The organism is Roseovarius nitratireducens (assembly GCF_002925845.1).
Taxonomy (GTDB): Bacteria; Pseudomonadota; Alphaproteobacteria; order Rhodobacterales; family Rhodobacteraceae; genus Roseovarius; species Roseovarius nitratireducens.
The window spans coordinates 55005-110693 of record NZ_PDNI01000023.1; the positions used below are offsets into that span (position 1 = coordinate 55005).

The following is a 55689-nucleotide window of genomic DNA, read 5'->3' on the forward strand; positions in this document are numbered from 1 at the left end:
CAGCGCGTTGTTGGCGTCGCCGCCCTTCAGCCCCTCCATGTCCGTCAGGTGCATCCATTCGGCCCCCGCCCGCGCGAATCCGCGCGCGGTCTCGACCGGGTCGACATGCCACAGCACGGGCTCGTCGAGCCGCCCGCGCGTGAGGCTCACGCATTTGCCGTCCATGAGTTCCAGAGTCGGATAGATGATCATTGCCGAAGTCCTCAAAGCAGTGACCGGCAGACATACCGGGTCAGGCATTTCATAGCCCGTTTCGCCCGCGCGCCGCTGGTCTCATACCGGCATGATAGCACCATTTCCCGCCGTGCGCGCACCCTGCGGCTTCACCTTGCCCGAAATATTCCGGGGGAGTCGCGCCCACGGCGCGACGGGGGCAGCGCCCCCTGTCCGAAACGCGAAAGGCCCCGCCATCCGGCAGGGCCCCCAGGCGCGCCGCAAGCGGCTATGGTTCAGGACGCTTCGGTGATGAATTTCACCGCGTCGCCGACCGTCTGAATGGTGTCGGCCGCGTCGTCGGGGATCTCGATGCCGAATTCCTCTTCGAACGCCATCACCAGTTCGACCGTGTCGAGACTGTCTGCGCCCAGATCGTCGATGAAGGACGCCTTGTCCACGACCTTGTCTTCCTCGACGCCCAGATGTTCCACCACGATCTTCTTCACGCGGTCAGCGATATCGCTCATGTCTCGTTCCTCATTCTGTGTCGGGCGTCTCCGCCCCTTGGTCTGCCCCAGCCCCCTCGGGGATGGCTGTCGATGATGCCCGTCGCGGGCGGCGCTGCCTGCCGGTGCGATCCATTGGGGATGCGGTCAGGCCACCGGGGGAAACCGCGCCTCCTCCGGAAAAGCTGCGTGGCCTATAGCACAGGTGAGGGCAATGGCAAATGATTTCACCGCACCCGGCAAAGGCGAAAAATCGCCCGGCTCAGATCATCGCCAGCCCGCCATTGACGTGCAGCACCGTGCCGGTGACATAGCCCGCCCCCGGGCTCGCGAGGTAGAGCGCGGCTGTGGCGACCTCCTCGGGCGTGCCCATGCGCCCGGCCGGGATCTTGGCAAAAAGCGCGGCCTTCTGATCGTCGGTGAGCTTGTCGGTCATCGGCGTCGCGATGAAGCCCGGCGACACCACGTTGGCGGTGATGCCGCGGGTGGCCACCTCGTGGGCGATCGACTTGGTCATGCCCTCCAGCCCCGCCTTGGCAGCGGAATAGTTCACTTGGCCCGGGTTGCCGATCGACCCCACGACCGAGCCGATATTGACGATCCGGCCCCAGCGCGCCTTCATCATCGGGCGCACGGCGGCCCGGCACAGCCGCATCGCCGAGGTAAGGTTGACGTTCAGCACCTCGGACCAGTCATCGTCCGACATCCGCATGAACAGTTGATCACGGGTGATCCCGGCATTGTTCACCAGGATGTCGAGGCTGCCCATCTCGGCAATGGCCTGCTTGGGCAGCGCCTCGACCGCTTCCGCATCGCCGAGGTTGCACGGCAGCACATGCGCGCGCGCTCCCAGCTCTTCGGCCAGCGCCTCGAGCGGGGCCGTGCGCGTGCCCGACAGCCCCACACTGGCCCCCGCCCCGTGCAGCGCCCGCGCGATGGCGGCCCCGATACCGCCCGACGCGCCGGTGATGAGCGCGGATTTTCCCGTCAGATCGAACATGATGACCTCTCCAAACTGTGATGCGCGGCTCAGCCGAGCGACGCGGCGGCGTCCTGCGCCTCTGCAGGCGTGGCGATGGCGCGGCAGGCGATGGCGCGGTCGATGCGACGCACCATACCCGACAGCGCCTTGCCCGCACCGATCTCCCAAATCCCGGTCACACCCGCGCCGCCCATGAATTGCACCGATTCGCGCCAGCGCACAGAGCCGGTGACCTGCTCGACCAGCAGCGCGCGGATTTCCGCCGGGTCGGTGACCGCGCGGGCCCGCACATTGGCCACCAGCGGCACGGCGGGGGCGGTGATCTCGACCTCGGCCAGCGCGGCGGCCATCACGTCGGCAGCGGGCTGCATCAGCGCACAATGAAACGGCGCGCTCACCGGCAATAGCACCGCGCGCTTCGCGCCTCTGGCCTTGGCGATCTCCACCGCGCGTTCCACCGCCGCCTTGTGGCCAGAGACCACCACCTGCCCCGGGTCGTTGTCGTTGGCAGCCTGGCAGACCTCGCCCTGCGCCGCCTCCTCGGCCACCGCGCGCGCGGTGTCGAAATCGAGACCCAGAAGGGCGGCCATCGCGCCCACGCCCACCGGCACCGCCTCCTGCATGGCGCGACCCCGGATGCGCAACAGCCGCGCGCAATCGGCCACGCCCAGCGCGCCCGCGGCGGCGAGCGCGGAATATTCCCCCAGCGAATGCCCGGCGACGAAGGTGGCGGCACCGGGCGTCACCCCCTCGGCCTCGAGCGCGCGCATCGCGGCGAGCGAGGTGGCCATCAGCGCGGGCTGCGCGTTCTGCGTGAGCGTCAGCGCGTCCTGCTCACCCTCCCAGACCAGCGCCGACAGCTTCTCTCCCAGCGCCTCGTCCACCTCGTCGAACACGGCCCGCGCCGCCGGATAGGCAGCGGCGAGATCGCGCCCCATGCCGATCACCTGTGCGCCCTGCCCCGGAAATACGAATGCCAGGCTCATCTGTTCACCTCCCCGTGAAAAATCGCCCCCCGATACATCGCCGCGCCGCGCGTGGCAACGCCAAAGCCCGCGCGTGCCCAGCCGCACGCAACCTGTGCGCAGGCGGCGATGGACGGGGGCACGGCGATCGCTAGATTGGCGCGCAACCGCAAGAGGATCACCCCATGCCGATCGCCAGTTCCGCCACCACATACGGCGCCATCACCAAGTCTTTTCACTGGCTGACGGCGCTGTTGATCCTCACCAACCTGCCGCTGGGCTGGTTTGCCGCGCAGATAGCCGAAGAAATCGCCACGACAGGCGGCACCGAGGCACAGGTGGCGCGCGCCGCGCTCCTCTTCTCGATCCACAAGACCACTGGCGTCACCGTCTTCTTCGTGGCGCTGGCGCGCATCCTCTGGGCGCTGACCCAGACCAAGCCGGGGCTGCTGAACGGCCACCGCCCGCTAGAGGCATGGGCCGCCGAGACGGCCCACTGGCTGCTCTACGGCTCGCTCGTCGCGGTGCCACTATCGGGCTGGGTGTATCACGCGGCCACCACGGGCTTCGCGCCGATCTGGTGGCCGTTCGGACAGAACCTGCCCTTCGTACCCAAATCCGAAGCGGTCTCGGAAATCGCTGCCACGCTGCACTTTCTGTTCATCCTCGTGCTCGCAGCGGCGCTCGCCGCGCATGTGGCAGGCGCGCTCAAGCATCACCTCGTCGATGGCGACGCCACGCTGCGCCGGATGCTGCCCGGGGACATCTCGGCCCAGCCCACCGCGCACCAGCCCGGGCACACGCTGCCGCTGGTCGCCGCGCTCGCGGTCTGGGCCGGCGTTGTGGGCGGCGCAGGTGCCCTCGGCTGGTTCGAGAAACCCGGCGTCGGCGCTGCCCCCGCGCTCGCCGCCGTGGAAAGCGACTGGCAGGTACAGGAGGGCAGCCTCGAAATCGCGATCCGGCAGATGGGATCGCAGGTCACGGGCAGCTTCGCCGAGTGGACCGCCGATATCGCCTATGCCGAGACCGCCGATGCCGAGGGCCGCCACGGCACCGCAGAGGTTGTGGTGGCGATCCCGTCGCTCACACTCGGCTCGGTGACCAAACAGGCGATGGGCCGCGATTTCTTCAACGCCGACGCGCACCCCACCGCCACCTTCGCCGCCGATCTCGTAGCCCAGGGCGACGGCCACGTCGCGCGCGGCACGCTCACCATCAAGGGCCAGACCGTACCGGTCGAGATGCCGTTCACCCTCGATATCGAGGATGACACCGCCCGCGCCTCGGGGGGGCTGATTGTGGACCGGCGCGATTTCGGGATCGGCGAGGGCGCGCAGGACCCGGGACAGCTTGGCTTCGAGGTGGAGGTATCGTTCGACCTCGTGGCACAGCGCGCCGATGGCTGAGCGCCATCCCGGATCAGGGCGTTCACGCGCCGCCAGCCCGCCCCGTCGCACCAAAGGCACCGGGTTCGACGGACGCGCCCCCTCTCCGGGCCAATCCCCCGTCTCACGGCGCGAGCGGGATCATCGTCCCCATCAGCCGCGCGACATGCGCCTCGCGCCCGTCCTCCAGCGCGTGGATATCCGCCTCCACGATCACCAGCCTCCGCCCCGGGCGCAGCACCCGCCCCTCGGCCACCAGCAACTCGCCCTTCGCCGGCGCGAGCAGGTGAATCTTCATCTCCGTGGTCAGCACCTCGTAGCCCTCGGGCATCACGCTCAGCGCGGCATAGCCCGCTGCGCTGTCGCCGATGGCAAAGCTCAGCCCGGCATGGGCGAAACCGTGCTGCTGACGGCTGCCCGGCAGGATCGGCGCCTCGATCCGCACCCGCCCCGGGCCCACATCCACCAACCGCGCGCCCAGCGTCGCCATCATCGCCTGCGCGGCAAAGCTCTCGTGGATGCGCGTCGCCACCTGCGGAGAGAGCGCGGCGTCCTTTTTCATGATCTTCTCCCGTTCAGAACTGCATCCTTGCGACCATTCGCCCCCAACGCAAGCTTGGCCTCGTGAAATTCGCCTGCTAGATACACGCTATGCACGAACTGCCAAAGGTATCGAGTTGATCTGGTCCGAGTTCCAACGGCACATGTCCGAGGTTGCCGCCGCCTTTACCTCCCGCATCACGATCTCGATCTGGCTGATCGGCTGCCTCGTGGCGGTGGTGGCGGGGCCGTTCGGGACTTTCCAGACCATGGGATTCGGGCTGCGGCTGGTCTACTGGGGCACGATCGTCACCTCCGGCCTCGTCATCGGCGCAGTCGTGAGCGCGGCCTTCCTGACCGTCTGCCGAGGCTGGCATCCGCTCTGGATCGACCTCAAGGCATCGCTCGTCATCACGACCCTGCTCGCGCCGCTCATCTACATGCTGCGCGCGGGGCTAGATCCGGTGCTCACCCAGGCCGATCTCGCCATCACCTCGATCTGGATCAACACCGGGATTTTCGTCGCGCCGATCTTCTTCCTGCGGCGGCAACTGACCGGGGTCGATCGCGCGCCCGACCCGCCGCGCCCGCGCCTGATGCGCCGCCTCCCCGAATCCTTGCAAGAGGCCAGCGTGCTGCGCCTGACGGGTCGCGATCATACCGTCGAGGTGGTCACCGATCATGGTGCCACCACGCTGCGCCTGCGCCTGTCGGACGCCATCGACGAGATGGAGCCGGTCGACGGGATGTGCACCCACCGCTCGCATTGGGTGGCCCGCGCGGCAGTCACCGGCCATACGACCGAGGGGGGCAAGCTCCACGTCACGCTCGCCAATGGCGACCGCGTGCCTGTAAGCCGCAAGTATCGCCCCCGGCTCGAAGAGCTGTGCCTCGTGCCGGGGCAAGACGGCGCCTGAACCGCCTCAGCCCAGCCGCACGACCTCTCCCAGCCCCCGCTCGCGCGCCAGCCTTGCGGCGACCGACGCCACGGCCAGGTCCTGCAAGCCGACACCGGTGCCGTCGAACAGCGTGATCGCATCCTGCGAATCGCGCCCGGCATGATCGCCGTTGATGACCGCGCCGACAGGCGTGATGTCGCCCTCGCCGATCAGCCCCTGCGCCACCGCGTGCTGCACCTCGCCGATGCTCACCGATTGCGCCACCTCGTCGGTAAAGACGCGGGCGCGGGCCAGTAGCGCGGGGTCCACCTCCTGCTTGCCCTTGGTGTCGGTGCCCATGCAGGCGATATGCGTGCCGGGCCGGATCCAGTCCGCCATGATGAGCGGCTCAAACGCGCTGGTGATGGTGATGATGACATCCGCCTGCGCGCCCAGCTCCTCCGGGCTCACCCCCTCGAACGCCAGGCCCAGCTCATCGGCCACCGCCTGAAGACGCGGCAGCATCTCGGGATGCGGGTTCCACGCCACCACCTTCTCGAAATCGCGCTGCTCGGCGGCGGCGCGCAACTGGAAGGTGGATTGATGCCCCGCGCCGACCATGCCCAGCACGCGCGCATCCCTGCGCGCCAGGTGCGCGATCGACACCGACGAGGACGCCGCAGTGCGCAGCGCGGTGAGGTAATTGCCCCCCACCAGCGCCGACAGCCGCCCGGTATCGGGATCGAACAGGCACACCGTGGATTGGTGGTTGGTCAGCCCCTTCGCTGCATTGCCCGGCCAATAGCCCCCGGCCTTTAGGCCAAGCACCAACCCGGCCCGGTCAAACCCGCTCTTGAACCCATAGAGCGCATCCGCGTGCCCGATCGCCTCGCGCACCACGGGAAAGTTATAGGCGTCCCCGCGCGCCATCGCGGCAAAGACCTGCTCCACCGCCGCAAACGCATCGGCGCGGCTGATGACCTGCTCGCAGATATCCTCTCCAACGATGACGATGCCCTGGGTCTCGATCTGGCTGTCCATCATGCCGCCCCTCAATACGCGCGGCCACGGGCCGAGACCGGCCAGACGGTTTCCACCTTGCCGGCGCGCACGCCCACGTACCAGTCATGGACATTGCAGGTCGGGTCGCAATGGCCGGGCACCAGCCGCAGCTTGTCGTTGACCTTCAGCACGCCCTGCGGGTCCGCCACCACGCCATGCTCGTCCGAGCACTTGACGTATTCGACGTCCGTGCGGCCAAAGATCACCGGCAATCCGCTGTCCACGGACTGCGCCTTGAGCCCCGCATCGACGATGGCCTTGTCCGCCTTGGCATGGCTCATGACGCTCGTCAGGATGAACAGCGCGTTCTCCCACTCGCCCTGGTCGATGCGGTTGCCGTCCTTGTCCAGGATGCGGCCATAATCGGCATCCATAAAGGCATAAGAGCCGCATTGAAGCTCGTTATAGACGCCCGAGGTGCCCTCGAAATAATAGCTGCCGGTGCCGCCGCCGCCGACGATGTCGCACTCCAGCCCCTCGGCCTTCAGCCCCTCGACGGCATCGCGCACCTGCGCGACGGCAACGTCGATCTTCGCCTTGCGGTCCTCGTACTTGTCCATGTGCTGCATCGCGCCCTGGTAGGCCTGCAACCCGGCAAATTTCAGCCCCGGCGCGGCGTCGATGGCCTTGGCAATTTCCACCACCTCGGGTGTCGTGGTCACCCCGCAACGCCCGGCGCCGCAGTCGATTTCCACCAGGCACTCGATCTCGGTGCCGTGCTTTTGCGCCGCCGCCGACAGGTCGGCCACGTTGGCCAGGTCGTCCACGCAGCAGATCGTGCGCGCGCCCAGTTTGGGCATCCGCGCCAGCCGGTCGATCTTGGCCGCGTCGCGCACCTGGTTGGAGACCAGCACATCCTTGATCCCGCCGCGGGCGAATACCTCCGCCTCGCTGACCTTCTGGCAGCAGACGCCGCAGGCCCCGCCAAGGCTTTCCTGTAGCTTCGCCACGTCCACCGATTTGTGCATCTTGCCATGCACCCGGTGCCGCACGCCATGCGCGCGGGCCCAGTCGCCCATCTTCTTGATGTTGCGTTCCAGCGCGTCCAGATCGAGCACGAGGCACGGCGTCTGGATGTCGGCCTCACTCATGCCCGGCAGGGCGGGGATGTCATAGCCCACTTCGAAATCGTCGAGATTGATCGCGTCTTTCATTGGTATCCTCCGGTTATGCTTGTGGCCCGGGCCGCGCCCGGCCTCCGCTCACTTGATCCACGGCAGGCGGTCGAGATCGACATTGCCGCCGGTGATGATGACGCCCACGCGACGGCCCGCGAATACCTCGCGGTTCTTCAGGACCGTCGCCAGCGGCACCGCGCTGCTTGCCTCCATCACGATCTTCATCCGCGCCCATGTCAGTTTCATCGCGTCCACGATCTCGTCCTCGCTCGCTGTCAGGATGTCGGTGACGTGACGGCTCACGAAATGCCAGGTGTTGTCCTTCAGCGGCACCTTCAGCCCGTCGGCCACCGTATCCGGCGCGTCATCGGCGATGATGTGCCCGGCCTTGAAGCTGCGCGCGGCATCGTCCGCCTGCTCCGGCTCGGCGGCATATATCTGCACATCGGGCGCAAGGTTCGACAGCGTCAGGCAGCAGCCCGACACCATGCCGCCGCCACCGATGGGCGCGATCACCGCGTCCAGCCCCTCGACCTGCTCGATCAGCTCGGCCGAACACGTCGCCTGCCCAGCGATCACCCGCGGGTCGTTATAGGGATGCACGAATTCCGCCCCGGTCGCCGCCTGCACCTCGGCAAACACCGCCTCGCGGCTCGTGGTCGAGGGCTCGCATTCGGTGATGACCCCGCCGTACCCCCGCACCGCGTCCTTCTTGGCCTGCGGCGCCGTGCGCGGCATCACCACGTGACACGGGATACCCCGCCGCCCGGCGGCATAGCTCAGGCTCAGCGCGTGGTTGCCGCTCGAATGCGTCGCCACCCCGCGCGCGGCCTGCGCGTCGTCGAGGCCAAACACCGCGTTCGACGCACCGCGCACCTTGAACGCGCCCGCCTTCTGGAAATTCTCGCACTTGAAGTAGAGTTCCGCCCCGGTCAGCTCGTTGAGGAACGACGACGTCAGCACCGGCGTGCGGTGGATATAGGGCGCGATCCGCTCGCGCGCGGCCATCACATCGTCGATCGTCAGATCGGCGGCGGTGCGCTCCTTGTGGTCCAGCATGTCGGTCTCCTTTTTCAAGCGGCCCGCGAGCGCTGCGCGCCTGCGGTCGCACGGTAATGCGCCTGCGCGGCCGCCACCCCGCTGCCCAGCGTGATCGGATAGTCCAGGTCGGCCATCGCCATCTCGATCGTGGCCAGCCCCGACAGCACCATCGCATCCGTCAGGCTGCCCAGGTGGCCGATGCGAAAGGCGCGACCGTTCATTTCGCCCAGACCGATGCCAAAGCTCATCCCGTAGGTGGCAAAAGCGTGGTTCACCAGCGCGTTGCTGTCAAATCCATCGGGCACGTAGATGGCGCTCACCGTATCCGAATAGAGATCGGGCGATTGCGCCACGAGCCGCAGCCCCCAGGCCGCTACCGCGCGCCGCACCCCCTCGGCCAGCCGGGTGTGGCGGGCATAGACATTCTCCAGCCCCTCCTCGAACAGCATCTTCAGGCTTTCATCCATGCCAAAGATCAACTGCAAGGGCGGCGTGTAGGGAAAACCGCCGCTGGCATAAGCCCCCAGCATGTCGCGGAAATCGAAATAGGTGCGCGGCAGCGTCGCGCTCTCCACGGCCTTCAGCGCCTTGGCGCTCACCGCCACGATGGCCATGCCGGTCATCAGCATGAACCCCTTTTGCGAGCCCGACACGGCCAGGTCCACGCCCCAACCGTCCATCTCGAACGGCATCGAGGCCAATGAACTCACGCAATCCACCATCAACAGCGCCGGGTGCTCTGCCCCGTCCATCGCCGCGCGCACGGCAGCGATATCGGATTTGACGCCGGTCGCGGTCTCGTTATGGGTGACCAGCACGGCCTTGATCTCGTGGCCTTCGTCCGCGCGCAGCGCCTCGGCAAAGCGCTCGGCAGGCGCGCCGCTGCCCCACGGGCACTCGATGATCCGCACGTCCAGCCCGTGGCGCTGGCACATGTCGATCCAGCGATGGCTGAACATGCCGTAGCGCGCCACCAGCACCGTGTCGCCGGGGCTCAGCGTGTTGGTGATCGCGGCTTCCCAGCCGCCGGTGCCCGAGGCGGGAAAGATCACGATCTCTCCATCCTGCGTGCCGAACACCCGCTTGCAGCCCTCGCGCACGGGGGCCAGCGCCGCCGCGAAGGCGGGCGAGCGGTGGTCCATCGTCTGCACCTGCATGGCGCGGCGCAGCCGGTCGGGGATGTTGGTCGGGCCGGGAATGAAAACCGGGTTCTGGTCTGACATGGCACTGTCCTCCTAGCGATACGCCATCATGGCGCGAAGGGTGCCGAATTGCAATTTTTCTGAAAAACTTTTTCATTTACGTTGGAAAATTTGTAACTAGCTGAATTCAAAAAGCTTTGAATTTTCCAACTCCACAAATAGGAAAGCTCTTGGAAATATTTTTCATTATTCCTATGCTCATCACGAACGCGACGACAAGCCGAGAACAGTCATGAACCTCAAGGCCAACGAACGTATCTCGTCTGCGCGGAATCGAGGCGTGCTTGCACGCCGCCGCCCATGACCAAATCCCCCCGCCCCCGCGGCCGCCCCCGCTCGGCCTTCACCGACAAGAGCACCGGCACGCTTCAGGCGCTCGACCGCGCGCTCGGCCTGCTCGCCGAGGTGGCCCGCCGCGACGGCGCGAGCCTGACCGACCTCGCCCGCGCGCTCGACATTCCGCCTGCCACCACCCACCGCATCCTGACCACCCTCCAGGGGCGCGATTTCGTCCGCTTCGACGAAGAGCGGCAGGACTGGTCCGTGGGGCTGGAGGCCTACCGCACCGGCGTCGCCTACCTCAAGCGCGCGGGTCTCGCCGACATGGGCCGCCCGGTGATGCGGCGACTGATGGAGGAAACCGGCGAGACCGCCAACCTCGCCGTGCCCGACGGCTCCGAGGTGGTATTCATCGGCCAGATCGAGACCGGCAACCCGATCCGCGCCTTCTTTCCGCCCGGCTCGCGCACGCCGATGCACGCCTCGGGCACCGGCAAGGCGATCCTCGCCGCCCTCCCCGAGGATCGCCGCGCCCGCCTGCTGCCCACCACCGGGCTCACCGGCTTTACCGCGCGCACCCATGTCAGCCTCGCCAGCCTCATGGCCGATCTCGACGCCACCCGCGCGCGCGGATGGTCCTTCGACCGCGACGAGCGCTACGAGGGCATGTCCTGCATCGGCGCCGCCATCCTCGACGGGCGCGGCGAGCCCTGCGCCGGCATCTCGATCTCGGGGCCGTCCTCGCGCTTTTCCGACGACCGGCTCCCCGCCTTCGGCGCGGCGGTCACCGCGGCAGCGGACGAACTTACCGCGCTCATCGCCGGACGCAGCACTTCGGCGAATTGATCCGCGCGGGCGCACCCCCCTTTTCTCGGGGCCGCCATCAGTTATATAGAAGGGCCGAGGCGCGAATGCCTCCGATACGCAACCGACCCAACCCTTACGGCCAAGAGCGCGCAGCATGTCAGCACACGTCCCGATCACCACCATGACCGGTTCCGACGACGACGACCCCGACAGCGCGGTCGTCACCAAGACCCGTGCCAAGACCAAACGCCCGCCGCTCTACAAGGTGCTGCTGCTCAACGATGATTACACGCCAATGGAATTCGTCGTCGCGGTGCTCGAACGGTTCTTCGGCATGTCCCACGCGCAGGCGTTCGAGATCATGCTCACCGTCCACAAGAAGGGGGTGGCCGTCGTTGGCGTGTTCAGCCACGAGATCGCAGAAACCAAGGTCGCGCAGGTGATGGATTTCGCCCGCCGCCACCAGCACCCGCTGCAATGCACAATGGAAAAGGAATAGCGTGGGCCTCGCCACCCGCCTGACGCTTGCCCTCGGGGGCGGCCATGTCACCCTGCCGGGCGCCGGACGCATCGCCGTGTTCGGGCCGCGCGCGGGCGCGGACCTCTCCGCCCTGCCGCACGACCGGGTGCAGGTCATCACCACGCTGCGCCCCGATTTCGACCATTTCAGCGCGCAGGGGTTCGACCGCGCCACCGCGCCCTCGGGCCGCTACGCCGCCGCCCTCGTCTGCATGCCCCGCGCCCGGGCGCTGGCGCAGGCCATGGTGGCGCAGGCCGCCGCCTGCACCGACGGGCCGGTGATCATCGACGGGGACAAGACCGACGGGATCGAATCGATGCTGCGCGCCCTGCGCGCGCACGCTCGCGCCACCCCCGGCGCGCCGCTCTCCAAGGCCCACGGCAAGCTCTTCACCCTCGCCCCCGGCGCCGACCTCGCCGACTGGCAGCCCGAAGGGCCGCGCCGAATCGAGGGCGGGTTCATCACCGCGCCGGGCAGCTTCTCCGCCGACGGGATCGACCCGGGCTCGCGCGCGCTGGCCGACACCCTGCCCGCCACCCTCGGGGCCCGCGTGATCGACCTCGGGGCTGGCTGGGGCTACCTCTCAGCCCGCGCGCTCTCGCGCGACAGCATCGAGCATCTCGACCTCGTCGAGGCTGACCACGACGCGCTCGACTGCGCGCGCACCAACATCACCGATGCGCGCGCGCATTTCCACTGGGCCGACGCCACCGCGTGGCGCCCCGACACGCCCGCCAACACCGTGATCATGAATCCGCCCTTCCACACCGGGCGCAACGCCGACCCCGGCATCGGGCGCGCCTTCATCGCCGCCGCCGCAATGATGCTGAAACCGGCGGGCGCGCTGTGGCTCGTGGCCAACCGCCACCTGCCCTACGAGACCACGCTCGCGCAGCATTTCAAACGCGTCGAAGAGGCGGCAGGCGACACCCGCTTCAAGATCCTCCACGCCTCCCACCCCTCTCGCCAGCGGCGCTGAAATAACCTAGTCTCCCGCCCGGCAGACCATCCCGAAAGGCCCGTGCCGATGTCCTTCTCCATCTCCGGCAAGACCGCCATCGTCACCGGTGCCGCCAATGGCATCGGCCTCGCTATCGGGCGGCACTTCGCCGACAAGGGCGCCAACGTCATGTTCGCCGACAAGGACGAGGCGCGCCTGAAGAACGAGCTGGGCAGCCTCGCCGAGAGCGACAACATCCGCTTCTTCGCCGGCGACATGCGCCAGAAACTGACGCAGGCCAATCTGCTCTCGGCCACGCTCGACGCCTTCGAGGAGGTGGACATCCTCATCAATGCCTGCCGGCAGGTCGTCGCCTCCGACCCGCTCAACCCCGACGATGACGGGGTGGAAACGCTCCTGCAACAGAACCTGATGACAGCCCTGCGGATGAGCCAGCTGGTCGCGCGGCGCATGATCAAGCAGGCCAAGGGCAGCGACAAGGGCGCGGCGGGCGCGATCGTCAATCTCTCGTCCATCGCCGCGCGCCGCACCCATCCCGATCTCATGGCCTACTCGATCTCGTCCGCCGCGCTCGACCAGATGACGCGCAGCCTCGCCGTGGCGCTCGCACCGCACCGCATCCGCGTCAACGCGGTGGCCTTCGGCTCGGTGATGAGCGCCTCGCTCAAGGACACGCTGCGCGAGCACGGCGCCTACCGCGAGGATATCGAGGATCACACCCCGCTCGGGCGCATCGCCTCTGCCACCGAACTGGCCGAGGCGGTGCAATACCTCGCCTCCAACGGGTCGGGCTTCATGACCGGGCAAATCATGACGATGGATGGCGGGCGCACCCTGCTCGATCCCTGCGCCGCCCCCGCCCATTGACAGGCCCACAGATGAGCGACGACTTCACCAAGGAAAAGGCCCGCGCGAGCGCCTGGTTTCACAGCCTCCGCGACGAGATCGTGACCGCCTTCGAGGGGCTGGAGCAAAGCCACGACACCGGCCCTCTCTCCGACGCCGCCCCCGCGCGTTTCGAGGTGAGCGAGACCCGCCGCGCCAGCGACGACGGCTCCGACGCGGGCGGCGGCCTGATGAGCGTCATGCGCCAGGGCCGCGTCTTCGAGAAGGTAGGCGTCAACGTCTCCGAGGTCTACGGCCACCTCGGCCAGGCCGCGCAAAAGGCGATGGCCGCGCGCGGCGTGCCGGGAATGGAGAGCGACCCGCGCTTCTGGGCCTCCGGCATAAGCCTCGTGGCGCACATGCAGAACCCGCACTGCCCCGCCGTTCACATGAACACCCGCATGTTCTGGACCCCGCACGCCTGGTGGTTCGGCGGCGGATCGGACCTCAACCCCTGCATCGAATACCCCGAGGACACCGCCCATTTCCACGGCCAGCAGCAGGCCCATCTCGACCCCCACGGCATCGACCTCTACCCGCGGCTCAAGGCCTGGGCAGACGAATATTTCTACATCCCCCACCGGGGCCGCGCGCGCGGCGTCGGCGGCATCTTCATGGACGACCGCAACACCGGCGACTGGGAGGCCGATTTCGCCCTGACGCAGGATATCGGCCGCGCCTTCCTCCCGGCCTTCCTGCCGCTGGTCGAACGTCGCCGCGTGCAGCCCTTCACCGATGCCGACCGCGACACGCAACTCATCCACCGCGGCCTCTATGCCGAATACAATCTCGTCTACGACCGCGGCACCAAGTTCGGGCTCGCCACCGGCCACGACGCGAACGCCGTTCTGATGAGCCTGCCACCGCTGGCGAAATGGGTCTGAGGCGGGGCCCACCCGCACCCTCGGAACCAATCTCCGCCCATCCGGCCTCTGCCACGACGCCCGTTCCACGCGCACCCGCGCCCGCGTCATTTTTGTCTCAATTCCGCAAACAAACCGGCTATGCCTTGAACTCCTGTCCCAAGCGGGGCTAATCCGCGTGCCAAAGGCGGCCCCCGCCCGCCCCGGCAGTCACAGCACCACGAAGGTTTCCATGCAGTCCCCCAATCTCGCCCCCGTCCCCGAACTCTACGTCTCCTACGAGAGCGCGCAAAAGCTCAAGCACGAGGCCGGCGACCTCGCCAGTTGGGATCTCACCCTGCGCCAGATCTGCGATCTGGAACTGTTGATGAACGGCGGGTTCAACCCGCTCAAGGGCTTCCTCTCCGAGGCCGATTACGACAGCGTTGTCGAAAAAATGCGGCTCGCCGACGGCACGCTCTGGCCGATGCCGATCACCCTCGACGTGAGCGAGGAATTCGCCGAGGGCGTCGAGACGGGGCAGGACATCGCCCTGCGCGACCAGGAGGGGGTGATCCTCGCCACCATGACCGTCACCGACCGCTGGACGCCCGACAAGGCGCGCGAGGCGGCGCGTGTCTTCGGCGCCGATGACAGCGCGCACCCGGCCGTCAACTACCTCCATCACACGGCGGGCAAGGTCTATCTCGGCGGCCCCGTCACCGGCATCCAGCAGCCGGTGCACTACGATTTTCGCGCCCGCCGCGACACGCCCAACGAGCTGCGCGCACTCTTCCGCAAGCTCGGCTGGCGCCGCGTCGTGGCCTTCCAGACGCGCAACCCGCTGCACCGCGCACACCAGGAACTGACCTTCCGCGCCGCGCGCGAGGCGCAGGCCAACCTGCTCATCCACCCGGTGGTCGGCATGACCAAGCCGGGCGACGTGGATCATTTTACCCGCGTGCGCTGCTACGAGGCGGTGCTCGACAAGTATCCCGCCTCCACCACCACCATGAGCCTCCTGAATCTCGCCATGCGCATGGCCGGCCCGCGCGAGGCGGTCTGGCACGGCATCATCCGGCGCAATCACGGCTGCACCCACATGATCGTCGGCCGCGACCACGCCGGACCGGGCAAGAACTCGGCGGGCGAGGATTTCTACGGCCCCTACGACGCGCAGGAACTGTTCCGCCAGCACCAGGAGGAAATCGGCATCGAGATGGTCGATTTCAAACACATGGTCTACGTGCAGGAACGCGCGCAATACGAGGCCGTGGACGAGATCGAGGACCGCGACAACGTCACTGTCCTCAATATCTCCGGCACAGAGCTGCGCCGCCGCCTGCGCGAGGGGCTCGAGGTGCCGGACTGGTTCTCCTTCCCCGAGGTGGTGGGCGAGCTGCGCCGCCGCTTCCCGCCGCGCTCGCAGCAGGGCTTCACCGTGTTCTTCACCGGCTTCTCAGGCTCGGGCAAGTCCACCATCGCCAACGCGCTGATGGTCAAGCTGATGGAGATGGGCGACCGCCCGGTGACGCTCCTCGACGGCGACATCGTGCGCAAGAACCTCTCGTCCGAGTTGGGCTTCTCCAAGGAGCACCGCGACCTCAACATCCGCCGCATCGGCTATGTCGCCAGCGAGATCACCAAGAACGGCGGCATCGCCATCTGCGCGCCGATCGCGCCCTACGGGGCCACCCGCCGCGCCGTGCGCGAGGAGATCGAGCAATACGGCGCCTTCATCGAGGTCCATGTCGCCACCTCCATCGAGGAATGCGAACGCCGCGACCGCAAGGGCCTCTACAAGCTGGCACGCGAGGGCAAGATCAAGGAATTCACCGGGATTTCAGACCCTTACGACGTCCCGGAAAATCCCGAACTGCGGGTGGAGACCGAGAATGTCGAGGTCGACAACTGCGCCCATCAGGTGCTTCTCAAGCTCGAACAGATGGGCCTCGTCGCAGGCTGATCACCAGGCACAATAAATCCTCGGGACGTCCTCCACCGGGGCGGCCCCGGTCTTGGGTGAGTCCACTATCTCTTTTGCGGACAAACCTGCCATAAGGGCAATGTCCGCTACGTCCCGATCCACAAAGAGCTGAGTGCAGCGCCGGGCGACCTGTCCCCTACCGTCAATTCGCTCACTGAATTGGCAATCGCGTTGCGGTCGATTTGGAAATGGCTGGCCAAATCAAAGATGCTTCCGGTTTGACCGAAATGCTCAACGCCGTGCGGAATCGTCTTGTGCCCGGCAACAGCCCCGAGCCAGAAGAGCGTCGCGGGGTGGGAAAGCCAAAGCAGCCGTTGCTCAATAGTCTTCAATTGCGCGGTCGACATAGAGTGTCTTTCCTCTGATTGGGCTTTGTGATGGTAGGTTGGTGGAAGGATCAGCCGTCTTTGTAGTAGTAGCTGTAGCCGTTCAGGGCAGGCGCACCGCCAAGGTGGGCATAAAGAACTTTTGAGCCTTTCGGGAAGAAGCCTTTCTTGGCGAGGTCGATCATGCCTTGCATGGATTTGCCCTCATAAACCGGGTCAGTCATCATCGCCTCCGTCTTTGCAGCAAGGCGGATCGCATCGTTCGTTTCTTCAGACGGAACCCCATAGGCGGGATAGGCGTAATCCGGGTTGATGTGGATTTCGTCATCGCGAACCTTGCGACCAAGGCCGACCAGTTCAGAGGTGTTGTCTACAATCTCGCGTACCTGCGCACGGGTCTGGTCGAGCGTTCCAGAGGCGTCGATCCCGATCACGCGATCCGCGCGATCTTGCGCCGCGAAGCCCACGATCATGCCGCCTTGGGTCGAGCCGGTGACGACACAGACGACGATATAGTCGAACTTGAAACCCAATTCGGCCTCTTGTTCCGCGACTTCTTCGGCAAAGCCAATGTATCCGAGCGCGCCGTACTTGTGGACGGAAGCGCCCGCTGGGATGGCATATGGCTTCCCGCCCGCATCCTTCACAGATTGGATCGCATCTTCCCAGCTTTTGCGGATGCCAATGTCGAAGCCGTCATCGACCAAACGACTGTCAGCGCCCATGAGCCGGGTCATCATAATGTTGCCGACGCGATCATATACAGCGTCATAATGCGGGACCCACTTTTCCTGGATGACCACGCATTTCATACCGATCTTTGCAGCGGTCGCCGCCACCATGCGCGTGTGGTTCGACTGAACACCACCAATCGACACCAGAGTATCCGCGCCGCTCGCGATGACATCTGGTACGATGTATTCGAGTTTGCGGAGTTTGTTGCCCCCAAAGGCCAGACCCGAGTTGCAGTCTTCCCGTTTGGCATAGAACTCAACATCGGCCCCAACGACTTCGGTCAGGCGCGGAAGATGCTCAATGGCAGTCTTGCCGAAGGTGAGAGGGTAGCGTTCGAACTTTTCGAGCAACGACATGGGCGATCTCCTGTTTGATTTACAGTAAAGGATAGCAAACGACCCATGAAGGGTGCTTTCAAAGTGTCCCGCCATTTTTTCAATTTTATGATATTATTGAGTAAAAAATTCTGATTTTATCAGATCACTGGCCAGTAAACGGAAGAATCTTTCATGTCGACAGTGGATCGAATCGACCGCAACATTTTGCGACACCTTCAAACCAATGGCCGGCTAACCAACACGGAACTGGCGGAAGCTGTGAATGTCAGCCCGGCGACCTGCCATAGACGGACACAGGCGCTCTTCGAAGCTGGCCATATTTCCAAGGTCATGGGGCATGTGAACCCGGCATCGGTTGACCTTGGTACCCTCGTGATGGTCGGTGTCGTCTTGGATCGCTCAACACCAGAGAGCTTCGCTGCCTTTGAGGAGGCTGTGGACGGAATGTCAGAGCTACTTGATTGCCATCTTGTGGCTGGCGATTTCGACTACCTCCTGAAAATTCGTGTAAAAGAGATGAAGGATTTCAACGAGATGCACACCAAGATGCTGATCGCGCTGCCAGGCGTGCGCCAAATTAGAACGTTTTTTGTCCTCAAAGAGATCAAAGAGAACGCGCCGCTGGCATTCTGAAAGCAGCCATTCGCTGCATGCCGACCAAGGTACAGGGTGGCCTCAAAGCAGACATTCCGAAACGCGTACCAAGCCCGCTAGAATGGCCCCATGTACGCCATCTCGCTCACCTCGATCCCGCCGCGCTACCCGCACCTTGGCCCGGTCCTGGCCAGCCTGCTCGCCCAGCGCCCCGCGCCCGCCCGCGTGATCCTCGCCCTGCCCGATGTCCCTGCGCGCTTTGCCGCCGCGCCGCCGCCGGACACGCCCGATGGGGTCGAGACATGGCTCCTGCCCCGCGACGAGGGTCCGGCCACCAAGGCGCTGCCCGCCGCGCGCGCACTGACCGGCCATATCGACCGGCTGATCTATTGCGACGATGACTGGCTCATGCCCCCCGGCTGGGCTGCCGCCCTGCTCGACGCCACCACCGACCGCCACGCCGCCGCCGCCTCCGGCTTCGGCCTCGACCGGCTCAAACGGCACGGCCACCGCGCCCCCGCTCCCGGCCTCACCGATATCGCGCAGGGTTTCGCCGGGGTCTGCATTCGCCCCGAATGGCTCGCCGGTCCGGGTTGCATCCCGCCGCCTGCCGCGTGGCCTGTCGACGATATCTGGCTCTCGGCCCAGCTTGCCCGGCAGGGCGTCAGTATCCGCCTCGCCCCTGCCGCGCGCACGGGCATGCGTCATGCCTTCGACGACGCCCACGCCCTGCAAGACGCGGTCATCGACGGGCGCGACCGCCCCACCGCCAACCGCGCCTGCATGGACGAGATCACCGCGCGCTACGGCCTCTGGCCGCCCGCGCCCTGAGCCGCGGCCAGCACCGCCCGCGCCGCCCGGCCCTCGATATCGGCATAGCCTGCCGCCACGGCGCGCGCCCGCGCCAGCGCCTTCGACCGTGCGGCGAAATCCGCCTCCGACATTGCCGCCACCGCGCGCTGCACGTCCTCCAGCCCATCGCAGACCATCATCGCGCCGATGTCGAAGAACCGCCCGATATCCGGCGCGCCCCAGTAGATCGGCACCGTCCCGCACAGCAGCGCATCCACCAGCTTCTCGCTGAAATAGCCCGGCTCGCGCACGTTCTCGATCACCACCGAGTAGCGGTAGGGCGCCAGCCCCTCGGCCTTCTCGCCGAACGGGCGGTATCCCATCCCCATGACCTCGACATCCGCGCGCGCCTCGCGCGCCCAGTCCACCACCGCGTGGCGCAACCGGTGCCCCGGCTGCGACCGCTTGGCCGAGGCGATCAGCGAACACATCGCGCGCTTCTCGCACGACACATCGCGCCAGTGCGGCACCCAGGTGCCCCCCATCGGAAACTCTACCGCATTCGGCAGCGCCGCGATCAGGCCCGGGTCGCCGGTCAGCACACGAAAAAACCGCCGGTGGCTGAATAGCTGCAAGAGCCGCATGTGATGGCCGTGGATCGCGCGCGGCTCACGGAACAGCAGCGATACCCGCGCCCGCGTGCCGAAACCGGGGCGCAGGTGCAGCGTGTTGCGCGGCGGCACGATCAGGTGATCGTCGCGGTCCAGATCGCCCAGCACCCCGCCCTCGATGCCCGCCGGCACGCCCAGCGGCCAGCCGAGAGACGCCAGCGGCAGGCGCGCAGGCGTCACGCCCAGCGCCTGCCCATATGGCAGGATTGCAACCCTCGGGGATGTCACGCGCACTGTCCTTTCCGGCCCCCATGTTCTCGCCTCATAGGCGCAAAGGGCCAGGCAAGGCAATCAGTGAACGGCGACCGGCTCCATGTCGTTCTGCCGCGCGAGGAAATAGGCCATCTTGCGGTCCGCCACCAGCGCCAGCCGCTCTCCCTCGGTGCTGTGCACCGCGTAGAGCGTCTTGTGGTCACCGACCTGCGCACGCATCTCCTCGGGCAGATCATCCGCCTTCACGGTGCGTACATAGACGATGGGCCGCCCGGCGCTCGTGTCGAAGTTGGTATCGAAATCGTATTTCGTATCCATGATCGCTTACCCCTTTGTGATCCTGACCTGCTGCACGACCGGTTCCGGCTCGATGCGCCGCAGATCGACATGCAGCAGTCCGTTTTCGATGATCGCCTCGCCCACCTCGACGCCGTCGGCCAGCACGAAAGAACGCTGGAACTGCCGCGCCGCGATGCCGCGATGGAGGAACACGCGCTCCGCGTTCCCATCCGCCTGCCGCCCGCGAATGACCAGTTGGCGGTCCTCCACGGTGATCGACAGATCATCCTCCGAGAACCCCGCCACGGCCAGCGTGATGCGATAGGAATTGGGCGAAGTCTGCTCGATGTTGAAGGGCGGATAGCCCTCGTTGCCGGATTTGGCACTGCGTTCAAGCAGCCTCTCAAGCTGCTCGAAACCCAGAAGGTAGGGGTGCGACCCCAGTGAAAGCTTTGTCATCGACACGTCCTTGGCTAAGCGACCGTCCATTTCACCGGGCCCCGCAACGGCAACCCGACGAGCAAAATATGGGGACGGGGCCCGCCCCGCGCAAGCCCTTTGCGAACCCGCGCGGATCGGCTATTCTATGCGCCCGGCATCAAGAGAGGATCCGCTTGCCATGAACGCCTATAGCGACCTTTCGATGAAAACCGACGAGGTCCTGCGCGTCGAGCTGGAGGAGTTCCGCCGCGAACACGCCGATCTCGACGCGGCCATCCGCGCGCTTCAGGAACGGCCCACCGCCGACCAGCTCACCCTGCAACGGTTCAAGAAGAAAAAGCTCTGGCTGCGCGACATGATCGCCCGGATAGAGGACCGGCTCTACCCCGACATCATTGCGTAACCCCCCGTCATGGGTATAGTGCGCGCTCCAAATCAGGGGGCGCGAATGACAGGCGTGAAGATCGGCATCATCATGGGCAGCCAGTCCGACTGGCCCACCATGCGCGAGGCGGCACAGATACTCGACGATCTGGGCGTGGCCTACGAGACGCGCATCGTCTCGGCGCATCGCACCCCCGACCGGCTCTGGGACTATGGCCGCGACGCCGCCGGGCGCGGGCTCAAGGCGATCATCGCGGGCGCGGGCGGGGCGGCGCACCTGCCCGGCATGATGGCGTCCAAGACCCGCGTGCCGGTGATCGGCGTGCCGATTCAGACCCGTGCGCTCTCAGGGCTCGACAGCCTCTACTCCATCGTGCAGATGCCCCGCGGCTACCCCGTGGCGACCATGGCCATCGGCGCGGCCGGCGCGGCCAATGCCGGGCTGATGGCCGCCGCGATTCTCGCGGGCGAGGATGCCGCTCTGGCACAACGCCTCGACGACTGGCGCGCCGCGCTTTCTGCCTCGATCCCCGAAGAGCCCCGCGATGAGTGATCCCCACGCCTCCCTCGCCCCCGGCGCCACCATCGGCATCCTGGGCGGTGGCCAGCTTGGCCGGATGCTCTCGGTCGCGGCCGCCCGGCTCGGCTTCAAGACCTGCATCTTCGAGCCCGCCGCCGACTGCCCCGCCAGCCACGTCGCGAATGTCCACTTCAAGGCCCCCTACGAGGACGAGGACGCTCTGCGCGCCTTCGCCGCCGCGTGCGATGTCGTCACCTTCGAGTTCGAGAACATCCCCGCCGCCGCGCTCGACCTGCTTTCCGGCCTCGCGCCCGTGCGCCCGGGTCGCCGCGCCCTCAAGGTCAGCCAGGACCGGCTCGTGGAAAAGGCCGCGCTCGCCGATCTCGGCCTCGCCACCGCCCCCTTTGCCGCCGTGGACGATGCCGAGGACCTCGCCGAGGCGCTGGCAGAGATCGGCGCGCCGGGCATCCTCAAGACCCGCCGCTTCGGCTATGATGGCAAGGGGCAGGTGCGCGTCGATACCCCCGAAGGCGCCGCCGCCGCGCTAGAGGAAATGGCCGGTCAGCCGGCAATCTACGAGGGGTTCGTCGCCTTCTCGCACGAGGTCTCGGTGATCGCCGCGCGCGGTCTCTCGGGCGAGGTCGCCTGTTACGACCCCGGCGAGAACGTGCACGAGGACGGCATCCTGCGCCGCACCACCGTACCCGCGCGCCTCTCTGCGGCACAGCGCGCCGACGCCGCGCTGCTCGCGGGCCGCATCCTCAACGCGCTCGACTACGTCGGCGTCATGGGGGTAGAGCTTTTCGTCACGCCCGAGGCGCTCATCGTCAACGAGATCGCACCGCGGGTGCACAATTCCGGCCACTGGACCCAGGCAGGCTGTGCCGTCGACCAGTTCGAGCAGCACATCCGCGCGGTGGCGGGCCTGCCGCTCGGCGACGGCAGCCGCCACGCCGACGCCGAGATGGAGAACCTCATCGGCGACGACATCGACCGGCTGCCCGACCTGCTGCGCGACCCGCGCGCGGCGATCCACCTCTACGGCAAGGCCGAGGCCCGCCCCGGGCGCAAGATGGGCCATGTCAACCGCGTGACGGGTGCGGCGGGGTAGAGCATGTTGCTCAAAAGTGGGAACCGGTTTTGAGCTTCTTGAATATGCAAAATCAAGCAGTTAGCGTGTCGCTCGAATGCGAATGATCGCGACACGCTAACAGGCGTTACAGCCACCAGCGCGGTCGGTCGTGACGCGCCAGCCAGCCACCGACGCTGAAGTGATCGCGCCGGATCAGCAGCACCAGCGCGATGAACGCCCCCAGCACCGCCAGGTCGATCACCTGGTTGCGATTCACCGGAAAGCCCCGGTCATTGAGCGCGAAGGGATCGACAAACCCCTCCCAGCGGCGGGTGACGGTAAAGACATGCATCACCAGCAGGCTGCCATAGCTCAGATACCGCAGCACCCCGAGCGCCACCAGCGCGCACAGCGCGATCTGCACCCAGCCGCCCAGCATGACCTGGCCCACGCTCACCTCGACCCCGTCGAAATGCCGCGCAAGGTTCTGGTACTGCTTGGGCGTGATGATCTTGTGCGCCGCCCACAAAAAGATGAACCAAGCCAGCCCCAGCCGCAGGATCAGCAGCGCCAGTCCATCCAGCTTGTCCTGCGGGCTCAGGCGGGTGGCATCCATGATGATCCGGCTCCGTCGCGTGGCATGATGCACCAAGGGCTAGCCGGACCGGAGTATGCGCGCAAATCACAGCTTGGCGATGGTTTGTGTCAGCCGCCATGCGCCGCGCGGCTGTCCCCGGGGGCCTCTGCGCGCTCGAACTTGCCATAGTCGCGAATCACGCTCACCACCCGCAGGCGGTAATCGTCGAACATCACCTCGCGGCCCGCCTTCTGCGCGCCGCGATGCGCCTCCAGCTGCCGCCACTGCGCGACCGCGGCCTCGTCCTCCCAGAACGACAGCGACAAGAGCTTGCCGGGCTGCGTGAGGCTCTGGAACCGCTCGACGCTGATGAAGCCCGGCACCGCCTCGGCCAGGGGCCGCATCTTCGCCGCCACCTCCAGGTAGGGGTCGGTCTGTCCCTCGCCGGGGATCACCTCGAATATCACCGCGATCATCGTATTTGCCTCCCTTGGCTTGCGCGCACGGGGGGCACCGTGCGCTCCCGGGGTCGAACCTCGCGGTTCGCGCGCCGAACCGCAAGGTTCGTGAAATCGCCATCAGACCAGATTGCACGCCCGCTAGGTCCAGTCTACCATTCCCACATGGCGATCCCTGTCGAAACCTTTTTCCTCGCTCCCGACGCCGAGGGCACGCTGCAGGCGCAGATCCGGCAGATGATCGCGCAAGGAATCCTGTCAGGCCGGTTCCGCAAGGGAGAAAAGCTCCCCTCTTCGCGCCGTCTCGCCGCGCATCTTGGCGTCAGCCGTATCACCGTGACGTTCGCGCTGACCGAGTTGCAGGCCAGCGATTACCTCGAAAGCCGCGACAGGTCCGGCTACTATGTCTCTGAAAATGCACCAGAACCTCCGGCCTTCGCCGATCCCGCCCCGCGCAGCGAGACGATCGACTGGACGCGCGCGCTGGGGCGGCGCTACAGCGATGGCGACACCCCGGAAAAGCCGCTCGACTGGGCGCGCTACCCCTATCCGTTCATCTACGGCCAGACCGATCCGCAGCTATTCGACCATGCCAACTGGCGGCAATGCGCGCTGCGGGCGCTGGGGGCGCGGGATTTCCACGCGCTGAGCGCCGACCACTACGACCGCGACGATCCCAAACTCGTCGAGTTCATCGCGCGCCACATCCTGCCACGCCGCGGAATTCTCGCCCAACCCTCTGAAATCCTTATCACAATGGGGGCGCAAAACGCGCTCTGGCTGGCCGCGCAGGTGCTGCTGACGCAGCGCCGAACCGCGGTGATCGAGAACCCGTGCTACCACGCGCTGCGCGACATCCTCACCCAGTCGCGTTGTCACCTCCACCCTGTGAAAGTGGATCGTGACGGCCTGCCCCCCGAGGCGCTGCCGCGCCACGCCGACGTGATCTTCACCACGCCCAGCCACCAGTCGCCCACCAACGCCACCATGCCGCTCGACCGCCGCCGCGCGCTGCTCGCGCAGGCCGCCGAGCGCGAGGCGCTCATTGTCGAGGATGATTACGAGTTCGAGATGGCCTTTCTCCACCCCCCTCTCCCGGCGCTCAAGTCGCTCGATACGGAAGGTAGGGTCATCTACGTGGGGTCCTTTTCCAAGTCGGTCTTTCCCGGGTTGCGCCTTGGCTATCTCGTTGGATCAAACGCGTTTATTCGCGAGGCGCGGGCGCTGCGCGCCTCGGTTTTGCGGCATCCGCCGGGCCTGATGCAGCGCACCGCCGCCTATTTCCTCAGCCTCGGCCACTACGACAGCCTGATCCGCCGCATGGCGCGGGTGTTCGCCGGTCGGCGAGAGGTGATGGAGACGGCACTCGCGGCGCACGGCCTCGACATCGCCGGGCGCGGCGCATTCGGCGGCTCGTCGATCTGGATGCAGGCCCCCCGCGACGTGGACACCTCGCGTCTTGACGCCCGGCTGCGGGCGCGGGGCGTGCTCATCGAGCCGGGCGCACCGTTCTTCCACGGGCCGGATCGCCCGCACAATTTCTACCGACTGGCCTATTCCTCGATCCCGTCCGATCGCATCGCCGAGGGGATCGGACGGCTGGCCGCTGAATTGGACATCTGGCCAGGCTACGGGGCGGGCCTTCCAGAGTGATATTTATCATCGTAGAATCAATATATTATCAAACGATGAACATCTTCCTTCTCGATTCACTTGAACAATAAACTCGATTAATGATACTTTTGTTCTCAATAATTTACTATCTTGGTCATAGCTGACGCCTCAATCTGGCCCTACTCGGCCTGCCGTCTCCCGGCTAGGGTCCGCATGACCGGACATGCCTCGCGCGCCTCCCGCGCCCCAGCCCCAAGGAGCCCCCAATGAAGATGACCACCGAAGAAGCCTTTGTAAAAACCCTGCAACGGCATGGAATCAAACATGCTTTCGGCATCATCGGATCGGCCATGATGCCGATCTCGGACCTGTTCCCGCGCGCCGGGATCACCTTCTGGGATTGCGCCCACGAGGGTAGCGCCGGGATGATGGCCGATGGCTACACCCGCGCCTGCGGCGAGATGTCGATGATGATCGCGCAGAACGGCCCCGGCATCACCAATTTCGTCACCGCCGTGAAAACCGCCTACTGGAATCACACCCCGCTGCTGCTGGTCACCCCACAGGCCGCTAACAAGACCATCGGCCAGGGCGGCTTCCAGGAGGTCGAGCAGATGAAACTGTTCGAGGACATGGTCGCCTACCAAGAGGAAGTGCGCGATCCCTCCCGCGTGGTCGAGGTGCTCAACCGCGTGATTCTCAAGGCAAAACGCGCCTCCGCCCCGGCCCAGATCAACGTGCCGCGTGATTTCTGGACGCAAGTGGTGGATATCGACCTGCCCGACGCGCTGGAATTCGAGCGCCCCTCCGGCGGCGAAACCGCGATCGCCGAAGCGGCCGCCCTGCTGAGCGACGCGAAATTCCCCGTCATCCTCAACGGCGCGGGCGTGGTGCTGGCGGATGGCATCGACGCCTCGCGCAAGCTGGCCGAGCGGCTCGATGCACCGGTCTGCGTGGGCTATCAGCACAACGACGCCTTCCCCGGCTCTCACCCGCTTTTCGCCGGGCCGCTGGGCTATAACGGCTCCAAGGCGGGGATGGAGCTGATCTCCAAGGCCGATGTGGTGCTCTGCCTCGGCACGCGGCTCAACCCGTTCTCGACCCTGCCGGGCTACGGCATCGACTACTGGCCCAAGGACGCGAAAATCATCCAGGTCGATCTCAACCCAGACCGCATCGGCCTGACCAAGAAGGTCACCGTCGGCATCGTCGGCGACGCGAAGAAGGTCGCCGAGGGCATCCTCGCGCGCCTCTCCGACACCGCGGGAGATACCGACCGAGACGGACGCAAGGCACTGGTCACAAACACAAAATCTACATGGGCGCAGCAGCTTTCCTCGATGGATCACGAGGATGACGACCCCGGCACCACCTGGAACGAGCGCGCCCGCGCCGACAAACCCGACTGGATGAGCCCGCGCATGGCGTGGCGCGCCATTCAGGCTGCTCTGCCCAAGGAGGCGATCATATCGTCGGATATTGGCAACAACTGTGCCATCGGCAACGCCTACCCCTCCTTCGAGGAAGGGCGCAAGTATCTCGCCCCCGGCCTGTTCGGCCCCTGCGGCTATGGCCTGCCCGCCATCGTCGGCGCCAAGATTGCCTGTCGGGACGTGCCGGTGGTCGGCTTTGCCGGTGACGGGGCCTTCGGCATCGCGGTCAACGAACTTACCGCCATCGGTCGCGAGGAATGGCCGCCGGTGACCCAGATCGTTTTCCGCAACTACCAGTGGGGCGCGGAAAAGCGCAACTCGACCCTGTGGTTCCATGACAATTTCGTCGGCACCGAGCTTGACGAGAAGGTCAGTTATGCAGGAATCGCAAAGGCTTGTGGCCTCAAGGGCGTGCAGGTCAAGACGATGGAGGCGCTCACCGACGCGCTCGACCAGGCGATCAAGGACCAGATGGAAAACAACACCACGACCCTGATCGAGGTGCTGCTCAACCAGGAACTGGGCGAGCCGTTCCGCCGCGACGCGATGAAAGAGCCCGTCGCCGTGGCCGGGATAGACCCCGCCGACATGCGCGCACAGCAGGTCTGAGCCGATGACGGACCCGGCAAGCGGTGATCTCGTACTGGTCCTGAATGCCGGGTCCTCGTCGATCAAGTTCGCCGTCTTCGACGGCGGGCTTGCTGAACGGCTGAGCGGTATCGCTGACGGCATCGGCGGCGCGGGCCTGTTGAAAATCGACGGGCATGCCTCCGCACATGCCCTGCCCGATCACGCAACGGCCCTGAAATCCATCCTCCAGGAACTTGATAATCATGGATTTCCCCTCGCCCGCTTCCGCGCCGCCGCGCATCGCGTGGTGCATGGCGGCACCGAGCTGACGGCGCCGGTGCGCGTCACCCCCGACACCATCGCCGCCATCGACCGGTGCGCCGCCCTCGCACCCCTGCACAACCCCCACAACCTCGCCGCCATCGAGACGCTGGCGCGCCTCGCCCCGAGGCTTCCGCAGACCGCCAGCTTCGACACCGCGTTTCACGCTACCAACCCGGAGGTGGCGCTGCGCTATGCCCTGCCCCCCGAGATCGAAGCGCGCGGCATCCGCCGCTACGGCTTTCACGGCACCTCCTATGCCTCGCTAGTGCGCACCCTGCCGACGATCACCGGCGCCCCCCTGCCCGCGCGCCTGTTGGCGTTTCACCTCGGCAACGGGGCCTCGATCTGCGCCATCCGCGACGGCAGATCGGTCGCCACAACCATGGGATACTCGCCGCTCGGCGGGCTGACGATGGGCACCCGTGCGGGCGAGATCGACGGCAACGCCGTGCTACGGCTGGCTGAAGAGGACGGGATCGCGGTCACTCATGAATTACTGAACAAGAACAGCGGGCTACTCGGTCTATCTGGTGGGCATTCGGACATGCGCGCGCTGCTTGGCGACGACAGCGACGAAAGCCGCTTTGCCATCGACCATTTCTGTTACTGGGCCGTCCGCCACGCGGGATCGCTCGTCGCCGCGATGGAGGGGCTCGACGCCGTGGCCTTCACCGGCGGCATCGGCGAGAACGCTGCCCCCATTCGCGCGCGTATCATGGCCGGGCTGGGCTGGCTCGGGTTGCGGGCGGACACGGCCGCCAACGACACCGGCAGACCGCGCCTGCACGCGCCGGATTCGGCGATCACAGCCTGGGTCGTCCCGGCGCAGGAGGAACGCATGATCGCCGCCGATGCGCTGGCGCTGCTCGACACATCCGCATGATGAAAACGGAACGCTGTGCCGCCAGTTTCAGAAAGAGCGAAACGCATGTTCACGGAACGCGAAGATTACAGAATACGGGTCGCACCGGCCCGCAGCCTGGCCTAACGTCGGGCCAAGGGAGGACAGGCCGCCAATGACACAGCAGCCCCGTATCGACACGTCTCCGCACGTCTCCGACGAGGTGCGCAAGACCACCTGTTACATGTGCGCCTGCCGCTGCGGGATCAACGTGCACATGAAGGGCGGCAAGGTGGCCTATATCGAGGGAAACCGCGATCACCCCGTCAACAAGGGCGTACTCTGCGCCAAGGGCTCCGCCGGGATCATGCAGGTCAATGCGCCCTCCCGCCTTCGCGCGCCGCTCAAACGTGTGGGCCCCCGCGGCTCGGGCGAGTTCGAGGAAATTTCCTGGGACGAGGCCTTGCAGATCGCCTGCGACTGGCTGGCGCCGATCCGCAAGAGCGACCCGTCCAAGCTCGCCTTCTTTACCGGGCGCGACCAGTCACAGAGCTTCACCAGCTATTGGGCACAGAATTTCGGCACACCCAACTACGCGGCACATGGTGGCTTCTGCTCGGTCAACATGGCTGCGGCGGGCATCTACACGATGGGCGGGGCGTTCTGGGAATTCGGCCAGCCGGATTGGGACCACACCAAGCTTTTCATGCTGTTCGGCGTGGCCGAGGACCATGACAGCAACCCGATCAAGATGGGGATAGGCAAGATCAAGGCGCGCGGCGCGCGGGTGATCGGGGTGAACCCGATCCGCTCGGGCTATAACGCCGTGGCCGACGATTGGGTGGGCATCACGCCGGGCACCGATGGCCTCTTCATTCTGTCGCTGATTCACGAACTGATGCGCGCGGGCAAGATCGACCTCGACTACCTCGCCCGCTACACCAACGCGCCGGTTCTGGTGAACGCCGACCCGGACTCGCCCGAGCACGGGCTTTTCCTACGCGATACCGACGGAAAACCGACAGTCATCGACCGCAACACCGGCAAGCTCACGGCCTTTGATACCCCCGGCGTGCGCCCCGATCTCGGCGCCACCCACGAGGTCGATGGCATCACGCATCGCCCGGTGATGCACCTGATGGCCGAGCGTTATCTCGATCCCCAATACGCCCCCGAGGCGGTGGCCGACCGCTGCGGCGTCACCCCCGACAAGATCCGCCGCATCGCCGCCGAGATCGCTCGCGTGGCATTCGAGGAGGAAATCACCCTCGATCACGAATGGACCGACTTCCGCGGCGAGACGCACAAGACCATGACCGGCCGCCCGGTCAGCTTCCACGCCATGCGCGGAATATCCGCCCATTCCAATGGCTTCCAGACGGCCCGCGCGCTCCACGTCCTGCAGATCATCCTCGGCACGGTCGAGGTGCCCGGCGGCTTCCGCTTCAAGCCGCCCTATCCCAAGCCGGTCAGCGCCCACCCCACGCCGCATTGCAAGAGCGCCCCGAACAGCCCGCTCGACGGCCCGCATCTGGGCTTCGTGCGTGGCCCCGAAGACCTCGCGCTCAAGGAGGACGGCAGCCCCGCCCGCATCGACAAGGCGTTTACCTGGGAAAACCCGATGTCGGCACACGGGCTGATGCACATGGTCATCTCCAACGCCCATGCCGGCGATCCCTACAAGATCGACACGCTGTTCATGTACATGGCCAACATGTCGTGGAATTCCTCGATGAACACAAGCGGCGTGATGGACATGCTGACCGACACGGACGAGACCGGCGAGTATGTCATTCCCCACATCATCTACTCGGATGCCTACAGCTCGGAAATGGTGGCCTATGCCGACCTGATCCTGCCCGACACCACCTACCTGGAACGGCACGACTGCATCTCGCTGCTCGACCGCCCGATCTGCGAGGCGGATGCGGCGGCGGACGCGATCCGCTGGCCGGTGGTGGAGCCGGACCGCCCCGGCCACGCTGGTGTGCGCGGCTTCCAGACGGTGCTGGTGCAACTGGCCAACAAGCTAAAACTGCCCGGTTTCACCACCGAGGATGGCACCCCCAGATACACCGATTACGCCGATTACATCGTCAACCACGAACGCAAGCCGGGCATCGGCCCCCTCACGGGCTTTCGCGGCAACGGCGATGACGTCGGTCGTGGCGCGCCCAACCCCGCGCAGCTTGACCGCTATATCGAGAATGGCGGCTTCTTCGTCAGCCACATTCCCGAGGGGGCGCATTACTACAAGCCGTGGAACATGGCCTACCAGGACTGGGCCGTGGGAATGGGCATTTTCGACACGCCCCAACCCTACATCTTCGACCTTTACGCCGAGCCGATGCGCCGCTTCCAGCTCGCCGCCGAAGGTTACGGCGACCGCCAGCCGCCCGATCACCTGCGCGACCGGATCAAATCCACCATGGACCCGCTGCCGATCTGGTATCCGCCTCTCGAAGATGACAGCATCGACACCGAGGAATTCCCCATCCACGCCCTGACGCAACGTCCGATGGCGATGTATCACTCATGGGGCACGCAGAACGCCTGGCTGCGGCAGATCCACGGGGAAAACCCGCTCTACCTGCCCACGAAACTGTGGGAGAAGCACGGCTTTGCCGAGGGCGACTGGGCGCGCGTCACCTCGCCGCATGGCGAGATCACCGTGCCGGTGGCGCACATGGCTGCACTCAACGAGAACACCGTCTGGACATGGAATGCCATCGGCAAGCGCAAGGGCGCGTGGGCGCTCTCCGAGGATGCCCCCGAGGCCACCCGCGGTTTTCTGCTCAACCACCTCATCCACGAGCTGCTGCCCGAGAAGGGCGATGGCCTGCGCTGGTCCAACTCCGATCCGATCACCGGGCAGGCGGCGTGGTTCGACCTGCGGGTGAAGATCGAGAAAACCGCTGCGCCGCAAGAGGCACAACCGGCCTTCCCGCCGATCAAGTCCCCGGTTGGCCAAGGCCCCGCCAATCTCGCATGGAAGGTGGGGAAATGACCCGGTTTCTTCTTGGTTCAAATACTCCGGGGTCTGGGGCAGCGCCCCAGTCCTGCTGTCTCAATACGCGCGAGGGGTGACAAGATGACCACATTGCCCACCAGCACCACCCGCAAGCTGGGCCTCGTGATCGACCTCGACACCTGCGTCGGCTGTCATGCCTGCGTGGTGTCCTGCAAGGGCTGGAATACCGAGAATTACGGCGCACCGCTCTCGGATCAGGACCCCTACGGCGCCGATCCCTCCGGCACCTTCCTCAACCGCGTGCACAGCTACGAGGTGCAGCCCCTGGCGACCTCCGCGATGCCGCATCCTGCCGCGCAACTCGTGCACTTCCCCAAGTCCTGCCTGCATTGCGAGGATGCGCCCTGCGTCACCGTCTGCCCCACTGGCGCCAGCTACAAACGGGTGGAGGACGGGATCGTGCTCGTGAACGAGAGCGATTGTATCGGCTGCGGGCTCTGCGCCTGGGCCTGCCCCTACGGCGCGCGGGAAATGGACGCCGCCGAGGGCGTGATGAAGAAATGCACCCTCTGCGTTGACCGCATCTACAACGACAACCTGCCCGAGGAGGACCGCGTGCCCGCCTGCGTGCGCACCTGCCCGGCGGGTGCGCGGCATTTCGGCGATCTGGGCAACCCCGATAGCGACGTATCCAAACTGGTGGCCGAACGCGACGGGATGGATCTCATGCCCGAACAGGGCACCAAACCCGTAAACCAGTACCTGCCGCCGCGGCCGCGCGACACGCTCGACGAGGTCGACGTTCTGGCCCCCCTGCTCGACCCCGTGGCCGAGGAACCCAAGGGCTTCCTCGGCTGGCTCGACCGCACGCTGGAAAGGCTCTGACATGCATCCCGCTCGTTCCGTCATCGCCTTCACCACTCTCTCCGGCGCGGGGTTCGGCGTGTTGTTCTGGCTGGGTCTCGGCCTGCCCGACGTGACCGGCTGGGTGGCCTTCGCCTTCTTCGCCGTGGCCTATGCGCTCGCGGCGGGCGGGCTACTGGCCTCGACCTTCCATCTCGGCCACCCCGAACGCGCGTGGAAGGCGTTCAGCCAGTGGCGGTCAAGCTGGCTCTCGCGCGAAGGCGTGGCCTCGGTGGCCGCGCTCGTGGTCATGGGCGTTTACGGCGCGGCGCTGGTTTTTCTGGACACGCGGATCGCGCCTCTCGGCTGGCTCGGGGCGGCGCTGGCGCTGGCCACGGTGTACACAACCTCGATGATCTACGCGCAAATGCGCACTGTGCCGCGCTGGAAAACGCCACTCACCCCGGTCCTGTTCATCGCCGTCTCGCTCGCGGGTGGGGCGCTGCTGGCCGGGCAGGTGACCGCCGCGATGGCGCTGTTGGCGGTGGCGGGGCTGGTGCAGGTGTTGTGGTGGATGCGCGGCGACGGCGCGCTGGCCGCGAGCGGCACCGACATGGCCACGGCCACCGGGCTGGGCGGGATCGGCCACGTCCGCGCCTTCGCCCCGCCGCATACCGGCAGCAATTACCTGCTGCGCGAGTTCGTCTTCGTGGTGGGGCGCAAGCACGCCGCGAAACTGCGGATGATCGCGCTTGCGCTCGGCTATGCCCTGCCGCTCGTGCTGCTGGCGCTGCCGTTCAGCCACGCCGCGGCGGCGCTGGCCGCGATCAGCCACCTTGTCGGCATCGCCGTGTCGCGCTGGCTGTTCTTCGCCGAGGCCGAGCACGTCGTCGGGCTCTATTACGGGGCGCGCTGACCGCTTAGTCCGCGGCCTCGCGCCACTCGCCACCCTCGGGCGCGCGACGGCGCGCCCAGAACCGGTTCCAGCGCACGCGGATCGCCCACGCCAGCGCGGCGAGCAGCGTCAGAACAACGATGTTGAACCACGGCACGATCCGCGCGTCCGGCCCCTCGACCGGCCAGAGCGAGATCGCGTTGGGATAGATCGACAGGAACTCGTTGCGCCAGCCGTAATGACGGATCGCCACCCATTGCGCGGTCTCCGCCGACTTCTTCGACATCATGTCCGAGGCCTCGGCCTGCAAATTCGACGTGTCGAACTTGAAATAGGGCGGCCAGCCCCAGCCGGTATCCTCGTTGCGATAGATCATCGGCTTGTCATTGGCCCGGAAGGTCTGGATGAAGAACACGTCGCGCTCGGTAGCCGTGGGATCCTCGCCGGTATCGGCGTTCGACCAGAACAGCGCGTTATCGCCCGGATTGACCCGCTTTTCATAGGTGTCGGTGATCCGCGCTATATCGTGCTGCGGCAGCGTGTAGTGCAGGAAGGCCAGCACCACGATCCAGAAGATCGCCCTGAAGCCCCATTTCACATAGACCATCGCGTGGCCTCCTCAGTTGAAATTCGTGAACCAGATGATGGCCGCCACCACCGTCACCGGCAGGATGAAGACCAGCCACAAGAGCCTGCGCCGCAAGGACCGCTCGTATTGCGCCATTCCCTCATCGATATAGGCCTCGCGGTTGCCCGGACGACCCGCCGCTTCCCAGTCACGCTCCATCCTCTCGCGATGGGCCGCACGGAAATACCATGACAGGCCCAGGTAGAGCACGGCAAGTGCGATCCCCCCGAAGATCAGCAGGCGCATCAGCGCGATCATGGTCCCTCTCCCGCCACCAGCCTTGAAAACCACGCCCCTTGACGTAAACTCGCGATGTCGTGGCGGCAAGTTTCCGGCATCCGACACCCTTTTGCATGTATTTTGGAGCGTTCGCAAATGACACGTCTTTCGCTGGCCACTGCGGCCCTCGTGATCGGTTTCGGCCTGCCTGCCGCCGCCGACGACATTTCAGACACACTGCAAAGCGCGCTCGACGCCTACGAGGACGGCGACACGGCCTATGCGCTCGAAGAGCTTGACTATGCTCGCCAGCTTCTGCTCGCGCTCAAGACCGACGCGCTCGCAGGTTTCCTGCCCGATGCGCCCGAGGGCTGGACCCGCGAGATCAACACCGAGATGAACGCCGGGCTCGCCATGATGGGCGGCGGCACCGGGGCCGAGGCCACCTATGCGGGCGACGACAAGCGCATGACCATCACCATCATGGCCGACAACCCGATGGTGGGTGCCATGTCCGGCATGATCGCCAACGCAGCCATGTACGGCGCCAGGGTCGAGCGCGTGGGGCGCGAGAAATTCATGATCAAGGACGGCGAAATGACGGGGCTCGTGGCGAACCGCTTTCTCGTCAAGGCCAACGGTGGCACCCCCGAAGAGATGATTGCACTTGTCGAGCAGATCGACTTTCGCGCGCTCAGGGGCTTCGGGCTATAGCCGCGCCATCCGCGCCATGATCCAACAGCAGAGGAGAAAGATCAATGTGTGACGCCTGTATCATCAACGCGGTCAAGGACAGGATGCTGTCGCGGCGCGGCTTTTTCACGGCGGCGGCCGTGGCCGGCGCGGGGGCGACGCTCGCGCCCCTCGGCGCGCCCCCGGCTCTTGCCGCCGGGCACGGTGCGGTCGAGGACTTGACCCATGCCTATGACGCCGATTTCCCCACCTATTTCGGTGCGCCCGGCATCTCGACCGAGCAGAATTTCAACTTCGAAGAGCACGGCTTCAACCTGCTGACGCTCACCGTCAACGAGCACACCGGCACCCATGTCGATGCGCCGCTGCACTTCTCCGCCGATGGCGCATCGGTGGACGAGATCCCCGTGGGCAACCTCGTGGCCCCGCTCTGCGTGATCGATATCGCCGCCCGCGCCGCCGACGATGCCGACGCGCAGGTCACGCCCGACGACCTCAAGGCGTGGATCGCGGCAAATGGTCCGATCCCGGACGGCGCCTGCGTGGCCCTCCATTCGGGCTGGGCGGCCAAGACGGGCAGCGACGCATTCCGTGGCTTCGACGGCGAGGCGCAGCACTACCCGGGCTTTCATGTCGAGGCCGCGCAGATGCTGGTCGAAGAGACCGGCGCGCGCTCCATCGCGTCGGACACGCTCTCGCTCGATCACGGGCCTTCGGCGGATTTCGCCACGCATTACGCCTGGCTGCCCACGGGTCGCTTCGGGATCGAATGCCTGGCGGGTCTCGACAAGGTTCCGGCGGCTGGGGCCACCATCGTGATCGGCGCGCCCAAGCATCGCGGCGGCACCGGCGGCCCGGCGCGGATTTTCGCGCTGGTCTGAGGCGCGCGCCTCAGACCATGTCCGGCGGGGTCGCCTCGCCGGCCAATTCCGGCACGATCTCGTCGAGCGCCACGGTGCGCGTCGACTTCTCGCCGAGACGGCGCAGCGACACGCTGCGCTCTTCGACTTCGCGCATCCCGCAGGCGAGGATCACCGGCACCTTGCCGACGGAATGCTCGCGCACCTTGTAGTTGATCTTCTCGTTGCGGGTATCGGCCTCGGCGCGCACGCCGCGCGCGCGCAGGTTTTCGACCACCTCTTGCACGTAATCATCGGCATCCGACACGATCGAGGCGACCACCACCTGCCGAGGCGCGAGCCAGAAGGGCAGCCGCCCGGCATGTTCCTCTATCAGGATGCCGATGAAGCGCTCGAAGCTGCCAAGGCAGGCACGGTGCAGCATGTAGGGCCGGTGCTTGGCCCCGTCCTGCGCGATATAGCTCGCGTCCAGCCGCTCGGGCAGGTTCGGGTCCACCTGGAAGGTGCCGCATTGCCACACCCGGCCGATCGCGTCGGTGAGGTAGAAGTCCAGCTTCGGCCCGTAGAACGCGCCATCTCCCGGCTCCAGCGTGTAGTCACGGCCCACGGCCTTGATCGCATTTTCCAGCGCCCCTTCGACATAGTCCCAGCTCTCATCCGTCCCGACACGCTTCTCGGGGCGGGTGGCAAAACGAATCTCGAATTCGGGGAAACCAAGCTCGCGGTAGATATCCGCAAGGAAGTCGATGAACCGCGCGCACTCCTCCTGGATCTGCTCCTCGGTGCAGAAGATATGCGCGTCGTCCTGCGTGAAGCCGCGCACACGCATGATCCCGTGCAGCGCACCCGACGGCTCGAACCGCGCACATGATCCGAACTCGGCCAGCCGCAGCGGCAGGTCGCGATAAGACTTCAGACCCTGGTTGAACACCTGAACGTGGCAGGGGCAGTTCATCGGCTTCAGCGCATTGATCCGCGTCTGCGACTTGTTCTTCACCGCCGCGTCGTCGTTCTCGCCGTCGCGGCTTTCGTCCACCTCGACCACGAACATGTGGTGCTGGTACTTGTCCCAGTGGCCCGAGGCCTCCCACAGCTTGCGGTCTACGACCTGCGGCGTGTTGATCTCGCGATAGCCACCCGCGCGCTGCTTGCGGCGCATGTAATCCTGCAACTCGGTGTAGATGGTCCAGCCGTTGGGGTGCCAGAAAACCTGGCCCGGCGCTTCCTCCTGCATGTGAAACAGGTCCATCTCGCGGCCAAGGCGGCGGTGGTCGCGGCGCTCGGCTTCTTCGAGGAAGTTGAGATACGCCTTGAGCTTGTCGCGGGTCTGAAAGGCGACGCCGTAGATGCGTTGCAGCATCGGGCGGCTGCTATCGCCGCGCCAATACGCGCCGGCCACGCTCATCAGCTTGAAGGCGTCGGCGGGCACCTGCCCGGTATGTTGCAGATGCGGGCCACGGCACAGGTCCTGCCAGTGCCCGTGCCAGTACATGCGCAGCGGCTCGTCGCCCGGGATGGCCTCGACCAGTTCCACCTTGTAGGGCTCGCCCGTCTGCTCGTAATGCGCGATCGCGCGGGCACGCTCCCAGACCTCGGTGGTCACCGGATCGCGCGCGTTGATGATCTCGCGCATCTTGGCCTCGATCCGGCTCAGGTCCTCGGGCGTGAACGGCTCTTCGCGATCGAAATCGTAATACCAGCCATTCTCGATCACCGGGCCGATGGTGACCTTCACATCGGGCCAGATCTCCTGCACCGCGCGGGCCATGATATGGGCGAGGTCATGGCGGATGAGTTCGAGCGCGGGGCCCTCGTCCTTCATCGTGTTGATACCGATCGCGGCGTCGCGCGGGATCGGCCATTGCAGGTCCCAGTGCTGCCCGTCGACATGGGCCGAAATGGCCTTTTTTGCCAGCGACACCGAGATATCGGTCGCCACCTCGGCGGGGGTCACACCAGCGGGGTAGCTGCGCGCATTGCCATCGGGAAAGGTGAGGGAAATATCGGCCATGTCACGGCTCCTCGTCGGTTTGGCGCCCACGGAACGCCCGGTTGCGGGTATTTCGCCGCCTCATGCCCGCATCCGCCGCCGAGGTCAAGGGGGAGAAGGTGCACGACGGTATGCGACCGTATATCGCAACCTATTGACGCAGTTCAAAAAATCCGATGGACATGTCGCGAATGCTGCCGTAAGTGCCGCTTATCGGTCACGCAACAATATTGCGCTGCGACCGCAAAGCCGCGGCGCGGCAAGGCAGAGGAAACACCGGACATGCCGGGATATAACGAGACATTCGAACTCTCCGTCGAAGACATGGACCTGATCGAGACCGCGCTGCGACAGACCAAGGCCGACCTGTCGGCGCGCACGCTCACCGATCCGGTGCAACATGACAAGACCGCCGACGCCCTGCCCGAGGCAGACGAGACCCTGCGCCGCATCCACGACCTGCTCGGACGACTGCACAATCAGAAGGTGTTTTACCGGCCGCGCAGAGGCGCCTATATCGGCGGCTGAACACGGGCGAAATCCGGTTTGCACGGGCGCGGGCACCGGTGCATGATCCCTGCCGCAGGGCAAGGGAGGAAGCGATGCCGGAACCATCATGGCACGAGACCGGAGCGGGCCGCCGCCTCGCCCATCACCGGCTGGCGGGGGCTGGGCCGGGGATCGTCTTTCTCGGCGGATTCAAGTCCGACATGGAGGGCACCAAGGCGCTCTGGCTCGAGGACTGGGCGCGGGCACGGGGCCGTGCCTTCCTGCGCTTCGACTATTCCGGGCACGGGCAATCCTCGGGGGCGTTCACCGAAGGATGCATCGGCGACTGGGCAGAGGATGCCCGCGCGGTGCTCGACGCGCTGACCGACGGGCCGCAGATCCTCGTGGGCTCGTCCATGGGCGGATGGATCGCGCTTCTGCTGGCGCGCGCCTGTCCCGAACCGGTGGCGGGCATGGTGGGTATCGCCGCCGCCCCCGATTTCACCGAGGATTCGATGTGGGCCGGGTTTGACGAGTCCGACCGCCACCGGATCATGGAGGAAGGGCAGATCGCGCTGCCCTCGGAGTATGGCGAGCCCTACATCATCACCCGCCGCCTGATCGAGGACGGGCGCGATCACCTCGTCCTGCGTTCGCCGCTCGACCTGCCCTTCCCGGTTCGATTTCTGCAAGGCACCGCCGATGAGGATGTGGATAAATCCGTCGCCTTGCGGCTATTGGACCACGCCACCGGGCCGGACATGCGGCTGACACTGGTCCGCGGGGCGGATCACCGCTTTTCCGATCCCGACTGTCTCGACCTCATCGGCGCGGCGCTGGACGAGGTAAGCGCGCGGGCGGACGCGGGATAATGCGCTGGCTGCTGCGCGCGCTTCTGGCGGTCGCTCTGCTCGTCGCGGCGGGTCTGCTTCTGGCCCCGCGCGAGCCGGTGGAAATGCCGCCACCCTTCGACGCGGGCAGGCTAGACAGCGGCGTGGACAGCTATCTCGCGGCGCGCGAGGCGCGGTATGACGACATCCGCCCCGACAGCCACAAGCGTGTGATCTGGGCGGGCGCGCCCGAGACGCGCACACCGCTCGCCATCGTCTACCTGCATGGCTTCTCCGCCTCGAGCCAGGAAATCCGCCCGGTGCCGGACATGGTGGCGCAGGCACTTGGGGCCAACCTCGTCTATGCCCGCTTCCGCGGCCACGGGCGCGACGGCGACGCGATGGCCGAGGCGACGGCCTCGGACTGGCTCGCCGATGCGGCCGAGGCGCTGGCGGTGGCGCGCGCGGTGGGCGAGCGGGTGGTGATCCTCGCCACCTCGACCGGGGCCACGGTGGCCACGCTGACCCTTTCCGATCCGTCGCTGCGCGAAGGTGTGGCAGGAGCGATCCTCGTCTCGCCCAATTTCGGGATCAACAACCCGCTGGCCCCGCTGCTGACGTGGCCGGGCGCGCGCTACTGGCTGCCGCTCATGGCCGGGCAGCGGCGCCGCTTCGCGCCGCGCAACCCCGTGCAGGCGGCGGAATGGACCACCGAGTATCCCAGCGCGGCGGTGTTTTCGATGGCGGCGCTGGTGGCACGCGCCCGCGCGCTCGACCCGGCGACGGTCCCGGTGCCCGCGCTCTTCTACTACTCGGATGCGGACACGGTGGTGCGCCCGGACCTGACCGACAGCGTGCTGGCCCGCTGGGGCGGCCCCGCCATGCGCATCGCGCCGGTGCTGACCGAAGGGGACGACCCGTCCGCACATGTGGTGGCGGGCAACATCATGTCACCCGGCAGTACCGCCGCCGCGGCAATGGCAATGATCGCCTGGATCGAAAAGAGCATCGCGCCTTAGCCCTTGCACGCGCAGCGGCGGCGGTGCCATGCTCGCCAAAGGACGGGGGCAAGAGACCCCCGGAATCGGGGGTGTTTCGATGAGCGGTGATCCGGTCGTGTTTCTGCCCGGCATGATGTGCGACGCGCGACTCTTCGCACCGCAGATCGCCGAGCTGGGCCAGGACAGGGTGGTGTGCGTCGCGCCGATCACGCGCGGCGAACGGATCGAGGAAATCGCCTCGGGGCTGCTCGACCACCTGCCGCCACGGTTCGCGCTGGCCGGGCTGTCGATGGGCGGGATCGTGGCGATGGAAATCCTGCGCCGCGCGCCAGATCGCGTGACGCGGATCGCGCTGATGGACACGAACGCGCTGGCGGAGACACCGCACTCCTCCGCCGGGTACGAGCCGCTGGTGGCCAAGCTGCGCGCCGGGATGATCGTCGAGGCGGTCGAGATGGTGCTGGGTCAGGACGTGCTGGCACCGGGCGCAGGCCGGATGGAGGTGTTGGCGCAGGTGATCGAGATGGCCGAGGCGCTTGGCACCGACACGCTCGTGCGGCAGGTGCGCGCCCTGCAGCGGCGGCGCGACTACCAGGCAGTCCTGCGCCGTTGCCAGGTGCCGGCGCTGGTGCTGTGCGGGGCCGCCGATGGCCTGACCCCGCCACGGCGGCACGAATTCATGGCCGGGCTGATTCCGGACGCAGAGCTGTGCGTGATCGACGGCGCCGGGCACCTGCCGGTGCTGGAGCAGCCAGCCGAGACCAATGCGGCGCTGCGCGGCTGGCTGGCGAAGCCGCTGATGCTGCAACGACGCGCGGACGCCTGAGCGCCCGCCGGTTCAGCGCGCAGTGCCGGTCTGTTTCTGCGCCTTGTAGAGCTGGGTATAATAGCCCCCCCGCGCGATCAGCTCATCGTGGCTGCCCTGCTCCACCAGCCGCCCCGCCTCGAGCACGAAAATGCAATCTGCATCGGTGATCGACGACAGCCGGTGCGCGACCACGATGGTCGTGCGCCCCTTGGTGAGCCGGGTGAGCGCGGCCTTGATCCGGGCCTCCGTCGCCTGATCGAGCGCGCTCGTCGCCTCGTCCAGAAGCAGGATCGGCGCATCCACGAGAAACGCGCGCGCGATGGCAATGCGCTGTTTCTGCCCGCCCGATAGCTGCGCGCCCTTGGGGCCCACAGGGGTGTCGCCGCGCGCGCGGATCAGGTCGGCGATCTCGGCATTCTCGGCGGCCTGCCAGATCTCGGCGTCCTCAGCCATGGGGTTGACGTAGCGGATGTTCTCCCAGATCGAGTTGTCGAATATCACGATATCCTGCGCCACCACAGAGAACGCGGCGCGCAATGCGTCGAGCTCGAGCCGGTCAATAGGCGTGCCCCCGATGGATATGCGCCCCCCCTGCACGTCATAGAGCCGCGACAAGAGCGACAACACCGTCGTCTTGCCCGACCCGGTGGCCCCCACGATGGCCGAAACGGCACCCCCCTCGAAGCGCATGGACAGACCGTCGAAGAGCGGATGATCGGCGCTGTAGCCAAAGCGCACGTCCTCGAGCAGGATATCGCCGCCCATGTCGAAATCGGTGATCGCGTCCGGGGCGTCGATGATGGTGGGGTGTTCGTGGAACATGCGCCGCACGCGGTCGAGCTGAACGAGATGGGTGGGCAACAGGCCCAGGTACTGCGCCAATAGTCGCGCCGGGTCGAACACGAGCACCATGCCCAAAAGGAACGTGATGATCTCGGCCCCGTCCATGTCAGAATCGGAGCTGAGCACCATGTAGCCGCCGCCGCCGATCACCAGCACGTAGACGAAAGCTGAGGAAAGGTCGATCGAGGGCATCACCAGCGCCTGCGTGCGCTGCACCTTGAGCGTGAGGTCGCGCATCAAGCCGGTGTCACCATCGAGCCGGTCGGTCTCGACCCGTTCCTGGCTTGCGATCTTGATCGTGCGCATGGCCGAGATCGTCTCTTCTAGCCGGTTCATGTAGTTGCCGAGCGCCGTCTCGGCCTCGCCCTGCACGCGCTTGACCCGCGCCGAAACGGCGTTCATCACCCAGATGATGAAGGGCAGAACCACGATCGCGGCCGCGAACAGCACCGGGTTCTTCCAGATCAGGTAGCCCGACACGATCACCACCGTCACCGCGTCGCGCACCGCGTTGGCCGTCCCCAGCCCCATGAAATGCCCAAGCGACTGCGTCTGCATCACGATCCGGTGGATCAACTCGCCCGAGCGCGTGCGCTCGAAATAGCTCAGGTCGAGGGTCATCAGGTGCGCGATCAGGTCGCGGCGCATTTCGTAGATGGCCGAATTGGACACCCAGACAGAGATGCGCGGCACGAAATAGGCCATCGTGCCCCGCACCGTGAAGAGAAAGAACACCGCGGCGCAGACGAAGACGAGATCGCGGACCGAGCCGCTCTCGAAGATCACGCGCAGGCCGTCCTCGGTGATGGCGAGGAACTGTTGATAAACGACCCCCTGCACGAGGATCATGACCAGAACGAGCCCAAGCCACGGCGCGCGGCGGCGCAGGTAGAGACGCCAGAACCAACGCAGGTTATCGCGGTCGGGTCCGGTGAGGAGGGGCGATCTGCCGTCCGGGTCGGGGGTGCTCATTCGGGGCGGTGCCGTCTTGCTGTGTCCTGCCCGCGTCTTAGAGCGTTCAGAGGCCGAGGTCACCCCTTCACGGATAGGATGGTGGCAGGTCGAGCATTTCATCCAGTTGACGGGCGATCCATCCGCGCGGGATGAAATGGCCGCGCGAATGCACGTCAAGCACAATGCGGCCGTCGTCACAGTCCCATGTCGTGCGCGCGAATGTGTCGTGGTCGGTCACCGACCACTTCCCGAGGCGTTCGCCCGGCCCTGCGCATCCCATCCGCCCGCGCCAGAGCCTGACCGGCCATGTCGTCTCGCCGTTGGGGCCAAAGGGGAAATCCATCACCGTGTCCGAGGTGCCATGCACATGGCGCACCTCCTGAGGGGCCTGCGCGCAGGTCTCGGATTGCCGCAAAGTGCCCGACACCGCGAGAAGCGCCGCCACCCCGTCACCGTTCTCGCACGCATAGCGCCACGCCATCGCCGATCCGTAGGAATAGCCCGAGACATAGATGCGGCTGCGGTCGATGGGATAGCGTTTCGCCGCGTCCTCGATCACCGCCGCGGCGAAATCCACGTCATCGGTTCGGTCGGTCCAGAAATCCCATGTCTTGCCCTGCCCGTTGGGTGCCAGTAGCAGCACGCCGCGCCGCCGCGTCGCGCCGGAAATGCGGCCATGCTTGACGATCAACGTACCCTGCCGCATCCAGCCATGAAAATGCAGCAGCACCGGCAGCGGCGTCTTGCCGTCCCAGCCGTCAGGTTCCTTCACGTGGTAGGACCGGTCACCGAGCGCGCAGGGCACCTCTGCGTGACAGCGCGGTGCGACCTGCCCCGCGGCAAGGGCGGGCGCAGGCGTGATGAGGGCCAGAAAAGCGATGGCAAGGGCGTGGCGCATGTGCGGTCCGTCGTGTCGTGTCGCGATGCAACCTAAGAGCCGGTCATGAAATGTCATGTCACAAGCCCGTCAGCCCACGCGCGACAGGCGCCCGCCCGCTCTAGAAATGCGATTTCGGCTCGTCCGGCTTGCCAGCCGCCAGCGCCAGAACGCCTGCTAGCCCCGTCATCCCGATGGGGAACATGGTGAACACGTTGAACCCGAACGCGTAGTAGATGAGCCCGGCGGCGACCAGCAACAACAACCCTGCGGGTAGCGCACGCACCTTCGCCATCGCGCCACCCGCGATCGCCAGCAGCGGCGCGAGGAAACTAGCCGTGCGGATGAGGCCGGGGTCGGCGACCTGCTGCATGAGCCCCTCGACCTCGCCGAATCGGTTCACCGCCTCGGTGTAGCCATAGCTGAAGAACCCCACGAGGACCGCGAGGCATCCGCCGATGATCCCCAGAACCGCTGCCGCGTTACGCATGATGTCTGCCTCTCATACCTGGTGCCGATATAGGTGGTCTCGCGTCTCATCCAAGGAGCGCGGCCTGCACCTCTTTCCCCCAGCCGAGGTAGAGCGTGCCGTCCGCCTCGATGAGCGGCCGCTTCATCACGGCGGGATACGCGGCAATGAGCGGCAGCGGCGCGTCCGCGCGCGCCTCCTCGCTCAAACCGCGCCACGTCGCCGATTGCCGGTTGACCAGCGCCGCCCCGAACCGCGCCAGTGCCGCCTGTGCCACCTCTTCGGGCAATCCCTGGGCCCGCACGTCGTGCAGCCTTGCCCCGGGCAAGGATTTCAATGCCTTGCGGCAGGTATCGCAGGTTTTTATCCCGTAGACGATCATCGGCTCGCTCCTTCGCGTCCGCCGTCTTAGCGCGCCAGATCCGGGCCGTCACGGAGTTTCGCTTGATTTTTACATTGACAATGCAATCATCACCCCGTGCCGGATGTCGGCATATGGCCCGGCATACTTCCGGGGACGCGAAGACGAAGACGAAGACGAAGACGAAGGAGAACGGAATGCCGACAGGCACCGTGAAGTGGTTCAACACCACGAAAGGCTACGGCTTTATCGCCCCGGACGACGGCGGCAAGGACGTGTTCGTGCATATCTCGGCGGTGGAGCGTTCGGGGCTCACCGGCCTCGCCGACGACCAGAAGGTCGGCTACGAGTTGCAGGATGGCCGGGATGGACGCCAGATGGCGGGCGATCTGACGCTGCTCTGACAGCCACGGGCGTTGCGTGCCCGGCAGATCGTCTTTGGACGAGGCTCAGTCGCAGCCCTTCATCCCGGGCAGACACTCGTCATACCGCGCGCGCGCACTCCGGATGCGCGTGGCAGGATGCTGTTTCGCCTGCTGATAGCTTTGCGCCCGGTTCGGCTCTCCACAGCAGATCACGCCGTTGATCGAGACCGGCTGCAGCCCGGCGGGGCAGTAATTCGCCGTCCCCGCGTAGGCATAGATACCCGGCCCGTCGGCGAGGGCCGGCCCCCCGAGCACGGCGAGCGCAAGCGCCGCGACAACTCCTGTCCTGTGAAATTGCATGTCAAACCCCCACATCGGTAATCACGCGACCGATGGTAAGAGATGCACGGACCCTGTCAATTTCTTTCACCGGAAACAACGCGTTCCCCGCCATGAAGGACGCCGGAGCCGGAGCAGAAAGGGAGGTGGAGCGGGCGACGGGAATCGAACCCGTATCATCAGCTTGGAAGGCTGAGGTCTTACCATTACACAACGCCCGCAGCGACCCTGCGTGTAGAACAGCGCGCCGCGCGGGTCAAGCCGCTGACAGCGCCACTCAGTAGGCTTGCGCCTTGCGCAGCCGCGTCTGCCGCCCTTCCTCGGCGATGGCCCCGCCCAGCGTGGTCACCCCCTTGTCGCGCAACAGCGCCAGCATCCGCACGAACACCTCTGCCGTGGCCACCGTATCGCCCATCGCTGTGTGCCGCGCCTCCGGCGGGATATGCACCCCGAACCGGTCGCACAGCGCATCCAGCGTGTGCTGCCCGGTATGGGAAAACAGCCCCGCCGACATCAGCACCGTGCACAGCACCGGGTTGTCGAAATGTCGCCCGATCGCCTGCTCCTTGAGCCGCAGGAAGGCCAGATCGAACGGCGCGTTATGCGCCACCAGCACCGCACCGCGGCAGAACTCGTGGAATCGCCGCCCCGCCTCGGAGATATCGGGCGCATCCGCCACCATCGCGTCGGTGATGTGGTGCACGCGGGTTGACGCGGGCGGGATTGGCCGGCCCGGGTTCACCAGCGTTTCAAAGCTCTCGCCGCGCAGAATGCGGCCGTTGACGATGCGCAATCCAGCAATCTGCACGATCTCGTCACCGCCGCGCGGCGACAGGCCGGTGGTCTCGGTGTCGAACACGACGAAGTTCAGATCCGACAGCGGCGTGTCGGCCAGATCGCCGCCGGGTGCGGCGGGCAGGTCAAAATCGTAGAACTCGGGCCGCGCGTCGCCGGGGGCGAGCGGCGCGGCGGAAGCGGCAAGCGGCAGCACCACGCGATGGCCCTCCTCCCCGGTCTCGGGCCATATCTCGGTCTGGTGCGCGGCCAGCGCGTCGCGCCCCGAGTAATCGCCATAGGCCGCCGACAGCGGCGCCTTTAGCCAGCCGGTCAACTCTCCGTCGCCCACCGCCGCGCCCGTCCAGCCGAGGAGGAGGCGGATCTCGGCCCCGTCCTGCTCTGCCGCAAGGGTAAAGCCCGCGCGTTTGCCATCCTCGGCAAGGTGCCGCAGGATCACCGACAAGAGCGTGGTGACAGCAAAGCCGTCACAACTCAGCATCGCGTCGCTGTGGGTGATGCGGATATCCGCGCCGCCCTGCGCGCGCACCCCGTCAAAGACGTGGTTGACCGCGACCGGCGACATCGGCCAGCGGCGCGACTTGATCGCGGCGTGGCGGGCGCTCAGGTCGTCGAGGCAGGCAAAGAGCCGCGTCACCTCGTCCTCGATTCCCTGCCGCATCCGCGCGCGTTCCTCGGGGGCGAGATCGTCCACCGATTGCAGCACCTCCAGCAGCGCGCCGATGGTGCCCGCCGGGCGGCGCACCCCCTCCATCAGCGTCGTGAACAGGTGATCGTGGGCGGCGTGCGCGCTCAAGTCCTCGGTCGCATCGCGGAAAATCAGGACGTGGCCCGAGAGTTCCTCGTCCGACAGGATCGGGCTGACGCGACCCAACAGAAAGCGCGTGCCGTCGGCAGAGGCGGCAAGAAAGGTCTCGGCGCCGATCTCGCCACGAATGCGGGCCTCCTGCATCCGTGCGAGCGCGTTCATCACCGGCTCGGGCCGCAGGAATGCCGAGAGCGGGCGATCGAGCCCGATATCGCCCAGCAACTCCTGCGCCATGCGGTTGTAGAGCATCACGCGGTTGTCGGGCGTGGCCACCACCGCCCCCTCGCCCAGGTCACGGAACAGCGCCTCGAACAGCGCCTTTTCGCGGGCGATGCGGGCGGTTTCGCGCTCGACCGCGCGTTGCCGCGCGGCGCGCGCCTCCGAGAGCGCGGCGTTGATCGCGTTGGCGGCAGGGGCAAGCGTGCTGAGATGGCGGGCCTGATCCTGGTCGATCTGCAGATCCACGTCGGCGCGGGCGCGGGTGGTCAGGTCCGAGGCGAGCGAGAGGATCGGCTTGGCGACGTTCTCGTCGAACAAGAGCCCGATCCACGCCGCAAGCCCCAGCACACCCAGCCCGGACAATAGCCCCGCAATCACGTAGCCGTCGGGCGACCCTCCCGCGCGCATATAACCAAGGACCAGCGCCCCCGCGATCAGCGCCACGCCCCCCAATCCGAGCGCGGCGAAGAAGAGCGCAAAGCGCAGTCGCAGGCCAAGCCGCTCGGTCAACCGCTCGATCATGACGCGTCCTCCGCAAGAAGCGCGTGAATCTGCGCCGTGAGATCGGCAGTGGCAAAGGGCTTGGTCATGAAGGCGTCCGCCCCCACGGCCAGCCCCTTGCGCCGCTCCACCTCGCCACCGCTCGCGGTAATCATCAGCACCTTGATCCCCGCGAGCGCCGCGTCGCTTCGGATCATCTGGCAGATCTCGTAACCCGAGCGTTCCGGCAGCATCACGTCGAGCACCACAAGGTCGGGGCGATCCTCGGCCAGCGCGTCGAGCGCGGCATTGCCCGTCGCCACCCGCCGCAGCCGGTAGCCCGCGCGCCCGATCAGGTAGCCGAGCGCCAGCGCGATGTTGTCCTCATCCTCGACGAGCAAAACGGATTTTTGCGACATTGCGGGCCTCCTCTCCCGGTCATGTCCGGCTCAATCATGGCTGGCACAGCGCCTCCAGCAGGGGGTCGTCCGCATCCGCGCTCCGCCACGCGGCCTCGGACGGGTCGGCGAGCGCCGCCTCGCTCACGTCGGCGCGCGCCTGACCCTCACAATCCACCAGTTGCGGACGCTTGGCCGGGGGCGTCCAGCGGGCGAAAAAGTAGAGATCGACCAGCAGGATGTCCGGCGCCTCGGGGTTGGTCTGCACGCTCGAGCGGTCCAGCGCCATGATCCGCGTGGTCTGCGGCACGACATATGTCCACGGCTTCCAGAGCTTGCTTTCCTCGACCGTGACCAGAACATCCACCCCCTCGGGCAGGCTCTCGACGGTGCGCGTGGCCCATGTGTATTCCGACCAGACCGTGTAGCCCAGCATCGCGGCCCCCGCCGCCACCGGCACGGCCCAGCGCGGCAGGCGCCCACCGGTGAGGTGACCCGCGATGAGCGCGAGCCCGGCGGCGGCGATCCCGGCGGCGAAGGTGGCAATGAGTTCAAAGAACATGGGTCATCCTCTCGCCCCGCGCGACTGCCCGAGGGCCGATTGCATCGTCTTGACCACCATGAAGGCGTCGCGCAGGTGATTGCGTTCCAAATCCGACAGATCGGACGGGTTCATGAAATTGTCCGGGCCATGGCCGCCCGCGATCTGTGCCGCCTGATGGCGCAGCCGCGTCTCGGCGATGAGGTCATAGGCGTCCAGCAGGTCATGCGCCCCGCTGTCCGAGATCACGCCGCTCGCGCGCGCGCCCTCGATCCGGTCGCGGGTGCCCGCCTCTTCCAGCGACCCCAGCAGCGCGTAGATGCGTCCCAGGTCGACCACCGGCACCACGCCGGAATGCTTGAGGTCGATGGTGTTCTTGTGCTCGCCCGACCGGATAAGAGCAAACCCCCGGAAGAGGCCCAGCGGCACGGTATGCTTGAGCGCGTTGGAGATCATGTGTGCCACGAAGATCGAGTTCTTTTTCGCCTGCCCCAGCACCTCGGCCTGAAGGTTCTCGAACAGCGCCGTCTCACCGGCGATGGCGCGCAGGTCGAACATGACCGAGGCGAGCATCTGTGCCTCGTTGTCTGGCTGCGCGATCCAGCCCGCGAAGTACGCGCGCCACACCCGGCGCGGCTGCCGCCAGCGCGGATTGGTCGCCATCATGTCGCCCGGGCAGTAGAAGAACCCGCAGGCATCCAGTCCGTCGCTGACGAATTTCGCAAGTTCGGCGAAATAGGCGTCGTGGCTCTCCGGGACAAAGGCATCATCGAGGATAAGGCAATTGTCCTGATCGCTGATGCCGGTCTGCTCGCGCCGCCCCTGGCTGCCACATGCGGCCCAGAGATACGGCACGGGCGGGGGCCCCAGCCGTGCCTCTGCCAGCCGCAATAGGCGGCGCGTGATCGCATCGGTGATGTCGGTGATCCGGCGGGTGATCGAGGCGGGTTTGACCCCTGCCTGCACCAGTTGCGCCAGAAGGCCCGGCACCCGCTCCATCACGTGGGCCATGTCCTGCGCGCCCTCGGCATGTGCGATGTCCGCGACCATGTGGCTCGCGGTGGCGGCCTGCTGGCGGAAAAGGTCGGTCTTGCCGATCATCCCCACGACGCGGCCCGCCTGCGCCACCGGCAGGTGATTGACCTTGAGCTCCGACAACAGCATCAGCGCATCGAGGCCCAGCTGCCCCGGCGCGATGGTCACCGGGTCGGGTGTCATGACCTGCGCCACCGTGATCTTGCCGTCCAGCCCCTCGGCCAGGACCTTGTTGGTCAGGTCATGCGCGGTGATGATCCCGGCCAGCCGGTCATTCTCCATCACCACGACCGAGGAAATCACGTGATCGCGCATCAGCCGCGCCACCTCGGTAATGGTGGTGTCGGGCGCGCAGGTGACGGGATGTTGCGCCATCAGGTCCGAGACCTGAAGCGCGGTGAGACCTGTGGCATAGGGTCCGCTGTCGGTCGGGTCGGTAGGCCGTGCACGCGCGAACCAACGGGCGATGCCGTCACAACTCTCCATAAGGTCCAGGAAATGCGCCGTGGGGATCAGGATCAGGCGCGCATCCTCGGACGTCCGGGCCGTCAGTTGCGCAGTGCCATCGCGCAACAGGCCACGTTCGCCCATGATGTCACCGGGGCCGCGATGCGACACGAGGTCATTGGCCCCGGTCTGGATGTCGAAGGCCCCCGACACGACCACGTAAAGCCCCCTGAGCGCCGCGCCCTTGGCAAAGAGCGTCTCGCCTTTCGCCAGTTCGACCAGGTCGAGGTCCGGCGCGAGCCGCGCGCGCATCTCGTCTGTCAGCGCGTCGAACGGCGCCTGCGCACACAGCGTGTCGATCAGGGCGGGGTCGGTCTCGCGCATCGCCGGGCCTTTCTGGGGAAGTATTTGAAAACAGTCTAAAAGCGCCCGTGATAGCCGTAAATACCGGCGGGCGGAAATCGACAGGGGCGGCCAGCGCCGCCCCTGCCATGTTCGCTCAGTGATCGACAGCCGCTGCCGCACCCCTGGGTACGCGCACGCTTTCGACAAGATCCTCGATCTCTTGCGGGATCGGGGCCGTCATCTTCGACACGGTAAAGGCCACCGCGAAGTTGATCATCGCACCCACCGCCCCGAAGGAGGTCGACTTGATCGTACCAAGCAGCGGATCGGCGTCGGTGAAGCTGTTGGTATCGGGGATGAAGAACCATCCCTTGTGCAGGAAGATGTAGATCAGCGTCACCGCGAGACCCGCGATCATGCCGGCCACAGCGCCCTTGTTGTTCACCTTGGTAAAGATGCCCATCATCAGCGCCGGGAAGATCGACGCCGCCGCCAGACCAAAGGCCAGCGCCACGGTTTGCGCAGCAAACCCCGGCGGGTTGAGGCCCAGGTAGGTGGCCACCACGATTGCCGCCGCCATCGCGATACGGGCCGACAGAAGCTCACCCTTCTCCGAAATGTTCGGGCTGAACCGTCCCTTGATCAGGTCGTGGCTGACCGCCGAAGAGATGGCCAGCAACAGACCGGCAGCCGTCGACAGCGCAGCGGCAAGACCACCGGCCGCGACCAGACCGATCACCCAGCCCGGCAGGTTGGCGATCTCGGGGTTGGCCAGCACGAGGATGTCACGGTTGAAGTTGGTCAGCTCGTTGCCTTCCCACCCATTCGCGGCAGCCTTTTCCTGCATCTCGGCGTTCTTGTCGTTGTAGTACTGGATACGCCCGTCACCGTTCTTGTCTTCCCAGCCCAGCAGGCCGGTCTTCTGCCACGTGGCCATCCAGTCATACTTGGGATCGGTGTCGATCTGCTCGACGGAAACCGCCTGCGCATCGGTGCCATTGGGCCACATCAGCTCGGTGATGTTGAGCCGTGCCATCGCACCCACAGCCGGGGCCGTGAGGTAGAGCAGCGCGATGAAGACCAGCGCCCAGCCCGCCGACCAGCGGGCATCTGCCACGCGGGGAACGGTGAAAAAGCGCATGATGACGTGCGGCAGACCGGCGGTGCCGATCATCAGCGACAGGGTAAAGAGCACCATGTTGAACGTATCGCCATGATGGGCGGTATACTCGTTAAAGCCCAGTTCGCGCACGATCTGGTCCAGCTTGGCCAGAAGTGGCTCGCCGGAGGCGACATGATCACCGAAGAGACCCAGCGCCGGGATCGGGTTGCCCGTCAGTTGCAGCGAGATAAAGATCGCCGGAATGGTATAGGCCATGATCAGCACGACATATTGCGCCACCTGCGTATAGGTCACGCCCTTCATGCCGCCGAACACCGCGTAGGCAAAGACCACACAGGCACCGATCAGCAGACCGGCGGTGTTGCTGATCTCGAGGAACCGGCCAAAGGCCACGCCAACACCGGTCATCTGGCCGATCACGTAAGTGAGCGACGCCACGATCAGGCAGATCACCGCCACCATGCGCGCGGTCGGGCTATAGAACCGGTCGCCGATGAACTCGGACACCGTGAACTTGCCGAACTTGCGCAGGTAGGGGGCCAGCAGCAGCGCCAGCAGCACGTATCCGCCCGTCCAGCCCATCAGGAAGGTCGAGTTGTCATAGCCGGTAAAGGCAATGAGGCCCGCCATCGAGATGAACGAGGCGGCCGACATCCAGTCAGCAGCGGTGGCCATGCCGTTGGTGACGGGGTGAACCCCCCGGCCAGCCGCATAGAATTCAGAGGTCGATCCGGCGCGTGCCCAGATCGCGATGCCGATATAGAGCGCGAAACTCGCGCCCACGAACAGCAGGTTGAGTGTAAACTGATCCATTGTCCCCGGCTCCCTTATTCTTCACCGACGCCGTGTTCGGCATCGAGCTTGTTCATCCGCCAGGCGTAGAAGAAGATCAGCGCCAGAAAGACCAGGATCGAGCCTTGCTGCGCGAACCAGAACCCAAGGTCGGTGCCGCCCACGGCGATCCCCGACAACATGGGGCGCAACAGGATGCCGAACCCGAACGAGACCAGGGCCCAGATCACCAGGCTCCAGAGAATGATGCGCACATTGGTCTTCCAATATGCCTTTGCAGCTTCCTTGTCGGACAAAGCGTGTCCTCCCTTTGTCAAAGGTTTCCTCCTGCCCGGGCCGGGACCATCCTGGCGCGGGCGTTCCCTTACGCGACGGCCTCTCGGACCACCGCGGTCAGTGCTTGGGCCACGGCGTCGATATCGCGCATGGCATCGACGCGGGCGAGCACGCCCTTGCCGTCGTAATAGTCGATGAGCGGGGCGGTCTGCGCGTGGTACGCGCGCAGCCGGCTCTCCACCGTCTCGGCATTGTCATCGGCGCGGCGGGTCATCTCGGTGCCGCCGCACTTGTCGCAGGTGCCGTCCACGGCGGGGGTCTTGAACGTGTCGTGATACCCCTCGCCGCAGCCCGCGCAGGTGAAACGCCCGGAAATGCGCGTCACCATCGCGGCATCGTCCACCTCAAGGCTGATCGCGACGCGGATGTCTGCGCCCATGTCCTCCATCAGCCCATCCAGCGCCTCGGCCTGTACCGTGGTGCGCGGAAAGCCGTCGAGAATGACGCCATTCGCGCAGTCGGGCTCGGCCAGCCGGTCACGCAGGATCGCGATGACGATCTCGTCCGAGACCAGATCGCCCGCCTCCATCACCGCCTTGGCCTGAAGCCCCGCCTCGGTGCCCGCCTTGACGGCGGCGCGCAAAAGATCGCCGGTAGAGAGCTGCACCAGCCCGAATTTCTCCTCGAGCATGCGCGCCTGCGTGCCCTTGCCCGCACCCGGCGGCCCCAGCAGGACAAGGTTGGCTTGGGTGCGGGGGGTGTCGATTCCGTCCATCGTCACAGCCCCCTCACGCGCCGGCGCGGTTGGCGATGAGATCATCGACCACCGACGGATCGGCCAGCGTCGAGGTGTCGCCGAGGCTGTCAAAGTCGTTCTCGGCGATCTTGCGCAGGATGCGGCGCATGATCTTGCCCGAACGGGTTTTCGGCAGGCCCGGTGCCCATTGAATCACGTCCGGCTTGGCAATGGGGCCAATTTCCTGACGCACCCAGTTGGCAAGCTGCGTGCGCAGCTCGTCCGTGGGCTCGACCCCGTCCATCAGGGTGACGTAGCAATAGATGCCCTGCCCCTTGATGTCGTGCGGATAGCCGACCACGGCGGCCTCGCTGACGGTCGCATGCGCAACCAGCGCGCTTTCCACCTCGGCGGTGCCCATGCGGTGCCCCGAGACGTTGATCACGTCATCGACACGACCGGTGATCCAGTAATCGCCGTCCGCGTCCCGGCGGCAGCCGTCGCCAGAGAAATAGTAGCCCTTGAACATCTCGAAATAGGTCGAGACGAACCGCTTGTGATCGCCCCAGACGGTGCGCATCTGCCCGGGCCAGCTATCCTTGAGCGCCAGAACGCCCTCGGTCGCCCCCTCCAGCTCGTTGCCCTGATCGTCGAGCACGACGGGGGCCACGCCAAAGAACGGCTTGGTGGCCGAGCCGGGCTTGGGATCGGTCACGACGCCGGGCAGCGGCGTGATGAGGATGCCGCCGGTCTCGGTCTGCCACCACGTGTCCACGATGGGGCAGCGGCCCTTGCCGACATTCTCGTTATACCAGTTCCAGGCCTCGGGGTTGATCGGCTCGCCCACCGAGCCGAGGATGCGCAGGCTCGACAGATCGCTGCCCTCGACCGGCGCGGTCCCCTTGCCCATCAGGGCGCGGATGGCGGTGGGGGCGGTGTAGAACTGCGTGACTTTGTGACGCTCACAGACCTGCCAGAAACGGCCCGCATCCGGATAGGTCGGCACGCCCTCGAACATCAGCGTGGTGGCCCCGTTGGCCAGCGGGCCATAGACGATATAGCTGTGGCCCGTCACCCAGCCCACATCGGCGGTGCACCAGTAGATGTCCCCGGGATGGTAGTCGAAAATGTATTCATGCGTCATCGACGCGTAGGTGAGATAGCCCCCCGTGGTGTGCACCACGCCCTTCGGCATGCCGGTTGAGCCAGAGGTATAGAGGATAAAGAGCGGATCCTCGGCATTCATTTCCTCGGGCGGGCAATCGGTGCTGACCTTCCCGGCCTCTTCATGCCACCAGAAATCGAGGCCCGAGCGCCACGCCACCTGATCGCCGGTGCGCTTGACCACGAGGCATTTCACATCGTCGGTGTCATGCAAAAGCGCCTGGTTGACGTTGTCCTTGAGCTTGGTCTTGCGGCCACCGCGCGGCGCGTGATCGGCGGTGATCACCAGCTTGGCGTCGCAGCCATTGATCCGCGCGCCCAGCGCATCAGGCGAAAACCCCGCGAAAACGATGGAGTGAATGGCCCCGATGCGGGCACAGGCCAGCATCGCATAGGCCGCCTCGGGGATCATCGGCAGGTAGATCACGACGCGGTCGCCGCGCCCGATTCCGAGGTTCTTCAACACGTTGGCCATCTTGCAGACCTGCGCGTGCAACTCGGCGTAAGTGATGTGCAGCGCCTCGTCGGTGGGCTCGTCGGGCTCCCAGATGATGGCGGTCTGATCGCCGCGCGTCGCCAGATGCCGGTCGATGCAGTTTGCCGCCACGTTGAGCGTGCCGTCCTCGAACCACTTGATCGAGACGTCGTCATAGGCGAACGATGTGTTCTTCACCTTCGTGTAGGGCTTGATCCAGTCGAGCCGCTTGCCGTGCTCGCCCCAGAACCCCTCCGGGTCGCGAATCGATTCGGCATACATGCGCGCATAGTTTTCGGCATCGATGTGAAATCCGCTTTCCCCAACGGCAACTACACTCTTGTCCATAACGGGTTGTCCTCCATCCCTTGTGTGTTCGTGCGTCGTGGTCACGCACGGAAACGTCTCCCGGGACGGAGTTACAACAAAATCGGTAAAAAATTAACGTTGGGGAAATTATCCAGGAAAATCATGTGAAAATATGGACGTCTGCGGCAAATGAGTTGTAAATAACTTTACTATTTCGGAGTTCGATCGCCCGCCGCCACGTACCCAGCGGTCCGACCTTGCCCAGCTCCCTTGATCCCGCGGCCAAAGCGCACAATTGTGAGCCAACCCGCCACGGAGACCCGATGCCCTACGCCCATTCCGACAAGACGCCCCCCGTGCTTGCCAACCCCGCGCCCGAAGTGCGGGAGCGCGACAAGCTCGAGGGCGGCAAGCGCTTCGTCATGCACACCGAGTACGAGCCGGCGGGCGACCAGCCCACGGCCATTGCGGAACTGAGCGAGGGCGTGCGTGACGGCGAGCGCGACCAGGTCCTGCTCGGGGCCACCGGCACAGGCAAGACCTTCACCATGGGCAAGGTCATCGAAGAGACACAGCGCCCCGCCATCATCCTCGCCCCCAACAAGACGCTGGCCGCCCAGCTCTATGGCGAGTTCAGGGGCTTCTTTCCCGAGAACGCGGTGGAATATTTCGTCAGCTTCTACGACTACTACCAACCCGAGGCCTACGTGCCGCGCTCGGACACCTTCATCGAGAAGGAATCCCAGATCAACGAACAGATCGACCGGATGCGCCACTCGGCCACCCGCGCTTTGCTCGAACGCGACGACGTCATCATCGTGGCCTCGGTCTCGTGCATCTACGGCATCGGTAGCGTCGAGACCTATGGCGCGATGACCCAGGATCTGATCGTGGGCCGCGAGTATAACCAGCGCCAGATCATGGCCGACCTCGTCGCCCAGCAATACAAGCGCAACGACCAGGCGTTCCAGCGCGGCTCCTTCCGGGTGCGCGGCGACAGCCTGGAAATCTTC

At 66.1% G+C, this 55689-nt stretch carries 58 protein-coding genes, 1 tRNA gene and 1 pseudogene (2 of these 60 running past the window's edge); 27 read left to right on the forward strand and 33 right to left on the reverse strand.

All coding sequences use genetic code 11. The features are described from left to right. The 4 genes from CRJ03_RS04080 to fabD form a co-directional block, all read right to left on the reverse strand. Positions 1-192, reverse strand: partial view of a 1-(5-phosphoribosyl)-5-[(5-phosphoribosylamino)methylideneamino] imidazole-4-carboxamide isomerase gene (locus CRJ03_RS04080; RefSeq protein ID WP_104017638.1) — the beginning only. It extends 552 nt beyond the left edge of the window; only the first 192 of its 744 coding nucleotides appear in the window; its start codon is at positions 190-192; its stop codon lies beyond the left edge, outside the window. A 257-nt stretch (positions 193-449) separates the two neighbouring features. Then, a complete protein-coding gene (locus CRJ03_RS04085; protein WP_104017639.1) occupies positions 450-683 on the reverse strand; it encodes an acyl carrier protein in 234 nt (77 codons plus the stop codon). Positions 684-924: 241 nt separating this feature from the next. Beyond that, entirely contained in the window at positions 925-1662 is a 738-nt protein-coding gene (fabG, locus tag CRJ03_RS04090; RefSeq protein WP_104017640.1) for a 3-oxoacyl-[acyl-carrier-protein] reductase, read from the reverse strand. A 29-nt stretch (positions 1663-1691) separates the two neighbouring features. Then, positions 1692-2630: an ACP S-malonyltransferase gene (gene fabD / locus CRJ03_RS04095; RefSeq protein ID WP_104017641.1), complete on the reverse strand. Its 939-nt coding sequence runs from the start codon at positions 2628-2630 to the stop codon at positions 1692-1694. Positions 2631-2794: 164 nt separating this feature from the next. Between fabD and CRJ03_RS04100 the strand changes: the two genes are divergently transcribed. Then, the gene (locus CRJ03_RS04100; RefSeq protein WP_104017642.1) at positions 2795-4015 is read left to right on the forward strand and encodes a cytochrome b/b6 domain-containing protein; all 1221 of its coding nucleotides are present in this window, start codon (positions 2795-2797) and stop codon (positions 4013-4015) included. Between the two features lie 103 nt (positions 4016-4118). On the opposite strand, the gene CRJ03_RS04105 is transcribed toward CRJ03_RS04100, so the two are convergent. Next, positions 4119-4556 (reverse strand): PaaI family thioesterase, encoded by a 438-nt coding sequence (locus CRJ03_RS04105; RefSeq protein WP_104017643.1) that lies wholly within the window; start codon positions 4554-4556, stop codon positions 4119-4121. Between the two features lie 142 nt (positions 4557-4698). On the opposite strand from CRJ03_RS04105, the gene CRJ03_RS04110 reads away from it, so the two are divergent. Then, entirely contained in the window at positions 4699-5451 is a 753-nt protein-coding gene (locus CRJ03_RS04110) for a LytTR family DNA-binding domain-containing protein (protein WP_206018293.1), read from the forward strand. Positions 5452-5457: 6 nt separating this feature from the next. Here the strand turns inward: CRJ03_RS04110 and bhcD are convergent, their stop codons facing one another. The 4 genes from bhcD to bhcA are packed head-to-tail and all read right to left on the reverse strand — an operon-like array spanning position 5458 to position 9856. Next, positions 5458-6426 (reverse strand): iminosuccinate reductase BhcD, encoded by a 969-nt coding sequence (bhcD, locus tag CRJ03_RS04115; protein WP_500690880.1) that lies wholly within the window; start codon positions 6424-6426, stop codon positions 5458-5460. Between the two features lie 38 nt (positions 6427-6464). Beyond that, the gene (bhcC, locus tag CRJ03_RS04120) at positions 6465-7628 is read right to left on the reverse strand and encodes a 3-hydroxy-D-aspartate aldolase BhcC (RefSeq protein ID WP_104017646.1); all 1164 of its coding nucleotides are present in this window, start codon (positions 7626-7628) and stop codon (positions 6465-6467) included. A gap of 48 nt (positions 7629-7676) precedes the next feature. Beyond that, a complete protein-coding gene (bhcB, locus tag CRJ03_RS04125) occupies positions 7677-8651 on the reverse strand; it encodes a beta-hydroxyaspartate dehydratase BhcB (RefSeq protein WP_104017647.1) in 975 nt (324 codons plus the stop codon). 14 nt (positions 8652-8665) lie between these two features. Beyond that, complete coding sequence (bhcA, locus tag CRJ03_RS04130) at positions 8666-9856, reverse strand: L-aspartate--glyoxylate aminotransferase BhcA (RefSeq protein WP_104017648.1); 1191 nt, start codon at positions 9854-9856, stop codon at positions 8666-8668. A 279-nt stretch (positions 9857-10135) separates the two neighbouring features. Between bhcA and CRJ03_RS04135 the strand changes: the two genes are divergently transcribed. From CRJ03_RS04135 to CRJ03_RS04160, 6 genes are all read left to right on the forward strand, one after another. Further along, positions 10136-10960 (forward strand): IclR family transcriptional regulator, encoded by an 825-nt coding sequence (locus CRJ03_RS04135; protein ID WP_104017649.1) that lies wholly within the window; start codon positions 10136-10138, stop codon positions 10958-10960. Between the two features lie 115 nt (positions 10961-11075). Next, positions 11076-11420 carry an ATP-dependent Clp protease adapter ClpS gene (gene clpS, locus CRJ03_RS04140; RefSeq protein WP_104017650.1) on the forward strand — a complete coding sequence of 115 codons (345 nt, stop codon included), beginning with the start codon at positions 11076-11078 and terminating at the stop codon, positions 11418-11420. Between the two features lies 1 nt (position 11421). Beyond that, positions 11422-12420, forward strand: a complete 999-nt coding sequence (locus tag CRJ03_RS04145; RefSeq protein WP_104017651.1) for a class I SAM-dependent methyltransferase — start codon at positions 11422-11424, stop codon at positions 12418-12420. 48 nt (positions 12421-12468) lie between these two features. After that, positions 12469-13269 carry an SDR family NAD(P)-dependent oxidoreductase gene (locus tag CRJ03_RS04150; protein WP_104017652.1) on the forward strand — a complete coding sequence of 267 codons (801 nt, stop codon included), beginning with the start codon at positions 12469-12471 and terminating at the stop codon, positions 13267-13269. 11 nt (positions 13270-13280) lie between these two features. After that, complete coding sequence (hemF, locus tag CRJ03_RS04155; RefSeq protein ID WP_104017653.1) at positions 13281-14171, forward strand: oxygen-dependent coproporphyrinogen oxidase; 891 nt, start codon at positions 13281-13283, stop codon at positions 14169-14171. Positions 14172-14382: 211 nt separating this feature from the next. After that, positions 14383-16095, forward strand: a complete 1713-nt coding sequence (locus CRJ03_RS04160; protein ID WP_104017654.1) for a bifunctional sulfate adenylyltransferase/adenylylsulfate kinase — start codon at positions 14383-14385, stop codon at positions 16093-16095. Positions 16096-16202: 107 nt separating this feature from the next. On the opposite strand, the pseudogene CRJ03_RS04165 reads toward CRJ03_RS04160, so the two are convergent. Both CRJ03_RS04165 and CRJ03_RS04170 read right to left on the reverse strand, forming a co-directional pair. After that, positions 16203-16412 (reverse strand): annotated as a pseudogene (locus CRJ03_RS04165) (hypothetical protein); the annotation flags it as partial. 101 nt (positions 16413-16513) lie between these two features. Continuing rightward, positions 16514-17533, reverse strand: a complete 1020-nt coding sequence (locus CRJ03_RS04170) for a 1-aminocyclopropane-1-carboxylate deaminase (protein ID WP_104017655.1) — start codon at positions 17531-17533, stop codon at positions 16514-16516. 153 nt (positions 17534-17686) lie between these two features. Here CRJ03_RS04170 and CRJ03_RS04175 point away from each other — a divergent pair, with 153 nt between their 5' ends. After that, positions 17687-18148 carry an Lrp/AsnC family transcriptional regulator gene (locus tag CRJ03_RS04175; protein ID WP_104017656.1) on the forward strand — a complete coding sequence of 154 codons (462 nt, stop codon included), beginning with the start codon at positions 17687-17689 and terminating at the stop codon, positions 18146-18148. A 90-nt stretch (positions 18149-18238) separates the two neighbouring features. Further along, positions 18239-18940 (forward strand): hypothetical protein, encoded by a 702-nt coding sequence (locus CRJ03_RS04180; protein ID WP_104017657.1) that lies wholly within the window; start codon positions 18239-18241, stop codon positions 18938-18940. Here CRJ03_RS04180 and CRJ03_RS04185 read toward each other — a convergent pair. The 3 genes from CRJ03_RS04185 to CRJ03_RS04195 all read right to left on the reverse strand — a co-directional run bounded on the left by CRJ03_RS04185 (position 18913) and on the right by CRJ03_RS04195 (position 20523). After that, positions 18913-19800, reverse strand: a complete 888-nt coding sequence (locus tag CRJ03_RS04185; RefSeq protein WP_206018295.1) for a hypothetical protein — start codon at positions 19798-19800, stop codon at positions 18913-18915. The genes CRJ03_RS04180 and CRJ03_RS04185 overlap by 28 nt on opposite strands. A gap of 63 nt (positions 19801-19863) precedes the next feature. Then, entirely contained in the window at positions 19864-20103 is a 240-nt protein-coding gene (locus CRJ03_RS04190; RefSeq protein ID WP_104017659.1) for a DUF1150 family protein, read from the reverse strand. A 6-nt stretch (positions 20104-20109) separates the two neighbouring features. Continuing rightward, entirely contained in the window at positions 20110-20523 is a 414-nt protein-coding gene (locus CRJ03_RS04195) for an Hsp20 family protein (RefSeq protein ID WP_104017660.1), read from the reverse strand. Between the two features lie 160 nt (positions 20524-20683). Between CRJ03_RS04195 and CRJ03_RS04200 the strand changes: the two genes are divergently transcribed. The 3 genes from CRJ03_RS04200 to CRJ03_RS04210 are packed head-to-tail and all read left to right on the forward strand — an operon-like array spanning position 20684 to position 22520. Then, positions 20684-20908 carry a YdcH family protein gene (locus CRJ03_RS04200; protein ID WP_104017661.1) on the forward strand — a complete coding sequence of 75 codons (225 nt, stop codon included), beginning with the start codon at positions 20684-20686 and terminating at the stop codon, positions 20906-20908. 45 nt (positions 20909-20953) lie between these two features. Continuing rightward, positions 20954-21442 (forward strand): 5-(carboxyamino)imidazole ribonucleotide mutase, encoded by a 489-nt coding sequence (gene purE / locus CRJ03_RS04205; RefSeq protein ID WP_104017662.1) that lies wholly within the window; start codon positions 20954-20956, stop codon positions 21440-21442. Then, positions 21435-22520 carry a 5-(carboxyamino)imidazole ribonucleotide synthase gene (locus CRJ03_RS04210; RefSeq protein WP_104017663.1) on the forward strand — a complete coding sequence of 362 codons (1086 nt, stop codon included), beginning with the start codon at positions 21435-21437 and terminating at the stop codon, positions 22518-22520. The genes purE and CRJ03_RS04210 overlap by 8 nt, the downstream gene beginning before the upstream one ends. 106 nt (positions 22521-22626) lie before the next feature. Here CRJ03_RS04210 and CRJ03_RS04215 read toward each other — a convergent pair whose 3' ends face one another. Both CRJ03_RS04215 and CRJ03_RS04220 read right to left on the reverse strand, forming a co-directional pair. Beyond that, positions 22627-23097: a hypothetical protein gene (locus CRJ03_RS04215; protein ID WP_104017664.1), complete on the reverse strand. Its 471-nt coding sequence runs from the start codon at positions 23095-23097 to the stop codon at positions 22627-22629. Positions 23098-23186: 89 nt separating this feature from the next. After that, positions 23187-23534 (reverse strand): antibiotic biosynthesis monooxygenase family protein, encoded by a 348-nt coding sequence (locus CRJ03_RS04220; RefSeq protein ID WP_104017665.1) that lies wholly within the window; start codon positions 23532-23534, stop codon positions 23187-23189. 147 nt (positions 23535-23681) lie between these two features. Here CRJ03_RS04220 and pdxR point away from each other — a divergent pair, with 147 nt between their 5' ends. From pdxR to CRJ03_RS04250, 6 genes are all read left to right on the forward strand, one after another. Continuing rightward, a complete protein-coding gene (gene pdxR, locus CRJ03_RS04225) occupies positions 23682-25169 on the forward strand; it encodes a MocR-like pyridoxine biosynthesis transcription factor PdxR (protein ID WP_104017666.1) in 1488 nt (495 codons plus the stop codon). A 227-nt stretch (positions 25170-25396) separates the two neighbouring features. Beyond that, positions 25397-27172, forward strand: coding sequence for a sulfoacetaldehyde acetyltransferase (gene xsc / locus CRJ03_RS04230; protein WP_104017667.1), 1776 nt, complete (start codon positions 25397-25399; stop codon positions 27170-27172). 4 nt (positions 27173-27176) lie between these two features. After that, positions 27177-28340 (forward strand): acetate/propionate family kinase, encoded by a 1164-nt coding sequence (locus CRJ03_RS04235; protein WP_104017668.1) that lies wholly within the window; start codon positions 27177-27179, stop codon positions 28338-28340. A 133-nt stretch (positions 28341-28473) separates the two neighbouring features. Beyond that, the gene (locus CRJ03_RS04240) at positions 28474-31305 is read left to right on the forward strand and encodes a molybdopterin oxidoreductase family protein (protein ID WP_104017669.1); all 2832 of its coding nucleotides are present in this window, start codon (positions 28474-28476) and stop codon (positions 31303-31305) included. A gap of 84 nt (positions 31306-31389) precedes the next feature. Further along, entirely contained in the window at positions 31390-32154 is a 765-nt protein-coding gene (locus tag CRJ03_RS04245; protein ID WP_104017670.1) for a 4Fe-4S dicluster domain-containing protein, read from the forward strand. A gap of 1 nt (position 32155) precedes the next feature. After that, entirely contained in the window at positions 32156-33028 is an 873-nt protein-coding gene (locus CRJ03_RS04250) for a dimethyl sulfoxide reductase anchor subunit family protein (protein WP_104017671.1), read from the forward strand. A gap of 4 nt (positions 33029-33032) precedes the next feature. On the opposite strand, the gene CRJ03_RS04255 is transcribed toward CRJ03_RS04250, so the two are convergent. Together CRJ03_RS04255 and CRJ03_RS04260 are read right to left on the reverse strand one after the other, a co-directional pair. Beyond that, positions 33033-33614 (reverse strand): DUF1523 family protein, encoded by a 582-nt coding sequence (locus CRJ03_RS04255; RefSeq protein WP_104017672.1) that lies wholly within the window; start codon positions 33612-33614, stop codon positions 33033-33035. Positions 33615-33626: 12 nt separating this feature from the next. Next, positions 33627-33893, reverse strand: coding sequence for a hypothetical protein (locus CRJ03_RS04260; RefSeq protein WP_104017673.1), 267 nt, complete (start codon positions 33891-33893; stop codon positions 33627-33629). A gap of 117 nt (positions 33894-34010) precedes the next feature. Here CRJ03_RS04260 and CRJ03_RS04265 point away from each other — a divergent pair, with 117 nt between their 5' ends. Both CRJ03_RS04265 and CRJ03_RS04270 read left to right on the forward strand, forming a co-directional pair. Further along, positions 34011-34568, forward strand: a complete 558-nt coding sequence (locus CRJ03_RS04265) for a hypothetical protein (RefSeq protein WP_104017674.1) — start codon at positions 34011-34013, stop codon at positions 34566-34568. A 44-nt stretch (positions 34569-34612) separates the two neighbouring features. Beyond that, positions 34613-35428, forward strand: a complete 816-nt coding sequence (locus tag CRJ03_RS04270) for a cyclase family protein (RefSeq protein ID WP_104017675.1) — start codon at positions 34613-34615, stop codon at positions 35426-35428. A 10-nt stretch (positions 35429-35438) separates the two neighbouring features. Here the strand turns inward: CRJ03_RS04270 and thrS are convergent, their stop codons facing one another. Further along, positions 35439-37418: a threonine--tRNA ligase gene (gene thrS, locus CRJ03_RS04275; protein WP_104017676.1), complete on the reverse strand. Its 1980-nt coding sequence runs from the start codon at positions 37416-37418 to the stop codon at positions 35439-35441. 261 nt (positions 37419-37679) lie between these two features. Here thrS and CRJ03_RS04280 point away from each other — a divergent pair, with 261 nt between their 5' ends. From CRJ03_RS04280 to CRJ03_RS04295, 4 genes are all read left to right on the forward strand, one after another. Beyond that, a complete protein-coding gene (locus tag CRJ03_RS04280; RefSeq protein WP_104017677.1) occupies positions 37680-37925 on the forward strand; it encodes a hypothetical protein in 246 nt (81 codons plus the stop codon). Between the two features lie 74 nt (positions 37926-37999). Next, the gene (locus tag CRJ03_RS04285; protein WP_104017678.1) at positions 38000-38758 is read left to right on the forward strand and encodes an alpha/beta hydrolase; all 759 of its coding nucleotides are present in this window, start codon (positions 38000-38002) and stop codon (positions 38756-38758) included. After that, positions 38758-39735 (forward strand): alpha/beta hydrolase, encoded by a 978-nt coding sequence (locus tag CRJ03_RS04290; RefSeq protein ID WP_104017679.1) that lies wholly within the window; start codon positions 38758-38760, stop codon positions 39733-39735. Before CRJ03_RS04285 ends, CRJ03_RS04290 begins: the two co-directional genes overlap by 1 nt. A gap of 79 nt (positions 39736-39814) precedes the next feature. Continuing rightward, the gene (locus tag CRJ03_RS04295) at positions 39815-40543 is read left to right on the forward strand and encodes an alpha/beta fold hydrolase (RefSeq protein WP_104017680.1); all 729 of its coding nucleotides are present in this window, start codon (positions 39815-39817) and stop codon (positions 40541-40543) included. A gap of 12 nt (positions 40544-40555) precedes the next feature. On the opposite strand, the gene CRJ03_RS04300 is transcribed toward CRJ03_RS04295, so the two are convergent. The 4 genes from CRJ03_RS04300 to CRJ03_RS04315 form a co-directional block, all read right to left on the reverse strand. Further along, positions 40556-42340, reverse strand: coding sequence for an ABC transporter ATP-binding protein (locus tag CRJ03_RS04300; protein ID WP_104017681.1), 1785 nt, complete (start codon positions 42338-42340; stop codon positions 40556-40558). A gap of 67 nt (positions 42341-42407) precedes the next feature. Continuing rightward, positions 42408-43220, reverse strand: coding sequence for a CE1 family esterase (locus CRJ03_RS04305; protein ID WP_104017682.1), 813 nt, complete (start codon positions 43218-43220; stop codon positions 42408-42410). A 100-nt stretch (positions 43221-43320) separates the two neighbouring features. After that, entirely contained in the window at positions 43321-43689 is a 369-nt protein-coding gene (locus CRJ03_RS04310) for a hypothetical protein (protein WP_104017683.1), read from the reverse strand. Between the two features lie 46 nt (positions 43690-43735). Further along, positions 43736-44050 carry an ArsC/Spx/MgsR family protein gene (locus CRJ03_RS04315; RefSeq protein ID WP_104017684.1) on the reverse strand — a complete coding sequence of 105 codons (315 nt, stop codon included), beginning with the start codon at positions 44048-44050 and terminating at the stop codon, positions 43736-43738. A 176-nt stretch (positions 44051-44226) separates the two neighbouring features. Between CRJ03_RS04315 and CRJ03_RS04320 the strand changes: the two genes are divergently transcribed. After that, entirely contained in the window at positions 44227-44433 is a 207-nt protein-coding gene (locus CRJ03_RS04320; protein WP_104017685.1) for a cold-shock protein, read from the forward strand. Positions 44434-44478: 45 nt separating this feature from the next. Here the strand turns inward: CRJ03_RS04320 and CRJ03_RS04325 are convergent, their stop codons facing one another. The 10 genes from CRJ03_RS04325 to acs all read right to left on the reverse strand — a co-directional run bounded on the left by CRJ03_RS04325 (position 44479) and on the right by acs (position 54715). Continuing rightward, the gene (locus CRJ03_RS04325) at positions 44479-44754 is read right to left on the reverse strand and encodes a hypothetical protein (protein ID WP_104017718.1); all 276 of its coding nucleotides are present in this window, start codon (positions 44752-44754) and stop codon (positions 44479-44481) included. 126 nt (positions 44755-44880) lie between these two features. Further along, a tRNA-Gly gene (locus CRJ03_RS04330) sits at positions 44881-44954 on the reverse strand. Between the two features lie 56 nt (positions 44955-45010). Continuing rightward, positions 45011-47077, reverse strand: a complete 2067-nt coding sequence (locus CRJ03_RS04335; protein ID WP_104017686.1) for a 3'-5' exonuclease — start codon at positions 47075-47077, stop codon at positions 45011-45013. Next, positions 47074-47454 (reverse strand): response regulator transcription factor, encoded by a 381-nt coding sequence (locus CRJ03_RS04340; RefSeq protein WP_104017687.1) that lies wholly within the window; start codon positions 47452-47454, stop codon positions 47074-47076. The genes CRJ03_RS04335 and CRJ03_RS04340 overlap by 4 nt, the downstream gene beginning before the upstream one ends. 34 nt (positions 47455-47488) lie before the next feature. Beyond that, positions 47489-47995 (reverse strand): hypothetical protein, encoded by a 507-nt coding sequence (locus tag CRJ03_RS04345; RefSeq protein WP_104017688.1) that lies wholly within the window; start codon positions 47993-47995, stop codon positions 47489-47491. 3 nt (positions 47996-47998) lie between these two features. Then, positions 47999-49840: a DUF294 nucleotidyltransferase-like domain-containing protein gene (locus tag CRJ03_RS04350; protein ID WP_104017689.1), complete on the reverse strand. Its 1842-nt coding sequence runs from the start codon at positions 49838-49840 to the stop codon at positions 47999-48001. 115 nt (positions 49841-49955) lie between these two features. Further along, the gene (locus CRJ03_RS04355; RefSeq protein WP_104017690.1) at positions 49956-51737 is read right to left on the reverse strand and encodes a sodium:solute symporter family protein; all 1782 of its coding nucleotides are present in this window, start codon (positions 51735-51737) and stop codon (positions 49956-49958) included. Between the two features lie 14 nt (positions 51738-51751). Then, positions 51752-52012 carry a DUF4212 domain-containing protein gene (locus CRJ03_RS04360; protein WP_050662583.1) on the reverse strand — a complete coding sequence of 87 codons (261 nt, stop codon included), beginning with the start codon at positions 52010-52012 and terminating at the stop codon, positions 51752-51754. Between the two features lie 68 nt (positions 52013-52080). Then, positions 52081-52767, reverse strand: coding sequence for an adenylate kinase (locus CRJ03_RS04365; RefSeq protein ID WP_104017691.1), 687 nt, complete (start codon positions 52765-52767; stop codon positions 52081-52083). A gap of 13 nt (positions 52768-52780) precedes the next feature. Then, on the reverse strand, positions 52781-54715 hold the full coding sequence (gene acs, locus CRJ03_RS04370; protein WP_104017692.1) for an acetate--CoA ligase: 1935 nt from the start codon (positions 54713-54715) through the stop codon (positions 52781-52783). Positions 54716-54999: 284 nt separating this feature from the next. Between acs and uvrB the strand changes: the two genes are divergently transcribed. Then, positions 55000-55689, forward strand: partial view of an excinuclease ABC subunit UvrB gene (gene uvrB, locus CRJ03_RS04375; RefSeq protein WP_104017693.1) — the beginning only. It continues 1512 nt past the right edge of the window; only the first 690 of its 2202 coding nucleotides appear in the window; its start codon is at positions 55000-55002; the stop codon falls past the right edge of the window.

Coding starts and splice junctions, on each gene's coding strand:
- CRJ03_RS04300 (WP_104017681.1), bottom strand. CDS start 42,340: ATGAGCACCCCCGACCCGGACGGCAGATCGCCCCTCCTCACCGGACCC.
- bhcC (WP_104017646.1), bottom strand. CDS start 7,628: ATGAAAGACGCGATCAATCTCGACGATTTCGAAGTGGGCTATGACATC.
- CRJ03_RS04315 (WP_104017684.1), bottom strand. CDS start 44,050: ATGATCGTCTACGGGATAAAAACCTGCGATACCTGCCGCAAGGCATTG.
- CRJ03_RS04350 (WP_104017689.1), bottom strand. CDS start 49,840: ATGCGCGAGACCGACCCCGCCCTGATCGACACGCTGTGTGCGCAGGCG.
- CRJ03_RS04150 (WP_104017652.1), top strand. CDS start 12,469: ATGTCCTTCTCCATCTCCGGCAAGACCGCCATCGTCACCGGTGCCGCC.
- CRJ03_RS04190 (WP_104017659.1), bottom strand. CDS start 20,103: ATGGATACGAAATACGATTTCGATACCAACTTCGACACGAGCGCCGGG.
- CRJ03_RS04110 (WP_206018293.1), top strand. CDS start 4,699: ATGTCCGAGGTTGCCGCCGCCTTTACCTCCCGCATCACGATCTCGATC.
- CRJ03_RS04320 (WP_104017685.1), top strand. CDS start 44,227: ATGCCGACAGGCACCGTGAAGTGGTTCAACACCACGAAAGGCTACGGC.
- CRJ03_RS04200 (WP_104017661.1), top strand. CDS start 20,684: ATGAACGCCTATAGCGACCTTTCGATGAAAACCGACGAGGTCCTGCGC.
- fabG (WP_104017640.1), bottom strand. CDS start 1,662: ATGTTCGATCTGACGGGAAAATCCGCGCTCATCACCGGCGCGTCGGGC.
- CRJ03_RS04105 (WP_104017643.1), bottom strand. CDS start 4,556: ATGAAAAAGGACGCCGCGCTCTCTCCGCAGGTGGCGACGCGCATCCAC.
- CRJ03_RS04135 (WP_104017649.1), top strand. CDS start 10,136: ATGACCAAATCCCCCCGCCCCCGCGGCCGCCCCCGCTCGGCCTTCACC.
- CRJ03_RS04210 (WP_104017663.1), top strand. CDS start 21,435: ATGAGTGATCCCCACGCCTCCCTCGCCCCCGGCGCCACCATCGGCATC.
- CRJ03_RS04085 (WP_104017639.1), bottom strand. CDS start 683: ATGAGCGATATCGCTGACCGCGTGAAGAAGATCGTGGTGGAACATCTG.
- CRJ03_RS04100 (WP_104017642.1), top strand. CDS start 2,795: ATGCCGATCGCCAGTTCCGCCACCACATACGGCGCCATCACCAAGTCT.
- CRJ03_RS04160 (WP_104017654.1), top strand. CDS start 14,383: ATGCAGTCCCCCAATCTCGCCCCCGTCCCCGAACTCTACGTCTCCTAC.
- pdxR (WP_104017666.1), top strand. CDS start 23,682: ATGGCGATCCCTGTCGAAACCTTTTTCCTCGCTCCCGACGCCGAGGGC.
- fabD (WP_104017641.1), bottom strand. CDS start 2,630: ATGAGCCTGGCATTCGTATTTCCGGGGCAGGGCGCACAGGTGATCGGC.
- CRJ03_RS04260 (WP_104017673.1), bottom strand. CDS start 33,893: ATGATCGCGCTGATGCGCCTGCTGATCTTCGGGGGGATCGCACTTGCC.
- CRJ03_RS04220 (WP_104017665.1), bottom strand. CDS start 23,534: ATGATCGCGGTGATATTCGAGGTGATCCCCGGCGAGGGACAGACCGAC.
- CRJ03_RS04265 (WP_104017674.1), top strand. CDS start 34,011: ATGACACGTCTTTCGCTGGCCACTGCGGCCCTCGTGATCGGTTTCGGC.
- acs (WP_104017692.1), bottom strand. CDS start 54,715: ATGGACAAGAGTGTAGTTGCCGTTGGGGAAAGCGGATTTCACATCGAT.
- CRJ03_RS04235 (WP_104017668.1), top strand. CDS start 27,177: ATGACGGACCCGGCAAGCGGTGATCTCGTACTGGTCCTGAATGCCGGG.
- CRJ03_RS04255 (WP_104017672.1), bottom strand. CDS start 33,614: ATGGTCTATGTGAAATGGGGCTTCAGGGCGATCTTCTGGATCGTGGTG.
- CRJ03_RS04295 (WP_104017680.1), top strand. CDS start 39,815: ATGAGCGGTGATCCGGTCGTGTTTCTGCCCGGCATGATGTGCGACGCG.
- CRJ03_RS04195 (WP_104017660.1), bottom strand. CDS start 20,523: ATGACAAAGCTTTCACTGGGGTCGCACCCCTACCTTCTGGGTTTCGAG.
- CRJ03_RS04365 (WP_104017691.1), bottom strand. CDS start 52,767: ATGGACGGAATCGACACCCCCCGCACCCAAGCCAACCTTGTCCTGCTG.
- CRJ03_RS04340 (WP_104017687.1), bottom strand. CDS start 47,454: ATGTCGCAAAAATCCGTTTTGCTCGTCGAGGATGAGGACAACATCGCG.
- CRJ03_RS04245 (WP_104017670.1), top strand. CDS start 31,390: ATGACCACATTGCCCACCAGCACCACCCGCAAGCTGGGCCTCGTGATC.
- hemF (WP_104017653.1), top strand. CDS start 13,281: ATGAGCGACGACTTCACCAAGGAAAAGGCCCGCGCGAGCGCCTGGTTT.
- bhcB (WP_104017647.1), bottom strand. CDS start 8,651: ATGCTGGACCACAAGGAGCGCACCGCCGCCGATCTGACGATCGACGAT.
- CRJ03_RS04310 (WP_104017683.1), bottom strand. CDS start 43,689: ATGCGTAACGCGGCAGCGGTTCTGGGGATCATCGGCGGATGCCTCGCG.
- thrS (WP_104017676.1), bottom strand. CDS start 37,418: ATGGCCGATATTTCCCTCACCTTTCCCGATGGCAATGCGCGCAGCTAC.
- CRJ03_RS04240 (WP_104017669.1), top strand. CDS start 28,474: ATGACACAGCAGCCCCGTATCGACACGTCTCCGCACGTCTCCGACGAG.
- xsc (WP_104017667.1), top strand. CDS start 25,397: ATGAAGATGACCACCGAAGAAGCCTTTGTAAAAACCCTGCAACGGCAT.
- CRJ03_RS04355 (WP_104017690.1), bottom strand. CDS start 51,737: ATGGATCAGTTTACACTCAACCTGCTGTTCGTGGGCGCGAGTTTCGCG.
- CRJ03_RS04215 (WP_104017664.1), bottom strand. CDS start 23,097: ATGGATGCCACCCGCCTGAGCCCGCAGGACAAGCTGGATGGACTGGCG.
- CRJ03_RS04325 (WP_104017718.1), bottom strand. CDS start 44,754: ATGCAATTTCACAGGACAGGAGTTGTCGCGGCGCTTGCGCTCGCCGTG.
- clpS (WP_104017650.1), top strand. CDS start 11,076: ATGTCAGCACACGTCCCGATCACCACCATGACCGGTTCCGACGACGAC.
- CRJ03_RS04280 (WP_104017677.1), top strand. CDS start 37,680: ATGCCGGGATATAACGAGACATTCGAACTCTCCGTCGAAGACATGGAC.
- bhcA (WP_104017648.1), bottom strand. CDS start 9,856: ATGTCAGACCAGAACCCGGTTTTCATTCCCGGCCCGACCAACATCCCC.
- CRJ03_RS04305 (WP_104017682.1), bottom strand. CDS start 43,220: ATGCGCCACGCCCTTGCCATCGCTTTTCTGGCCCTCATCACGCCTGCG.
- CRJ03_RS04270 (WP_104017675.1), top strand. CDS start 34,613: ATGTGTGACGCCTGTATCATCAACGCGGTCAAGGACAGGATGCTGTCG.
- purE (WP_104017662.1), top strand. CDS start 20,954: ATGACAGGCGTGAAGATCGGCATCATCATGGGCAGCCAGTCCGACTGG.
- CRJ03_RS04285 (WP_104017678.1), top strand. CDS start 38,000: ATGCCGGAACCATCATGGCACGAGACCGGAGCGGGCCGCCGCCTCGCC.
- CRJ03_RS04345 (WP_104017688.1), bottom strand. CDS start 47,995: ATGTTCTTTGAACTCATTGCCACCTTCGCCGCCGGGATCGCCGCCGCC.
- CRJ03_RS04170 (WP_104017655.1), bottom strand. CDS start 17,533: ATGTCGTTGCTCGAAAAGTTCGAACGCTACCCTCTCACCTTCGGCAAG.
- CRJ03_RS04180 (WP_104017657.1), top strand. CDS start 18,239: ATGTACGCCATCTCGCTCACCTCGATCCCGCCGCGCTACCCGCACCTT.
- CRJ03_RS04290 (WP_104017679.1), top strand. CDS start 38,758: ATGCGCTGGCTGCTGCGCGCGCTTCTGGCGGTCGCTCTGCTCGTCGCG.
- CRJ03_RS04175 (WP_104017656.1), top strand. CDS start 17,687: ATGTCGACAGTGGATCGAATCGACCGCAACATTTTGCGACACCTTCAA.
- CRJ03_RS04335 (WP_104017686.1), bottom strand. CDS start 47,077: ATGATCGAGCGGTTGACCGAGCGGCTTGGCCTGCGACTGCGCTTTGCG.
- CRJ03_RS04250 (WP_104017671.1), top strand. CDS start 32,156: ATGCATCCCGCTCGTTCCGTCATCGCCTTCACCACTCTCTCCGGCGCG.